Here is a 55,790-nt window from a genome sequence, read left to right as displayed (position 1 = left end):
GCCAGCGGACCCGATGGCCTTTCCCCGCAGGCGCTCTATGATCTGGTGAACGCCCGGGTGCGCGAGCTGGTCGCGCTGCAGTACCGGATGCTCAATGAGGTCCTGATTCCCGCGCTCGCCGCCGAGCAGGTCTGCTTCCTGCGGCGGCCGTCCTGGAATGCCGTGCAGGCGGAATGGATCCGCGAGTATTTCTTTAATGAGCTGATGCCCGTGTTGACGCCGATCGGGCTGGATCCGGCGCACCCCTTCCCGCGCGTGCTCAACAAGAGCCTGAATTTCGCCGTGGAGCTGGAAGGCAAGGATGCATTTGGCCGCCGCTCGGGCAACGCCATCGTGCAGGCGCCGCGTGCCCTGCCGCGCGTCATTGCCTTGCCGCCGGAGGTGGCGGGCTGCCGGCACGGTTTCGTCTTCCTGTCATCCATCCTGCATGCGCATGTCTGCGAGCTCTTCAACGGCATGACGGTGCGCGGCTGCTACCAGTTCCGCGTGACGCGCAACAGCGAGATGTTCGTGGACGAGGAAGAAATCAAGAACCTGCGCGAAGCGCTGCAGGGCGAGCTGCCGCAGCGGCATTTCGGCGATGCCCTGCGGCTCGAAGTGGCGGACAACTGCCCGCCGCCGGTGACCTTGTTCCTGCAGCAGCAGTTCGGCCTGTCCGCCATGGAGGTGTTCTCGGTCAATGGGCCCGTCAACCTGGTGCGGATGCTGCAGGTGCCCGAGCAGGTCGACCGCCCCGATCTCAAGTACCCGCCTTTCCGGCCCGGCTTGCCAAAGGGATTGCAGCCGCAAACCGACATGTTCCGCGCCATCCGCGAAGGCGACATCCTGCTGCATCACCCATTCCAGTCATTCGCGCCGGTGGTGGACTTTGTCCGCCAGGCGGCGCAGGACCCGGACGTCGTGGCGATCCGCCAGACCGTCTATCGCGCGGGCCATGACTCAGTGCTGCTGTCCGCGCTGATTGATGCGGCGCGCAAGGGCAAGGAAGTCACGGCGGTGGTGGAACTGCTCGCGCGCTTCGACGAGGAAGCCAATATCGGCTGGGCCGCGCAGCTCGAAGAGGCCGGCGCCCATGTGGTCTACGGCGTGGTCGGCTACAAGGCGCACGCCAAGATGGTACTGGTGGTCAGGCGCGAGGGCGGCCGCCTGCGCCGCTATGCGCACCTCGGTACCGGCAACTACCACAGCCAGACCACGCGCTTCTACACCGACTTCGGGCTGATGACCTGTCATCCGGAAATTACGCAGGACGTCGCCAATGTCTTCGGCCAGCTGACCGGGCTCGGGCAGATCAGCAAGACCGCCCATATCTGGCAATCGCCGTTCACCATGCACAAGTCCCTGCTGCAGGCCATCCGGCGCGAGGCCGAACATGCGCGCGCAGGGCGCAGGGGCTGGATCATCGCGAAGATGAACGCGCTGCTCGAGCCGGGGCTGATCCAGGCGCTCTACGATGCCTCGCGCGACGGCGTGCGCGTCGACCTGATCGTGCGCGGTGCCTGCGCCTTGCGGCCGGGCGTACCAGGGCTCTCGGAGAACATCACCGTGCGTTCCGTGATCGGCCGCTTCCTCGAACATTCGCGGATTTTCTACTTCCATAACGACAAGGCCGAGGACGTGATGCTCTCCAGTGCGGACTGGATGGACCGCAACCTGTTCCGGCGCATTGAAATCTGCTTTCCGGTCCTGGACGCGCGCCTCAGGAAGCGTGTGATCGCCGAAGGCCTGAAGCCCTATCTGCGCGACAAGCACGATGCCTGGGAAATGGAAGCGGACGGCAACTACCGGCGCCGGCGCTCGCGGCAGGGGGAATCCGCGCAGGACTTCCTGCTGGCGAGCCTCACCTGAGCACCACCCGCCTGCCGCCACACTACGGTCGCGCTGTCCGACTCCGCGCCGTGCGCGCCTGACCCTGGCAGTCTCCACACTCAGGCACGTCACCCGTCCGGGGGATATGTGCCACATTCTTGCCGCGGCTTCCCCTGCCCACGCAATGCCGTATCGATTCCCTGCACGAAATGCTGACACACCGCAAGGTGTCCCCAAGCTGCAGTCCTAGAATGTCTGCCGACCTCTTCCCGAACCCCGTGGAAGACACGTCACCCGACAGATACGACGCACGCTTCCCGTTTCTCTCGCCGGCATGGTCAAACGACAACGCCTCAAGAGGCGGTCCCATTTCCATCTCATCGCCTAAACGCCGCTGAGCCCGGCTGACTCCCTGCTTTCGGTCCTGCTTTCCACTGATCCGCAAGCGGTGGTTCGTCCGGATTGCATCAGCATTGTCTGAAGAATCGAATTCCTTCTATATCCGGTCGCGATGTGCCAAGCCTAGACTTTTCCACGCTTTTGCCAAGATCCGCGCTGGCAGCAATGGGCTCGCCGGCGCAGGGGAGAGGACCTATGCGATGAACATGGAGTTCGCATCGGCACAAGCCGGGGCGCATGCCAGCCAACGGCGGATGCCACGCCGCCGGCCGGCACGGCACTGACCGGTCAGATCGAGACGCCAGCGCGGTACCCGGCGTACCGCGCTGGCTTGCGTTGGCCGCGCATTCTTGTCACCCGTAAGGAAGCCATGGAAACACAGGGAAACCGCTTGAGGCTGCATATCGGTCAGGCGCTGTCGGCCGGCGCGTTGTGCCTGCTCCTGCTGGCCGAAGCGACGCAGGTCGGCTACGAGGAGGGCGGCGTGGCGGGTCGTGACATCGCCACGGAGCCAGCGTCATGGCTGCTGGTCCGTGACGCATGGCCGCTACTGCTGCCCGCCCTGGGGCTGAGCCTGCTCCTGGCGATCGGCTATGTGCGTATGCGCCGGCTGGCCGCGCAGCGCATGAAGGTGGAGGCGAAGCTCTCCCATGAACTGGCGCTGAAGGAAGCCCTGCTTGCCAGCCTGCCCGGACCCGTGGCAGCGAAAGGCCCCGATCTGCGCTACATGGACCTCAATCCGGCGTTCGAGCGTTTCTTCGGCATCCGGAAAGCGGATGCGGTGGGCAGGCATGCGCTGGAAGTCGAGCACCTGCGCGACCGGATGAGCGGCGAGCTGCTGGCCCTGCAGGACGAAGCCATGCGGAGCATGGCGCCGCGCCACAAGCATCTGCACATGAAGAACGCAGCAGGCCAGTTGCGGCGCGTGAACTTCTGGGTCTTGCCGTTTCGCAACCCGGATGGCACGCCGGGCGGCATCGTCACCATGCACTTCGACGTGACGGAGATCGATGAAGCGCGCGAGCGCGCGCAAGAGTTCGAGCGCAGGTTGAAGGACGTGATCGACAGCCTGCCCGTGACCGTGTTCCAGAGCCGCTTGCGAACCCGTGACCTGGACCAGAACTGGGAGGTGACGTATGCCGCCGGCGATGGCGCGGGGCTTGGCGTCGATACCGCCTCCGCGCTTGGCGCTGGCTCGCCGGAGCAAGCCGGCGTCTGCCCGGAGGACCATCCGCGGCTTCGTGCTGCGATCCTGGAGAGCGCGCGTTCATGCCAGCCGCTGGATATTGTCGGGCGCCTGAAGCGGGGGGCGGAACTGCGGTGGATCCAGGCCCGCGCCACGCCCAGGCGGGAGGGGGCGTTCACCGTGTGGAATGGCGTGATCCTCGATGTCACCGACCAGCATCGCCAGGCCGACGCGCTGCAAGAGGCCAAGGAGGCGGCCGAGTCCGCGCTGCGTGCCAAAGAGGGATTCCTTGCCATGATGAGCCATGAGATCCGTACGCCGATGAACGGCATCCTCGGGCTGGTCGAACTGCTGCAGAACACAGGGCTGGCGCCCGAGCAGCAACGCCTGCTCGCGCTGGCGCAGGAATCTGGCCAGGCGCTCGCGCAGATCCTCGACGATATCCTGGACTACGCGAAGATCGAAGCGGGCCGCCTGGCGATCCTGCCGGCGCCGCTGGACCTGCGCGACCTGCTGGACAGCGTCTCGTCGCTGCTGATGCCGCAGGCGCAAAAGAAGGGCCTGCAGCTGTGCCTGTACGTCAGTCCGGAGGTTCCCGCCACGGTACGCGCCGACGGCATCCGGATGCGTCAGATCCTCTTCAATCTGCTGGGCAATGCCATCAAATTCACCGACCACGGCAGCGTCGCGCTGCGCGCCACGATCGAGGCATGCACGGATGAAACCGCGACCGTGCTGGTAGAGGTGCAGGACACCGGCATCGGCATTGCAAAGGCAGACATGGGCCGGCTCTTCACGCCATTCGTGCAGGTCGAGCGCAGCTCGACGCGCCGCTTTGGCGGCACCGGGCTCGGGCTCGCCATCTCGCGCAGCCTGGCCGCCATGATGGGCGGCAGCCTGGCGCTGTCCAGCGAGGAAGGCACGGGCACGACGGCGGCACTGCGCGTGCCGTGCACGGTCCTGTGCCAGCAATACGAACTGCCCTTGCTGCAGCAGCGCAAGGTGGCCGTCCGCGTTCGCGACCCGGACATCGCGCAGGCGCTCCTCGCCCATGTCCGGACCGCGGGCATGGTCCCGCTGGCGGAGCATGATGAGGCAGCGCAGGCGGCTGTCGTGCTGGCCGATGCGGACCCGCTGCCGGCGCTCAGCGGCGACAAGCGCCTGGTCCTGGTGACGACAAAGTGGAAGCAGCTCGGCTTCGGGGCCGATCAACATGGCAGCGTGCGGCTGAGCGCGAATCCGCTGCGGTGGGCCGCGTTCATCGGCGCGGTGGAACGAGCGCTGGAACGCCAGGCGTCGCCGGCCGTCGCCGGGGAAGCCGGCCCCACGCAAGCGGCAGCCGCTTTGCGCGCGCCGAGGCGCTGGCGGATCCTCGTGGCCGAAGACCATCGCATCAACCAGGACGTCATCCGGCAGCAGCTCGTGCGGCTTGGCCACCTGCCGACGGTGGTGGATAACGGCGAGGCCGCGCTGCAGGCGTTGGGCTCTGGCGAGTTCGACCTCGTGCTGACGGACTTCCACCTGCCGGTGATGGACGGCTTCGCGCTGACGCAGGCCATCCGCAACAGCCGGGACGCCGCGCTGCGCACGCTGCCCGTGGTGGGCATTACCGCGACCACGGCGCCGGACGAACACCGGCTTGGCTTCGACTCTGGCATGAATGCGTGCGTGCTGAAGCCGGTCACGCTGGCCTCGCTGCAGGAAGGCCTGTCCCGCGCGATGGACGCACGCGGCAGCGCGCGCGAACCGATCGGGGCCGGACCGCGGCGGGCCGGCGGCACGGGCATCCCTGCTTTCGATGCCACGCGCTTGCGGCGCGAAAGCCTGCTGGAGGTGCTTCATGCGGGATCGGGCGATGCCGGGCTGCAGGACTGCATCGCGGCGCTCGCGGAGGATCGGGAGAGATTGGTCGATTGCCTTGCCAGGGGAGCGATCGGCAAACTCAAGCCGTGGTGCCACCGCATGCGCGGCGCACTCTCGGTGTTCGGCCACCCACACCTGGACGAAATCATGGATCGCTTTCAGAAGACCGTGCAGTCGGGCGCTGCGGTGCAGGTGCGCGCCGCCGGCCAACCGGTGCTGGATGTCATCGCGTACCTGATCGAAGCGCTCGGAACCGACGCCGGTGCGGCGAACGACGGTGCCGCCGGCCGCGTTCAGGGGCCGGTGAGCTGCCGCGACTGTGCGCGTCCGGATGATGCATGCCCTGGCGGCAATTCCGGTGGCGACCTTGTATCTGGAGTAGAGGAATAGCGATGGTAATCAGAGTCGTGCTGGCGGACGATCATCCGCTGATCATTTTCGGGGTGCGGCAGACGCTGGCCGCGGCGGCAGGCATCCGGGTCGTGGCCGATGCGCCCAATCCCCGGGCGCTGATGGAGCTGTTGCGCAACGTGCCGTGCGATGTGCTGGTGACCGACTTTTCCATGCCTTGCGGCGCCATGCCCGATGGCCTGACGATGCTGGCCGCGCTGCGCACCCGGTTTCCTCACGTCAGGGTGGTGATCCTGACCATGCTGGAGAACCCGGGACTGATGGCCAGCATGCAGGACGTTGGCGTGCTGGGCATCGTCAACAAGCGTGACGACCTGTCGGAACTGCCGGAGGTGATCGCGGCGGCGTACCGGCGCAGGCGGATGCTCGGTACCTCCGTGCGCGAGGACATGAAACGCTGGGAACAACAGAGGTTGCAGCGGCATGCCAGGCGCAGCCTCAGCCTCAGCCCGCGTGAAATGGAGGTTGTGCGCATGTACGTCAAGGGCATGACGACGACTCAGGTGGCGCGCTACCTGCATCGCAGTGTCAATACGGTTAGCACGCAGAAGAGCAATGCCATGCGCAAGCTGGGGTTGTCTAATGACGCGGAGCTGTTTGATTATGCGCATGAGCATGGGTTGAAGTCGTGAGGGGGGAATGCGCGTTGTCTGGATGGGTTTGGATGTCGTTCCTGGCAGGCGCCGCTGTTTCGCCGGCGTAGCCGGCGAGTCACTTTTGTCTCGCGACAAAAGTAACCAAAAACGCGTTTTCGTGGCTGAAAAACAAGGAGCGCCTCGTTGATGGCCAGCCGCCAGGCGACGCGCTTCTTGCCTACTTCTTGTCGCTCGGACAAGAAGTAGGTAGCCGGCTACGCCGGCGAAACAGCGGCGCCCGCCAAGCACAACGAGCCAGTCCCCACCACAAAGCCCCGCCGGCCACGCCGGCGAAACAGCGGCGCCTGCCAAGAACGACAGACCCCACCCCTTAGCCATTCCCGCAAAGGCCCTTTTTTACCAGTGGAAGCCGGCACCGATCGTCGCGCCGACATTGCCGCGCGAATTGGTGGTCACGCCTCCCTTGAACACCCACTTGCCAGAGTCTGAGAGCGCCGACACCCCCAGTGCAAGCGCGGACTGGCCGCTGTAGGTGCTGCCGGCCAGCGCGACCATGCCCTTGCCTGGCAGTACCGACTGCGGCAGCCCCGCCAGCGCCATGGCCGAGGCGGTGCCCGCGTTGGCGTCGCGCTGCACGCCGTCGATCCGGTTGTTCAGGCTGTTGATGGACTGGGTGTTGCCGCCAACCTGCTGGTTCAGGTTGGCAATGTCCTGCGTGTTCTCATCTACCTTCTGGTTGGTCGCGTACAACTGCGAGCCGTTGACCGCGTCGGTGCTGCCTGCACTGATGCGGCCGGCAGCGACGTTGGTCACGGTGCGCTCGCTTCCGGCCGACCCGACGCTGACCGTGCCGGCCGCGCTGCCGCCGGCGAACTGGTAGGTGGTGCCGCCCACCACGCCGCTGGCGGTGGCCACCGCCGCCGCCGTGACCGAGCCGGCGCCGAGCGCTACGCTGTTGACGTCCGATGCCACGGCGTTGCGGCCGAGCGCGAGTGCGCTGTCGCCGCTCGCCGTTGCGTTGTAGCCCACCGCTGTCGATCCTTGCCCCTGAGCGTAGGCGTCGGCTTGCGGCAGCCCCGTGTCGTTGGTGCGGACATAGCGGATGCCGCGCCCGTTCTGCTCGGTGTACTCGGTCGACTGGTCGCCAGCGAAATTGTTGATGACGGCGTTGGTCTCGTTGAGCTGCGACATGTTCACCGCGTCGCTGTCATTGACGCCGCGCGCCACATTGGTGATCTTCGTGCCTCCGGCCTTGGTCACCGAATTGTACGTGTCGCCGCCCATCGTCACGCTGTTGTAATTGACCGTGCCATCGGGATTCGTGTCGTACTTTACGGCGCCCTGGTCCAGGGTCGAGATGTTCGACGCGATCTGCTCGATGGCCTGGTTTGTCGCATACAGCTGGGAACCGTTGACGGCATCGGTGCTGTCGGCACTGATGCGGCCAGCGGCCACATTGGTGATGGTGCGCTCGGCGCCGGCGGCGCCGACGCTGACGGTGCTGGTCGGCGCGGTGCCTGCAAAAGTGTAGTCCTTGCCGGCGATGGTCACGCCCGTGGTGGCCACCGCGGCCGCGGTGACCGAGCCTGAGCCGAGCGCAACATCGCCCGCATTGGCGGCGACGCTGTTGTGGCCGATTGCCACCGCATCCGCTCCGGCCGCATTGCTGTCGCGTCCCATGGCCACGGCACTGTCCCCGGATGCCTGCGCGTTATAGCCGACTGCGGTCGAGGCCTGCCCCTTGGCGTAGGCGTCAGCCTGCGGCAGACCAGTGTCATTGGTGCGGACGTAGCGGATGCCGCGGCCGTTTTCTTCCGTGTACGTGGCCGACTGGTCGCCCGCGAAGTTGTCGACCGTATTGGTGATGCTGGTCACGTCGGCCTTGACTTCATTCAGCTGGGACACGTTCACCGCATCGCTGTCAGCCACGCCGCGCGCCACGTTGGTGATTCTCGTGCCGCCGGTCTTGGTCACCGTGTCATACGTCTCGCCCCCCATCGTCACGCTGTTGTAATTGACGGTGCCGTCCGCAAACCGGTCGTACTTGACCGCGCCCTGGTCCAGGGCCTCGATGGCCTCGTTGGTCGCATAGAGCTGCGAGCCGTTGATGGCATCGGTGCTGGTGGCACCGATGCGGCCGGCGGCTACGTTGGTGATGGTGCGCTCGGCGCCGATGTCGCCAACGCTGACCGTGCTGGCCGGCGCGGTGCCGGCGAAGGTGTAGTCCTTGGCGGCAATCGTCGTGCCCGCCGTGCCAACCGCGGCCTGCGTCACGGAACCCGCGCCGAGTGCCACGTCGTTGTCGTTGGCGGCCACGGCATTGCGGCCAAGCGCCAGCGCATTGCCGCCGAGTGCGACGGCGTTGTAGCCCAGTGCGGACGAGCCGACGCCTTGCGCGTGCGCATCGTCCAGCGGCAGGCCGCTGTCGTTGGTGCGCACATAGCGGATGCCGCGGCCGTTGTCGTCGATGTACGTATCGGACTGGTCGCCGGCAAAGTTGTTGATGATGGCGTTGGTCTCGTTGAGCTGCGACATGTTCACCGCATCGCTGTCGTCCACGCCGCGCGCGACGTTGACGATCTTCGTGCCGCCCGTCTTGGTCACCGGGTTGTAGGTATCGCCACCTAGCGTCACGCTGTTGCGGCTGCTGTCGTCGTACAGGACCGCATTCGCCGTGGCAGCCTGCAACTGGCTTACGTTGACAGCGTCGTTGGCCGCCGTGCCGGCGGTCAGGCCGGTGATCTTGCCGCTGCCGCCGTCGTTGATGGTGACGTTGCCGAACTTCGGCGCGTCGGCCAGCTGCAGGTTGATCGCGCCCGAGATCGGATCGGTCACGGTTTTCAGGTTGCCGCCGGAGTAGGTGCCGGCGGTGGTGGCGGCACCGGCGATCGCCAGCGTGTCGCCGAGATGGCGGTCGACGCTGCCGCCGCTGTTGCCGCTGAAGCTGAGCGGCTTGTCCAGTTCCTGTGACACGGCATGCAGTTGCGAGCCGTTGATGGCGTCGGTGCTGGTGGCGCTGACCTGGCCGGCCGCAACATTCTGGATCTGCCGCGGAGCCGCCGCGGAACCTACGCTCACCACATCGCCCGCCGCCGGCGACCCGCCGGCTAAGGTGTGCGCAACGCCATTCACGGTCATGCCGGGTGTAGGCGTGGCCGCAGACACCGTGGCATTGTTGCCCAGCACCACGGCGCCGCTCAGACCTGCTGGAACGGACACGTTGTTGCCCACCACGAACGCATTGTCGGCGTCGATGGTGTTGTTGTTGCCGAGCGCATAGCTGCCGGAGCCATTGACGGTGTTAGGGTCGCCAATTGCGCCGGAATGATCGCCGTTGACAACGTTGCGGGCGCCGATGCTGATGGCCTGGACGCCAAGTGCCTGCGCCGCCTTGCCCACGGCAATGGCCTCGGTATTCGCTGACTTTGCGCCATCACCGGCGGCGATGGACGACGTGCCGCTTGCGAAGGCATAGTCACCCAGCGCAAGCGCCTGGTCGCCGGCCGCTGTCGAGAGCACGCCCACGGCGACAGCGGCGTTGTGCGAGGCAACGGCCCCACGCCCGAGCGCGACGCTGTAGTTGCCCGTGGCAAACGCCGCGGTACCGACGGCGGTACCGTCAAGGGCTGCGGACGAATCCACCCCGAGCGCTACGGCGCCATCACCGGAGGCACTGGTGTTGCTGCCGAACAATGTCAACCCTGCATGCTCGTTCGCGTTGGCGTTGTTGCCGACAATGGTCGAACCCGCGCGAGGCAGCGGGCTTCCCCATGGGTCGGTGGTCATGGTGGGATAGAAGTAAGTCGGGTACGAGATGCCCGCCGCGTTGTCGCCGATGACGAGGTCGCTGGAAGCGCCGGTCGCGTTGTCCCCGATCGCCTGGAATGCGTAGGCGCCTTGCATGGCGCCTTGGGCAGCCATGGCAAGCACCGCGACGACAATCGTGCGGCGGGCGAGCTTGAGGCGCCCCTTGGCGGTTTCGGGTGCGGCGACCCATGTACCCGTGGATGCGTTGTAGACGCTGCGGTATGTCTTGTTCATGATGGCTTCCTGATGGCTAGGGACGGCAGGGCAGGCGCTCGACGCCAGTGGCCTTGCCTGGGGCAACCCACATAAACCGGGCGTGAGTTCGCCCCTGCCGCATGCGCGGCATGTTCAAAAAGTGGGGGAATGGAAGGGATCAGCCGGTCGTCACCACGCCGGCCGGCCGGTGCGCTACTTCACGCCGGTGGAGCGGATCTCCACGCGCCGGTCGGGCGCCAGGCACGCAATCAGCCGGGTCCGGGGCATGGCGCCGCAGTGGCTGACGGGGTTGGCCTCGCCACGGCCTTGTGCCGTTACCACGCGGCTGTCCACGCCTCGCGCGACCAGCAGGTTCTTCACCGTCTCCGCGCGCCGTTGCGCCAGGCGCTGGTTGTAGGCGGCGGAGCCGAGGCGGTCGGTGTAGGCGTACACGTCGACATGCCTGAGCGATTTCATCGCGGCCAGCTCCCTGCCAAGTGCATCGACCAGGCGGCGGCCTCCCGGCAGAAGGTCGGCCGGACCCGAGCCGTTGAAGGCGAACAGGGCATCGGCGCCCAGCGTTGTGGTTCGTTCGGTGACGGCAGGCATCACGGCGGGGGCTGCCGGCGCGGGCGTGTCCGGGTACTTCAGGAATGACGCGCACGATTCGGGCGCCCAGTAGTACGAGCGCGACAGCATGTCCGTGTCGAACAGCACCTTCATCTGGCATTGCACGACATCGTCCGGTGCTGCGTTGCCGGTGCGGAAATTGAACAGGTAATCCCACTCGCGCACATCGAGCATGCCCTCCTTGAAGTGCGGGCGGCCGATCAGCGCGTAGTGCTGGTCCTTGGTCATGCCAGGGCGCAGCTGCCGCAGGTTGTCGAGGTTGGCGAAGGTGCCCTGCGCGGGCCACGCGCTGGCCTTGTCGGGGAATACGACCTGGCTCGACGTGCCCTGGTGGGTTGGGGGGCTGGAGGTCGTGGAACATCCGGCCACGATGGCGGTGGCCATGGCTGCCGCGGCGAGGGAAGAGGTAGTCAATCTCATAGTGATGCCTCGGTTTGATCGAAGAATTCCGATCCGCGGCAAGCACTGTTCTCGGCCAGACGATCTGACCGGGAGATTGGCTTCAGTCGGAAAGAGAGCGGGCGATGTTGTCGCCGCGCCGGGTCTCCCGCCGCGCCGATCACTCGGGTGACCAGCGCGGCGTCGATGGAGACCGGTGCTGAATGCTGCGGATCTTCGCCTCGTAGACTAGGGTTCGGCAGCAACGGAAACTATAGAAGGACTTCGATTCCGCGCGGGTTTCGTGTGCGGGCGGATGCCGCGGTTGCCGCGGCTGGGTGGGGCGCGTTGATCGCTGATGTCGTGCTGATGCGCTGGCTGTTCAGATAGCGCCTTCCGCGCGCAGCGCATCCACCTGCGCGTCGCTGAATCCCAGCGCACCGAGAATATCCGCCGAGTGTTCGCCGAGCGCAGGCACGCTGCCCATGCATGCCTGCGCGCGGGACAACGTGGCGGGAGGCAGCAGCGCCTGCACCGGCCCGGCCGGCGTGGCGACTTCGCGCCAGCGGTCTCGCGCGGCGAACTGCGGATGCGCCCAGACCTCGTGCATATCGTTCAACGGCGCATTGGCAATGCCGCCCCGGTCGAGACGTTCGATCAGCTGGTCGCGCGTCATGTGCGCAAGGCACGCGCCGATCTCGGCATCGAGCGCGGCACGGTTGGCCACGCGCTGCAGGTTGGTCGCGAAGCGTTCGTCCGCGGCGAGCGCCGTGTCGCCGAGCACCTCGCGGCAGAAGCATTGCCACTCGCGATCATTCTGCAGGCCGAAGATCACGCTGCCGCCATCGCCGGCCCGATACTGGCCGTACGGTGCGATGGCCGGATGGGCAAGGCCGGTGCGCGCCGGCGGCGTGCCGCCATAGTGGGCGAAGTTCAGCGGGTACGACATCCATTCGCCCAGCGCTTCGAGCATGGTGACCTCCACGCGCTGGCCCTTGCCGGTGCGCGCGCGTGCCAGCAAGGCCGAGAGGATGCCCGAGTAGGCGTACATGCCGGCCGCGATATCGGCAATCGAGATGCCCGCGCGCGACGGCTCGGCTTCGGACCCCGTCACGGAGATCAGGCCAGCGGCTGCCTGGATCAGCAGGTCGTAGGCCTTCTTGTCGCGGTACGGGCCCTGGTCGCCGTAGCCGGAGATGTCGCACACGACGAGGCCGGGAAAGGCGGCATGCAGCGCGTCGAAATCCAGTCCCATGCGCTGGGTGGCGCCGGGCGCAAGGTTCTGGATCAGGACATCGGCCTGGCCCAGCAATTGCCGCACGATCCCGGCGGCGCGCGGATGCTTCAGGTCCAGCGTCAGGCTCTCCTTGCCCCGGTTGGCCCAGACGAAGAACGACGACATGCCATGCACGGCCTGGTCATACCCGCGCGCGAAGTCGCCTGCGCCGGGGCGTTCGATCTTGATGACGCGGGCGCCGAGGTCGGCCAGCTGGCGGCTGGCGAACGGCGCGGCAACGGCATGTTCGAGGGCGAGCACGGTGATGCCGTCGAGCGGCGGGGTAGCGGGGGACATGGCGGGTTCCTGGGAATCGGGTCGGCCGGGACAGGAGGCCGAGATAGGAGGCCGAGTATAGGAACCGCGCGGGCGCCGCGGCCAGTCGAGATTTCCTAAGCGGGGTTCGAGGGTGTCTAACGACCGGCTGCGTCGCGTCTGCCACTGGCGTGGGAGAGGGAAGAAGCCCGCGTGCATCGTTCAGCCCGCTTCGCCTGCCTCCCCCGACTCCGCCACGAACCGGATGAACGCCCGTGCATAGCCGGGCAACGCCTGCTGGTCGCGCACGACAATCCGCTGCTCGCGCCTGGCCCACGGCTCGTCCAGCACGACGCCTTCCACCAGCCCCTGCGCGATCGCCGGATCGGCGACCGAGCGCGGCACCAGCGAAATGCCCGCGCCTTCCTGCACGCAGCGGATGACCGCCGCAAAGTTCGCCGCATGCACCCTGACACGGGGCGTCATGCCCGCGCGCGCGGCCATCTGCTTCAGGTACAGGAAGTTGCTGCTGCGGCTGCCGATCGACACCAGGTCGTACTGCAGCGCCTGCGTCAGCGGCACGCGCTCGTGCAGGCCAAGCGGATGCCGGGGCGGGACCACGAACAGCAGCTCGTCCTCGCCGTAGCGGATCGATTCGAGCCCGCGCAGGTCGATCGCGCCGGCCACCAGGCCGATATCGGCGCGCGCTTCCAGCACCGCGCGCACGCTTTCCTCGCTCAGGTGCTCTTCCAGGTCGACGTTGACGTTAGGGTAGGCGGCCAGGAAACGGCTGAGCGCGGCGGGCAGGCTGCTCATGGTGCTGCTGTTCGCATGGACGCGCAGGTGGCCTTCGATGCCGTCGGTATGGCGGCGCATATCGGCCTGCAGCCGTTCGACATTGTCGAGAATGGTGCGCGCGTGGTGCAGCATGGTTTCACCGGCCGCCGTCAAGGCCATGCCCTTCTGCGTGCGCCGGAACAAGGGCACGCCCACGGCCTGCTCGAGGTTCTTCAGGCGGTAGCTTGCCGAGGGTGCGGTCAGGTGCATATCGGACGCGCCGGCGGTCAGGCTCTTGGCCTGCGCGATCGCCAGGAATACGCGCAGGTCTGTCAGTTCAAATCGCAAATCTGTCTCCGTCAGCGCTGGTCGGGTCGGGCCAGGTCGGGCCGGACCACCCGCAAAGCCTTGCCGCACAGCGCTTTTAGAATTCTTCTAAGGGACCCCAGTACCTTTCGACTGGCCTGTCCGCTGCTCCCGATTCTATATTTTCCGCTCGCACCGCACGGCGCAGCCCGGTTGCCGGGGCCGTGCGATCGCCTGACTACGAGACGGAGACACCGACATGATTTCACCCATTTCCCGGTTCGCCGCAGCGCTTGGCCTTGGCCTCGCACTGCTGGGCGCGGCCGCGGGCGCCGCCGCGCAATCCGACTATCCCGCGCGGCCAGTCAGGCTGGTCGTTCCATACGCCGCCGGCGGTCCGACCGACACCTTTGCACGATCGCTGGCGGCAAGCTGGAGCCGCCAGCTCAAGGCTCAGGTGGTGGTCGAGAACCGCACGGGCGCCGGCACCATCGTCGGCACCGAGTACGTGTCCAAGGCCGCTCCAGATGGTTACACGCTGCTGCTGACCACGGTGGCCCACGCGGTCAACCCGAGCATCCATGACTCGCTGCCGTATCGCACGATCGAGGATTTCGCGCCGGTGGGCCTGGCCGCGCGCGCGCCGCTGGTGCTGGTGGTCAACAAGTCCGTGCCCGCGCAGACGCTGGGCGAGTTCATCGCCTACCTGAAGGCGCATCCGGGCAAGGTCAACTACAGCTCGGCCGGTGTTGGCAGCGCGCCGCACCTGGGCGCAGAGCTGCTGAACTACAAGGCCGGCACCAGGGCCGTGCACGTGCCGTACCGCGGCAGCGCGCCGGCCATGGCGGACCTGATCGGCGGCCATGTGGAATTCATGCTCGACAGCGCGCCGACAGGACTTGCGCAGGTGCGCTCGGGCACCGTGCGGCTGCTGGCGACATCGATGTCGAAGCGCCTGTCGCAGACGCCCGATACGCCGGCGATCGCCGAGGTCGTGCCGGGCTATGAGGCCTACACCTGGAACGCCGTGTTCGCGCCCGCGAAGACCTCGCCGGAGATCATCCACAAGCTGTCGGACACGCTTGCCCAGACCCTGCAGGAGCCCGCCTTGCAGGCAAAGGCCAACGAACTGGGGCTGATCCTGGAACCGAGGCCGACACCCGAAGCGCTGGACAAGTTCCTGCGTGCGGAGATCGCCAAGTGGACGCCGGTGGCCGCGGCGGCCAACATGAAGGCCGACTGAACGCGACCCACACCCATCACGACAACCGAACGGACCATCATGAACAAGTACCAGCTTTGCCCGCAGCGCTACTTCGAGGACTTCGAGATCGGCGAACGCATGAACCTGCCGTCGCGCACCATGACCGACGCGCTGTTCGCCGCATTCCAGCTTGCCAGCGGCGACAATCATCCCGTGCACTATGACGTCGAGTACTGCCGCGCCCATGGCATGCCGCACATGCTCGCGCACGGTTACCAGGTGCTGATCCAGACGTCCGCCGGTGCGGGGCTGTTCCCGCATATGGTGGAGGAATCGCTGAAGGCCTTTATCGAACAGGGCAGCCAGTTTCTGGCGCCGGTCTATGTCGGCGACACGCTCTACAGCAGCCTGACCGTCAGCGAGCTGATTCCGGGCCGTACCACCGGCGTGCTGGTGATGCGCACGGAGGTACGCAACCAGAACGATGTTCTGGTCATGGAAGGTTGGCAGAAGTACCTGCTACGCAAGCGCTTGCCGGCGCAAGGCTGATATCCCTGCGGCGGCGGTGGGCGACAGCGAACTGGCTATCATCGCCTGTCGCATGCACTACGGCGATCGGGAGTTCGCATGGCCGCTGGCTCGCGGCCGAAAGCGAGTTTTCAGGCCACCGGCGGCGCCGCCGTCGACCCACGCACAATCAGTTCAGGCTTCAACTCGACCGTCACAGCGTCGGCCCCGGGCTCGCGGATCTGCTTGAGCAGCAGCCGCGCCGCTTCTTCGCCCATTTCATGGACGGCAATGCGCACCGTGGTCAGCGGCGGCGTCAGCGCGTCGACGAACGGCATGTCGTTGTGGCCGATCACCGAGATGTCTCCGGGGCAGCGCAGGCCGCGCGCGCGCAGGCAGTCATAGCAGCCCATGGCGATCAGGTCATTGCCGGCGGCAATGGCCGTGATGCCCGGGAATTCGGCCAGCAGCCGTTCGCAGGCTTCGCGGCCGGCATCGCGTGAATAGCTGGCCGCCTCCATGACCTGCCATTGCCCGGCCCGCAGGCGGTGGCGCCGCACGGCGCGGACAAAGCCCTCGCGGCGCAGGAAGCCGGTCGAGAGCGTGGCGGGCCCCGCGATGTGGCCGATGTTGCGGTGCCCGAGCCCGACCAGGTGGTCCACGGTCAGGCGCATGGCCAGCAGGCTGTCGCTGACCACGCACGATGCGCGGCCGGTGTCCTCGCCGCGGTTCACCATGACCACGGGAATGCGCTGGGCCACGCAGTACTCCAGCACGGGGTCGTCACGCTCGGCGGTGGCCAGCACCAGCCCTTCGACCTGCCGCCCGAGCAACTGGTCGATGACGTAACGCTGGCGTGCCTTGTCCGTGCCGGCATTGACCACGATCGGCACATAGCCTTGCTGGCTCAGCACCGCTTCAATGCCCGCCAGGATCGGCGGGAACACCGGGTTGGCGATATCGGGCAGCACCACGCCGACCAGTCCCGAGCGCTGCGTGCGCAAGCCTGCCGCGATCCGGTTCGGCCGGAACCCGCGTTCGTCGGCCAGCGCCAGCACGCGCGCCGCCACGTCTTCCGCCACCAGGTGCCGCGTCGCCGGGTTCATCACGCGCGACACCGTCGAGTAATGCATATTGATCTCGGCGGCGAGGTCTTTGAGGGTCAGGCGTTTGCGCTCGGACATGTCGGCGGAAGGCGGTGCGGCGGCGCCTGGGGCGCTGGGCGAACTGGGAATGCGCCATTCTACGGCACCCGCTACAGCCAGCGGGCGCCGCGCCGCCCGCGCTGGTGTTCTACTGGCCGCCCTTGACGCCCGACTGCTTCACGACCGGCGCCAGCTTCGCGATCTCCGCCTGGATGTACGTGGAGAACTCCTGCGGCGTGGATGTCCTGGGCTCGGCCCCCTGCACCGCGAGCTTTTCCCGGACGTCGGCAGAGGCCAGCGCCTTGCCGATCTCGGCATTGAGCGCGTTGACGATCTCCTTCGGCGTGCCGGCGGGGGCCAGGATGCCGAACCACGAATCGAAGGCGTATCCCGGCAGGCCGGATTCCGCCACCGTCGGAATATCGGGCAGGGTGCCGGCCCGCTTCGCGGTGGTCACGGCCAGGGCCTTGAGCTTGCCCTGGCGCACGAACGGCATGGCCGACACCGTCGGCGCGAACATCATGTCGCCACGGCCGGCCATCACGTCCGTGAGCGCCTCGCCGGTGCCCTTGTACGGGATATGGACCACGTCGATGCCGGCCTGCATCTTGAACATCTCGCCGCTCAGGTGCGTGGAGCTGCCCGAGCCGGCCGAGTCGAAGTTCATGGCACCGGGATTGGCCTTGGCCGCGGCGACGATGTCGCGCACGGAGTTGTACTTGCTGGCGGCATTCACCACCAGCACATTGGGCACGCTCGCCACCAGCGACACCGGCGCGAAGTCCTTGACGGTGTCATAGGCCAGCTTCGGGTACAGCGTGGCGTTGATGGCATGGCCGACCGAGACCAGGATCAGCGTGTAGCCGTCCGGCGCGGCCTTGGCGACGCCGGTGGCGCCCAGCGTGCCGCCGGCACCGGGGCGGTTGTCGACGATGATCTGGTAGCCGGCGTTCTGTCCCATCCTGGTCCCGATGATACGGGCCAGGATATCGGTCGCGCTGCCGGCCGAGAACGGCACCACGAGGCGGATCGGCTTGGACGGGTATTGCGGCTGCGCCATGGCGCCAGGGGCTGCGGCCAGCATGGCCGCCGCGGCCGGCAGCGTGAACAGGGCACGCAGGGTCTTGCGACGAAGGGGGCGGTTCATCGTATGTCTCCTCACAACAATGGGTTCAGAAGAAGTGGGCCAATCGCGAAGGTCTGCGGGTCCGCACCGGCGCTCATACCGAGTTCGTTGATGGCGAAGTCGTAGCTCGCGTTCTTCTTGTTGTCGATGCGGCTGTAGTAGTGGGTTGTCTCCCCTACCTGTGATGCTTGTTCTGGAAGAAAGTCCCCGCAATGTGGAGGACGGCGCCATGCCGTGGCGCCGGATACTGCGTACTGCCTGTCGTGGCTGCCGGCTCAGGCCTTCGGGTAAGGCATGGCCAGCAGGAGCATGGCCGGGCGGTTGCCCGGGTTTGACACCTGCCGCGCTTCGCCCGGCGCGAGCCGGACCGAATCGAACTGCTGCAGCGTCACGGCCTCGTCGGGCGTGCGGATGCAGACTTCGCCTTCGAGCACGACGTAGTGCTTCTCGACGGCGGACGCATCCATGCTGGTGTGTCCACCGGGCAGCAGCACTGACACCCCCAGCCACAGCGACTCGGACGGCCCGGCCTCATGCCCTTGCAGGCGCAGGCAATGCATGCCGTCGTGGTTGGGCGGAAAGTACGCCGGCGCCTGCGCGAAACGGGTCGTGTTCATGGCTTGAGCACCACGCGTTCGGTCGCGCCCTGCAGCACGGCGCGGTAGGCCTCGGCGGCGTCAGCCAGCGCGTACGTATACTCGGGCAGCACCGGGAAGGGCTTCAGTGCACCGGACGCAAACATCGGCGCGAGCTGGTCGAGGATGCTCGCGCACGCACTGCTGTCCAGCGCCAGCGTGTCCACGCCCACGTAGGTATGCTGGCCGCGGTAGAACGTGAAGATGTCGAACGGCACGGGGCGCTCGATGGTGGAGATGAAGATCTGCGCCGCGCCGATCGCCATGGCCTGGTTGGCCTGCTCGAAGTACGGGCTGCCGACGGTGTTGTAGACGATGTCGGCGCCGTGGCCGTCGGTCTCGTCGCGCACCACCGTGGCGATGGCTTCATTGCTGGCATCGATCATGCGCACCGGCGCGCTGGCGTGGCCGCGATAGCGCTCGGCGGTGCGTTCCACGGCGAACACGCGCGCGCCCAGCGCGGTGGCGATCTGGATCGTGGCCTGTCCGACCTTGCCGTTGCCGCCGCACACCAGCACGACGCTGCCCGGCTTCGGCATGCCGGCGCGGCGCAGGCCTTCAAAGGCGGTGATGAAGGGCACGCCGACCGCGCCGGCTTCCAGCAGCGAGACCGTGGCCGGCTTTTCGCGCACCGCTTGCGCGGCCACGCGCAGGTACTTGCCGTGCGTGCCGTCGCGGCGGATGCCCAGTTCGCCGCCACTGCCCCATACCTGCAGGCCGACCAGGCCGCTCGGACCGTCGATCACGGTGCCCGCATAGTCGCGGCCCGGCGTGCGCGGCCACACTGCATGCGGCATCAGCCCGAGCGTTGCCTTGACATCGCTGGGGTTGACGCCGGCGCTGGCCACCTCGATCACGCACTGGCCGTCGCCGGCCTGGGGGCGCGGCGTACCCACCAGTTGCAGTTGCAGGGTGTCGATGCCGGCGGCTTTCTCGCTGACGCGAATCGTGTTCATGTTGTCTTCCTTGTTCAGTGTCTGTTGCCGTGTCCGGCTTGGTTTAGGCTTCGCGCAGGCCAAGCGTGCGACGCGCCTCCTGCGATGACGCGATCTCGCCGCCGAGCGAGCGGACGATGTCGCGCGCCTTGGCGACCAGTGCGGCATTGCTCGGTGCGAGCACGCCCTTTTCCAGGTAGATGTTGTCTTCCAGCCCGACGCGGACATGGCCGCCTGCGAGCCACGCCTGCGCCACGATCGGGAACTCCGCGCGGCCGATGCCGAAGGCCGACCAGTGCGCGCCGGGCGGCAGCATGTTGCGCGCATAGAAGATGGTTTCCGGCGTCGGCGCGAAGCCGTATTTGACGCCGAGCACGAAGGTCCACAGGCCGGGGCCGTCGAGCACGCCTTCGCGGATGAAATCGAGCGCCATGTTGAGGTCGCCCGAGTCGAAGATCTCCAGCTCCGGCATGACGCCGGCCGCGCGGATCACGGCCGCCATCTTGCGGACATTGGCCGGCGTGTTGATGACCACGTCGCCGCCCGAGTTCATGGTGTTCAGGTCGAGCGAGCACACGTCGGGACGCAGCGCGGCGATGTGCTCCACGCGCTTGGCCGGGTGCAGCAGCGTGGTGCCCGGGGCGGCCACGCGCGGTTCGTCCTCGCTCGGCACGAAGCGGCCGCCGGGGCCGGTGGTCAGGTTGATGATCAGCGTGCGGTTGCGCTTGCGGATGCGGTCGATGACGTCGGCGTAGTACTCGAGCGACATCGACGGACGCCCGGTCTCGGGATCGCGCACGTGGATGTGCGCGGCCGCGGCGCCGGCTTCGGCGGCCTCCAGCGCGGCATTGGCGATCTGCTCCGGCGTGACCGGCAGGTTGGGGTATTGCTCGGGCGTGACGATGTTGCCGGTCACCGCGCAGGTGATGATGGTCTTGCGTGCGTGCATGGTTGCGTTGGCGAATGAGTGGAAAGCAATCAGCCGAGCTGGCGTCCGCCGTCGACGACGATGGTGGTGCCCGTGGCAAAGCGCAGCGACGTGGCGCAGGCGACGACGGCGTCGGCCACGTCCTGCGCCTGGCCGATGCGGCGCAGCGGCGTGGTCCTGGCCGCGCGTTCGTTGAAGCTTTCGTCGCGGCCGGGCACGAAGCCCGTGTCGACCACACCCGGCGAGACGTTCAGCACGCGGATGGCCGGCGCCAGCGCGCGGCCCAGCGACATGGCCATGACGTCCAGCCCGGCCTTGGCCGCGCAGTACGCCACGTTGCTGCCCTGGCCCGTGCGCCCCGCGATCGAGCCGACATTGACCACCAGCCCGTCGCCGTTGGCGCGCAGGTGCGGCGCGAATGCGCGGATCGCCGCGAACTGGCCGCGCCAGTTGATGGCGAACAGTTCGTCGATCAGGGCATCGTTGAGCGCATCAAGATCGGCGTGTGGAATCGCCCGCGTAAAGCCGGCGGTATTGACCAGGATGTCGACGCGCCCGTAGTGGCGGCTGACCTCGTCGGCAAGCGCGTTCAGTGACGCGGTGTCGCCGATTTCGGCGGCAGCGCCCATGTGATTGCCGGCCGGCAGCGATGCGGCCGCGCTGTCCGCGCTGTCGCGGTTGCGGCCGGTCAGGACGACGCTGGCGCCGAGCTGCGCCAGCGCATTGCCGGTAGCCAGGCCGATGCCGCCGGTACCGCCGAGGATCACGGCAACCTTGCCGGAAAGGGAGAAGAGGCTCATGGTGTTCAGTCGTGCTGCGTGAAAAGCGTGGGGGCCGGGCGGTCAGTCGATCGGCGGCTTCGGGAAGGTCTGTTCGCCGGGTTCGAGGGTGAAGTCGAAATCGAGCGTGTAGAACGGGGCGGGCAGGTTGCCCCAGGGGCTTTGGCCATGTTCGACGCGTTCGAGATGGCCGACGAGCTGCCGGTGCACGCCGAAGGTCACGTCGGATTCCAGCGCTTGCGGCTCATCTACGAACACCTGTGTCACCAGCGTGCGATAGCCCGGCGCCGCGACGATGAAATGGATATGCGCGGGCCGGTACGGATGGCGCTGCTGTGCGTCGAGGAGCGTGCCGATCGGCCCGTTGGTCGGCACCGGATAGCCGGCCGGGCGTACGGTGCGGAAGTGGTAAGCGCCTTGCTCATCGGTATGGAAGCAGCCACGCAGGTTGCGGTCGGGCTGGCGCGGATCCTGGTTGTCGTACAGGCCGACCGGAGAGGCCTGCCAGATTTCCACGAGCGCGCCGGACAGCGGCATGCCATCGGTGCCGCGCACGGTGCCGCGCACGAATAGCGGCAGGCCGGGGGCGTCGTCCTGGACCACGCAGTCGCCGCAGGCATAACGCGGGGCGTTGGCGCGGTAGAACGGGCCCAGCAGCGCGCCGGGGGTGCGGCCGTCCGTGGTGTTGTTGTTCATCACGGTCACCAGCGTGGACAGGCCCAGCACGTCGGCGGCCAGCACCACTTCATTGTTGGTCGCATGGGTGGCGTGACCCAGTGCGGCGATGAATTCCAGCGCCTGTTCGAACTCCTCGTCCGTGGGGCGTACCTCACGCAGGAAATCATGCAGGTGCTGGACCAGCAGGCCCATGACGAAGCGCAGCCGCGGGCTGGCGGCCTGCGTCATGGCGGCCTGGACGATCTGGGTGACGGAATGCTCGTCCTCGATCAGGCGAAGGGGGTGGGGTGGCTGGGGCTGTTGTCTGGTCTCCATCTTTCTGCTCCTTGCAAACGTTTGCTGCAAACGTTTGCAATTATGCGTCAGGAATGGCGTTGGTCAAGGGGATTTTTTGGGAGTTAGCCGGCGGGGAGGATGTGCCGGGTTAAAAACGCAGGAAAAACAAGGGGTTGCCGAGGGTGGGGCGAACTCTTATGGTTCTTGGCGGGGCTGCCTATACGAGTCATCCGGCTTTCGATGGAGGGAGGAATCAGAGGGGATGCAATGGGGAACCAGGGTCATCGAGCCACGATCGAGCCGTCGCAGCGGCTCCCCGGTCCCTAAACCCCCCGGCGCTATACTGACCCCCTCCATCAAAGAGGACGACCCGCTTGCCCGATCCCGACCTCTCCAGGCTGAAAATCGACCGCGGCCCACTCACCGCACCTTCGCGGCGGCGCCGCTGGCTTCCGTATATCGCCATCGCGGTGGTGCTGGCCGCGGCGGCCGCCGTCACCTTCAAGCTGGCCAGCCCCACGGCAGTGGAAACCGTGACGGTCTCATCGGCCTATCCCTCCCAGAACTACACCCTCCTCAACGCTACCGGCTACGTCGTGCCCCAGCGCAAGGCGGCTGTCGCTTCGAAGGCGCAGGGCAGGTTGGAATGGCTGGGCGTGCTGGAGGGCTCCCGCGTGAAGAAGGACGAGATCATCGCCCGCATCGAAAGCCGCGACGTGGACGCCACGCTCGCGCAGTCGACCGCGCAGGTGAAGGTCGCGCAGGCCAATCTGGAGCTGCAACTTGCCGAGCTCCGCGACGCGGATGTGAACCTGCGCCGCGACGAACAGCTGCTGGGCCCGAAGGCGATCTCCGTCCAGCAGTACGACGCCGACCTGGCCCGCTTCAGGAAGGCGCAGGCCTCGGTCGCCAATTCGCGCGCGGCGATCGTGTCGGCGCAGGCCAGTGCGCGGGCCGCCCAGGTGGCTGTCGACCAGACCGTGATCCGCGCGCCGTTCGACGGCGTGGTGCTGGTCAAGCATGCCAACGTCGGCGACAACATCACGCCGTTCTCGTCGGCGTCCGACACCAAGGGCGCGGTCGTGACCATTGCCGACATGGATACGCTGGAAGTCGAGGCGGATGTCGCCGAATCCAATATCGCGAAGATCCGCGCGGACCAGCCTTGCCTGATGCTGCTCGACGCGCTGCCCGATGTCCGCTTCGCGGGCCAGGTGTCGCGCATCGTGCCGACGGTCGACCGCTCCAAGGCGACCGTGCTGGTCAAGGTGCGCTTTGTCGACCGCGACGCGCGCGTGCTGCCCGATATGAGCGCCAAGATCGCGTTCCTGTCCAAACCGCTGCCCGAGCAGGACCGCAAGCCCGTCGTGGCCGTGCAGCCCGGCGCCATCGCCACGCGCGACGGGCGCAAGGTGGTGTTCGTGATCCGCGACGGCAAGGCGCATGAGACGGCAGTGACGACCGGCGAGCGCATCGGCGAACTGGTGGCCGTCAGTGGCGTGGCCGCCGGCGCTACGGTGGTGCTGGCGCCGGCCGACAAGCTGCGCGACGGCGCCAGCGTCACGGCGAAGAAGAAGTAACGTGGCAGCCGATCCGCTCGTACGCATCCGCCATCTCGCCAAGTCCTACCGGCGCGGCATGCAGACCGTGCCGGTGCTGACCGATATCACGCTCGATATTGCCGAGGGCGATTTCATTGCGCTGATGGGGCCGTCGGGCTCGGGCAAGAGCACGCTGCTCAATCTGATCGCGGGCATCGACCGGCCCGACAGCGGCGAACTGCTGGTGGCGGGGCAAGACATTACCCATCTGGCGGAGTCGGAGCTTGCCGCCTGGCGCGCGGCCAACGTCGGTTTTATCTTCCAGTTCTACAACCTGATGCCGGTGCTCACCGCCTTCGAGAACGTGGAGCTGCCGCTGATGCTCACGCGCCTGTCGCGCCAGGAGCGGCGCGCGCGCGTGGAGATGGTGCTCGGCATGGTGAACCTGGCCGACCGCATGAGCCACTATCCGTCGGAACTGTCCGGCGGGCAGCAGCAGCGCGTGGCCATTGCCCGCGCACTAATCACCGACCCGGTGCTGATCGTGGCCGACGAACCCACGGGCGACCTCGACCGGAACGCCGCCGCGGACATCCTGGCGATGCTCCAGCGGCTGAACCGCGAGGCCGGCAAGACCATCATCATGGTCACGCACGACGCGCATGCCGCCAACGCGGCGCGCTCGCTCTTGCACCTCGAGAAAGGGGAACTGAACCATGGCAACAGCGCCTGAACGGCACTGAACGGGCGCGCCATGTTCGTGCTCAAGCTGATTGCCCGCAACGCGCTGCGCCACAAGCTGCGCACCGCGCTGACCGTGACCGGGCTGGTGGTCGCGGTGCTGGCCTACGGGCTGCTGCAGACCGTGGTGGACGCCTGGTACGCGGGCGCGGCCGCGGCTTCGAGCGGGCGGCTGGTGACGCGCAACGCGATCTCGCTGGTGTTCCCGCTGCCGCTCAGCTATGAAAGCCGCATCCGCGGCGTGGACGGCGTGACGCTGGTGGCGCGCTCCAACTGGTTCGGCGGCGTCTACCGCGATCCCAAGAACTTCTTCGCGCAGTTCGCCGTCTCGGACAACTACCTCGAGCTGTACCCCGAGTTCGTCGTCACGGCGCAGCAGCGCGCCGATTACCAGCGCGACCGCAAGGGCTGCCTGATCGGGCGGCAGCTCGCGGACCAGTACGGCTTCAAGGTCGGCGACGTGATTCCCATCAAGGGCACGATCTATACGGGCACGTGGGACTTCATCGTGCGCGGCATCATGGAGGGGCGTGATGAAAGCACCATCACGCGCCACATGGTGTTCCACTGGGAATACCTGAACGAGACCGTGCGCAAGCGCTCGCCGAAGCAGGCCGACCAGGTCGGCGTGTACATCCTGGACATCGACAACCCCGACAACGCCGCCGCGATCTCGCGCGGCGTGGATGCGGTGTTCCGCAATTCGCTGGCCGAGACGCTCACCGAGACCGAGCAGGCGTTCCAGCTGGGCTTCGTGGCCATGTCGAACCAGATCATCGCGGCCATCCGCGTGGTGTCCTACGTGGTGATCCTGATCATCATGGCCGTGATGGCCAACGCGATGGCGATGAGCGCGCGCGAACGCACCACGGAGTACGCCACGCTCAAGGCGCTCGGTTTCGGGCCCGGCTTCCTGGCGCTGCTGATGTTCGGCGAATCGATGTTCATCTGCCTGGTGGGCGGTGGCATCGGCATGCTGGCCACGCCGCCGATGGCCGCGATATTCAAGCAGGCGGTCGGCGGCGTGTTCCCGGTGTTCACCGTGTCGCGCCAGACCATGTGGATGCAGGCGGCCTGCGCGCTGGCCGTGGCGCTCGTCGCCGCCGTGGTGCCGGCCGTGCAGGCGGCGCGCGTGCGCATCGTGGAAGGCCTGCGGGCCATCGGCTAGGCGAGCGCATGGCGATCCCGTTCAGCTACATCGCGCGCAACCTGTGGGCCCGGCGCCTGACCACGGCGCTGACGGCCGGCGGCCTTGCGCTGGTGGTGTTCGTGTTTGCCACCATGCTGATGCTTGACGCGGGGCTCAAGCGCACGCTCGTCACCACCGGCGAGCCGGACAATGTGGTCATGATCCGCAAGGGCGCAGAGACTGAGGTGCAGAGCGGCATCAGCCGCGACCAGGCCAGCATCATGGAGATGCACCCGTCGGTGGCGATGGACGGCAACGGCCGGCCCATGGCCTCGAAAGAAGCGGTGGTGCTGATCTCGCTGACCAAGCGCGGGTCGGATACGCCTGCCAATGTCGTGATCCGCGGCGTGTCGCCGAAGGGCCTGGGATTGCGGCCGCAGATCCGGCTGGTGGCGGGGCGCACGTTCCGGCCGGGCTCGTCGGAGATCATCGTGGGCAGCAGCGTGGCCCGCGGCTTCACCGGGGCGCAGCTTGGCGGGCGCCTGCGCTTTGCCCAGCGCGACTGGACCATCGTCGGCGTGTTCGACGCGGGCGGCAGCGGCTTCGATTCGGAGATCTGGGGCGACGCCGACCAGCTCATGCAGTCGTTCCGCCGCACCAGCTATTCGTCGATGGTGGTGCGGCTGTCGCGGCCGGAAGCCTTTGCGCGCCTGCGCGCCGACATCGACGTCGACCCGCGCCTGACCGCGGAGGCCAAGAGCGAGCAGTCCTTCTACAGCGACCAGTCCAAGGCGCTGTCGACGTTCATCAACATCCTGGGCCTGACGCTGTCGACGATCTTCTCGATCGCGGCGATGATTGGCGCGATGATCACCATGTATGCGTCGGTGGCCAACCGTGTTGCGGAGATCGGCACGCTGCGCGCGCTGGGTTTCCGGCGCACCAACGTGCTGGCCGCATTCCTGGTCGAGGCGCTGCTGCTCGGGCTGGCCGGTGGCGTGGCCGGGCTCTGCTGTGCGGCGCTGATGCAGTTTGCGTCGTTTTCCACGACCAACTTCCAGACGTTCGCGGACCTGTCGTTCCGCTTTATCCTGACGCCGGGCATTGTGGCAAAGACGCTCGGGTTCTCGATGGCGATGGGCCTGGTCGGCGGCTTTCTGCCGGCGCTGCGCGCGGCCCGCATGAACATCGTCGATGCGCTGCGGGCGCGCTGACGCTTCGCGGATCAGCTCGCGGCAAACTCCTGGGGCGCAGGCGCGCGCCGCGCCAGCCCGAGCGTCAGCATGGTGCCGCCGGCGAGCAGCGCGGGCACGCCGATCAGCACGAACAGCGTGGGCATGCCCAGTCCCAGCGACAGCATGGTGGCACCGCCGACGGAGCCGACCACCGAACCGAGACGGCCCACGCCGTTGGCCCAGCTCACGCCCGTGGCGCGGCAGTCAGTCGGGTAGAAGCCTGCCGACAGCGCGTTGGCGCCGACCTGCGACCCCGATACGCAGAAGCCCGCGAAGAACACCGCCACACTGGCCAGCGCAGGCGTATCGGCGAGACTGCCGATAGCGGCGACGAACACGCCGGCCAGCGCGTAGCTGACGGCCAGCACGTAGTGCGGGTTGAATCGGTCCATCAGCCAGCCCAGCACGATGGCGCCGAGCGTGCCGCCGACCTGGAACATGGTGGTGACCAGCGCCGCGGTGCGCAGCGACAGGCCGGTGCCGCGCAGCAGGGTCGGCAGCCAGCTCGAGAGCAGGTAGATCACCAGCAGGCTCATGAAGAAGGTCAGCCAGAACAGCAGCGTGCCGCGCACCAGTTCAGGCTTGAACAGGTGCCGCACCGGAGAACTGGTGCTGCGCGTCTCGGCCACGGTAAAGGTTGCGCCGCGCAGGTCGGCCTGCGGGGCAATGCGCTGCAGCGTGGCGGCGATGCGTTCCGGCGCGCGGCCTGCCATCACCAGGTAGCGCACGGACTCCGGCAGCAGCAGCGCCAGCAGCACTGACAACGCCAGCGGCAGCACGCCGCCGACCACCAGCACCGAGCGCCAGCCGTAGGCTTCGATCAGCCCGGCAGAGGCCAGCCCGCCCAGCGCGGAGCCGAGCGTGAAGCCGCAGAACATGGTCGTGACCAGGAACGAGCGGCGCTTTTCCGGACAGAACTCGGACGTCAGCGTGATGGTATTGGGCATGGCGCCGCCCAGGCCAAGGCCGGTCAGGAAGCGCAGCGCGATCAGTTCCCACAGCTCGCCCGACCACGCCGATGCGAGGCTGGCCAGGCCGAAGAACAGCACCGAGAACACCAGCACGGTCTTGCGGCCGAAGCGATCGGCCAGCGGGCCGAACAGGAAGGCACCGGCCATCAGGCCGCCGAGCCCGGCGCCGAACAGCGGGGCCAGGTGTGCCGGCGTCAGCTGCCATTCGGCGCGGATGGCCGGCGCGATGAAGCCGATCGCGGCGGTGTCGAAGCCGTCGATGGCGACGATCAGGAAGCACAGCACCACGATCATGACCTGGAACGCCGATAGCGGATGGCGGTCGATGAACGCAGAAATATTGATTCTCTGGCTGGCAGGCATGGGTTGTCTCCTCCTCGTTGCCTGTTTCGGGACAAATTCGGGCTGGCGGCCGTGTCGGCCGCCAGTCACCGCGGTGGTCACTGCATGGTCTTCCGGAAGTTCAGAGCCAGGGCGTCGGGCTCAGGCAGCGTTCGGCGCGCCAGCCGTGCAGCCACTGCAGCGCGTCGTAGTACTGCGCCTGCGTGCGGCCGGTCCACAGCGTGTTGCGCACCATGCGGTCGACACCCTTGGCGTGGTACACGCGGCCCATGTCGCGCGCGGCGTAGAGCACGCGTGCGGTGCGCGGGATGCGCGCCTGTTCGTACAGCTTGAACGCCGCTTCGAAGTCATTGCCGGCCGCTTCCACCGCGGCGCCCAGCGTGACAGCATCTTCGAGCGCCTGGCAGGCGCCCTGCGCGACGTATTGCGTCATCGGGTGCGCGGCATCGCCCAGGATGGTCGCGCGGCCGAAGCTCCAGCTTTCCACCGGATCGCGGTCGGCCGTGGCCCAGCGCTTCCATGAGGTCGGGCGATCCAGCATCTGGTGCGGCAGCGCGTGGATGCCGTCGAAGTACGACAGCACTTCTTCCTTGCTGCCTTCGCGCACGCCCCAGGTCTCCTGCTCGCGGCTGTGGAAGGTCACGACCAGGTTGTACTGCTGGCCGCCGCGCAGCGGGTAGTGCACCAGGTGGCAGTTCGGGCCGGCCCAGACCACGGGCGCGTTGACCCGCAGGTCCTTCGGCATGTTGTCGACCTCGACCACCGCGCGATACACGACGTGGCCGGTCACGCGCGGCGCGTCGCCGATCAGCGCCTCGCGGATGGCGGACTTGACGCCGTCGCAGCCGACCACGGCATCGGCATGGTGGCGTTCGCCGCGCTGGTCGATGACGGTGACGCTGCGCTCGTCCTGCTCCAGCTTCTCGACGCGCGTGGCGGTGCGGAAGCTGATCAGCGGGTGGTCCTGCACGGCCTCCAGGATCGACAGGTGGATGTCCGCGCGGTGGATCACCGCATATGGGTTGCCGAAGCGCTCGCGGTAGGGCGTGCCGACATCGACGCGGGCGATCTCGTGCGTGTCGATCGCATCGCGCAGGCTCAGGTAGTCGGTGAAGACCGCCCGGCCGCGCGCGGCCTCGCCCACGCCGAGCGCGTCCATGGCCGCGAAGGCATTGGCCGCGAGCTGGATGCCCGCGCCGATCTCGCCGATCTGCTCGGCCTGCTCCAGCAGCTCGATGCGAATGCCCTTGCGCGCGAGCGCCAGCGCCGCGGCCAGGCCGCCGATGCCGCCGCCGATGATCAGGACCTTGCGCCCCGTGTCTTGTGGTGTGTTCATGCTTGTCTCCTGGCCTGGATCGGTCGATCAGGCCGTGTAGTCCGGTTGCTGCGTGGGCGCCGCCTTGGCGAAGGCGGGGTGTGCGCTGGCGTGCGCATACACCGCCAGGGCGCGCGGGTAGGCCGACAGGTCGCAGCCCATGCGCTGGGCGTTGGCGACCTGGGGCACCAGCGTCACGTCGGCGAGAGTCGGGCTGTCGCCGAAGCACCACGGGCCCTTGCCGTGCAGCGCGAGCAGGCGTTCGACGCCGGCCATGCCTTCGTCGATCCAGTGGCGGTACCAGGCGTCCTTCTGTTCCGGCGTCACCTTCAGCACATCCTGCAGGTAGCGCAGCACGCGCAGGTTGTTGACCGGGTGGATGTCGCAGGCGATCAGGCTGGCCAGTTCCAGCACACGCGCGCGCTGCTCCGAGTCCTGCGGCAGCAGGCGCGGTTCCGGGAAGCGCGCATCGAGGTAGTCCATGATCGCGAGCGACTGTCCGAGCGTGAATTCGCCGTCCACCAGCGCGGGCACCGAGGCGGACGGGTTGATGCCCTGCACGTACTCCGCCTCGCGGTGCTGGCCGGTGCGGATGTTGACCGGCAGGGTCTCGAAGGGCAGGCCCTTGAGCGCCAGCGCAATGCGCACGCGGTAGGACGTGGAGCTGTTGAAGAAACTATAGAGCTGCATGATGGCTTCGCTGCTTGCCGTATTCCGGATTCAGACCACGCGGACCTTGAGTTCGCCGAGACCTTCCACGCCGGTCACCATGGCGTCGCCGGTCTTGACCGCGCCCACGCCTTCCGGGGTGCCGGTGAAGATCACGTCGCCCGGTTCCAGGCGGAAGAACTGCGACAGGTAGGCCACCGTTTCGGCCACCGACCAGATCAGGTGCGTGACATTGCTGCGCTGCTTGTCCTGGCCATTGACGGTCAGCCAGATCGCTGCCTGCTGCGGGTGGCCGATATCGCTGGCGCGGTGGATCGGCGCGATCGGCGCGGACGCGTCGAAGGCCTTGCCGATTTCCCACGGGCGGCCCATCTCGCGCATCTTCATCTGCAGGTCGCGGCGGGTCATGTCCAGGCCCACGGCGTAGCCCCACACGTGCTCGAGCGCCTGCTCGACCGGGATATCGGCGCCGGCCTTGCCGATCACGGCCACCAGTTCGGCTTCGTAGTGGTAGTTCTGCGTCTGCGCCGGGTAGGGCAGCTCCAGCGTCTGGCCGTCTGCCACGGGCACGATGGCGTCGGCCGGCTTGCAGAAGAAGAACGGTGGCTCGCGGTCGGGGTCGAAGCCCATTTCGCGCGCATGGGCGGCATAGTTGCGGCCCACGCAGTAGACGCGGCGCACGGCGAACTGGTCATCGGTGCCGGCGACGGGAATGGCGACGGTGGCGGGAGGCGTGAAGACGTAGGACATGGTCGGTTCGGTCAGTCAGGAGGTGTAAGGGGCCGGGGTGCCGCGCCATGCGCGCACCCGGGCATCTGGATTCGGACGAGTTGGGTTTAGAAGGGGCTCAGGTGCGCGCTTCGCGCAGCAGGTTCAGCGCCGACAGCACGGGGCGGTCGGAGTAGCTGAACAGCACCGCGTCTTCCATCGCGCCAAGCTGCACCGGCGCCCATGACGGCGCCACGAACACGTCGCGCGGCTCGAACTGGAACTGGGCATCGCCGATGCGCACTGTGCCGCGGCCTTCCACCACGCTGTAGACGGTGGCGTCGGTGCTGCGGTAGGTCTTGCCCTGGAAGCCGGCCGGCAGGTACTGCATGAAGGTGGCGATGGTGGGCATCGGCCAGCCGCCCGTGGCCGGGTTGACGTAGCGCAGCTTCACGCCGTCCCACGCATCGAGTTCACCGTTGCGGTAGAGCTGGTCGAGCGCCTCGCGCGAGCGGTCGTACGGATAGCTGAAGACCGGCGAGGTCGGGTCGGTGACCTTGTGGCGCACCGGCATCATGTTCTGGCCGAAGCGCGCAAAGCTGTCGCCCTCGGCGCGCGTGACGGGTTGCTGGGACTCGGGGTAGTTCTCGGCAAAGCCGGCGTCGAACTGCTGCACCAGCGGGATGTCGAGGCCGTCCAGCCACACCACCGGCTTGCCGCCGTCCTCGAGGCTCGGGTTGCCGTGGTCGTGCCAGGTCCAGGACGGCGTGATGATGAAGTCGCCCGGATGCATGGTGGTCCGCTCGCCATTGACGGCGGTCCAGGCGCCCTTGCCTTCGACGATGAAGCGCAGCGCCGACTGCGTGTGGCGGTGGCTCGGCGCAATCTCGCCCGGCAAGATCAGTTGCAGGCCGGCGTAAAGCGTGGACGTGATGCTCGACTTGCCCGGCAGTCCCGGGTTCTCCAGGATCAGCACGCGGCGCACCGCCTCTTCGGCGCTGATGACCTCGCCGGCCTGCATGACCAGCGGGCGCAGGGCGTCGTACTTCCAGATAGCCGGGACGATCTGCGGGCGCGGCTGCGGCGGGACCAGGCTGTGCAGCGATTCCCACAGTGGTGTCATGTGGCAGCGGCCGATTTGCTCGTAATAGGCGGTGCGTGCGGGATCAGGCGTATGGTCGGACATGCTGTCTCCGTGGCTTTCTGTGGTCTCCGGCGGCGTTGCCGGGCTGTTGCTTGGAGTTATACGTCGGTCGATATAAGATTTGAAATGAAGAATTACTCTTATCCATACGATTAATCGTATAGGTGAACCCGACGATCAGACATGGACTGGACCCAGCGACTGCGCTTGCGCAACTTGCAGATGCTTCTCAGCCTGGCCGAGACCGGCAACATGAGCCAGTCCGCGGCGCTGCTCAATACGACCCAGCCCGGGCTTTCCAAGTGGCTCAAGGACCTCGAGGACGACATCGGGCTGCCGCTGTTCGAGCGCCAGGCACGCGGGCTGCAGCCCACACCGTATGGCGAGTCGCTGATCGAGCACGCGCGCCGCATTGCCGCGCAGCTCGACACCGCGCGCGACGACCTTGCCGCCATGCGCGAAGGTGGCAGCGGGCTGGTGGTGGTCGGCACGTCGGGGGCATCGGCGGCCGACACGGTGCCGCTGGCGGTGCTGCGTCTGTTGCAGCGTATGCCGCGCGCGCAGGTGCGGGTGGTCGAGACGACCATGGACCGGCTTATGAACCAGCTTGCGCACAATGAGCTCGATATCGTGGTGGGGCGTTCCGCACCCGAGCTGCAGGACGCGCAGACCGTTGGCGAATCGCTCTATCTCGAACCGCTCCATTTCGTCGCGCGCCCGCGCCATCCGCTGGCCACGCAGGAGGCGGTGACGTGGGATGCGCTGCAGGGCTACCGCTGGGTGGTGTGGCCGCGCGGCACCCCGATCCGCAACGCGCTGGAGGCCGCGCTGGCCAGCGCCGGCCGGCCGTTGCCGGCGGACTGCGTGGAGTCGAACTCCACCGTGCTCAACCTCACGCTGCTCAACAACAGCGACATGATTGGCCTGGCCTCGCACCGGACCGCGCGCCGGCTGGAAGCGATGGGCGCGCTGCGCATCGTGCCGCTGCGGCTGGCCGGTTTTGGTTCGGTGTCGATGTACTGGCGGGAGGACACGATCAAGCGCTCGGCGGTCGCTGCCATGCTCGACTGCCTGCGGCGCGCGGCCGACCGCGAGGTGCCGGACGCCGTCGTCTCCGCGCCTTGAGGGCCAGCGCTCTGGCGCCTACATTGGAGGCTCACGCCGGCGCCCCGGCGTACTGCACATCCACCATGGAGGCGAGACATGGAGTTCCTGAATTCCGGCAAGGTCCTGCCAGCAGGACTGCCATTTTCCGAAGCGGTCCGCATCGGGAATGTGCTCTACCTGTCAGGCCAGTTGGGCATCGTGCCCGGCAGCACGCGGCTCGTTCCGGGTGGCATTCGCGAAGAAGCGAAACAGGCCTTGATGAATATCCGCACCACGCTGGAGGCGCATGGCGTGACGATGCGGGATGTGGCCAAGTGCACGATCATGCTGGCGGATATTGGGGAGTGGCAGGTTTTTAATGAGGTTTATAAGGAGTTCTTCGAGGCTCCTTATCCGGTCCGGAGCGCGCTTGGCGCCAATGGACTGGCGTTGGGGGCTAGGGTGGAGGTGGAGTGTTTGGTGGTGATTGGGGGGGCGTAGATTTGGGGGTTTTTGTGCTTGGCGGGCGCTGCTGCAGCGCCCGCCAAGCACGCGGACCTACCCAGCCCGCCAAACGGGTCAGCGCACCGCTGGGTATGTGCCGGCCCGAATACCGGCGTCTGCACTTCGGGATTTGACTGCGGGCCACAGCGTCTAAACTGCAGCCGGATCAACCCGGAGACGTTCATGACACAACAGGCCCATTACGAACTGCTGCACGCTGGCAAGGGCCACCCGGTCAAGATGTGGACCCGCGGCGTCCCGGTGGAGGAAGAGGCGCGCCGCCAGCTCGCCAATACCGCGCAGATGCCATTTATCTTCCACCATCTGGCGGTGATGCCGGACGTCCATCTTGGCAAGGGTTCGACTATCGGCTCGGTGATCCCCACCGTGGGCGCGGTGATTCCCGCGGCGGTCGGCGTGGATATCGGCTGCGGCATGATGGCCGTGCGCACGTCGCTGCGCGCGTCCGACCTGCCCGACAACCTGGGTCCGTTGCGCAGCGCGATCGAGCACGCCGTGCCGCATGGCCGTACCGGACAGGGTGGCCGGCGCGACGAAGGGGCGTGGGGCAACGTTCCGGCACAGGTGGACAACGTCTGGACGGACCTGGCGGCCGATTTCCGCCGCATCACCGACAAGTATCCGCAACTCGCACGCACCAACAACCGCATCCACCTGGGCACGCTCGGCACCGGCAACCACTTCATCGAAGTCTGTCTCGACGAGGCCGATGCCGTCTGGTTCATGCTGCATTCGGGCTCGCGCGGCGTGGGCAATGCCATCGGCACCACATTTATCGCGCTGGCGCAGCAGGACATGCGCCGTCACCTGGCCAATCTGCCCGATCGCGACCTGGCCTACCTGGTGGAGGGCTCCGAACACTATGACGACTACGTGTTCGCAGTGGCGTGGGCGCAGCAGTTTGCGCGGCGCAACCGCGAGCTGATGATGGCGAATGTGCTGGCCGCCGCGCGCCGCGTGATCGGCAAGCCGTTCAGCACGGAAGCCGAGGCGGTGAACTGCCACCACAACTACGTGCAGAGGGAGCGCCACTTCGGGCAGGACGTGCTGGTCACGCGCAAGGGCGCGGTGAGCGCGCGCGCCGGCGAGCTGGGCATCATCCCGGGGTCGATGGGCGCGCGTTCGTTCATCGTGCGCGGCAAGGGCAACCCCGAGTCGTTCTATTCATGCAGCCACGGTGCGGGCCGTGCCATGAGCCGTACCGAGGCCAAGCGCCGCTTCAGCGTGGCCGACCAGGTGCGCGCAACCGAAGGCGTGGAATGTCGCAAGGACGCCGCCGTGATCGACGAGATCCCGATGGCCTACAAGGACATCGATGCGGTGATGGCGGCCCAGTCCGACCTCGTGGAAATCGTGCACACGCTGCGGCAGGTGGTGTGCGTGAAAGGGTAAGGCGGGGGCGCGGCCCGGATCGGGTCATCACGGGCAAGAATCTGTTCGGCAGCGCACGGAACGCTATGCGGGATGGCGGCAGATTGGCAGTCGGATACAGGCCAACCGGGGATCCTGATGCGCGCCTTCCTCACCCTGCCCATCTTGTTTGCATCGCTGCTGATGGCCGGATGCAACACACCTCCCATCCCCCCGGGAAAGCCGGTCGATATTCCCACCGCCCTGCAACAGGTGACAGACAACCTGTGCGCGTTCAGGAAAGACCTCGAGGCGCGGGGGCAGGGCCGGGGAGTCGCCATCGATTCGGTCACGGTGGAGCTCGATCTGACTGTCGACGGTTCAAGGACGCCCCAGATCGCAGTGGCTCCAGACGTCCAGTTCATGCCGACCGTGGCCTACGGACACACCATCACGGAGGCGAAGGGCAGCCGGCTGACAATGACGCTGAAGAACGTTGGCGCTGCCAGTTCATCGGGAGGCATGGATTGCGCTTCCCTCAAGCCTGCAAGCTAGCAAGGAAAGACACGTCTGCGGGTGTGGTAGCGGCAAGGGCGCGCAGTTCGCGCGGCCTCAGCGCGCGAACTGCGCCAGCACCGTGCCGATCGCCGCCAGGCCCGACTCCAGCATGTGCTGCATGTAGCTGCCCATCTGCGGCATCACCAGCGACAGCACCAGCAGGCCGCCGGAAAGCGTGACCGGAAAACCCACCGCGAAGACCGACAGTTGCGGCGAAGCGCGGTTGAGAATGCCCATGGCCAGGTTCAGGGTCAGCAGCGCGGCAATCATCGGCAGCGCCAGCAGCAGCCCGGACGAGAACACCATGCCGCCGGCGCGCGCCACGGCGTGCCAGCCTTCGGCAGCCACCGGCGTGGCGCCGATGGGCAGGCCCTGGAAGCTGTCGACCAGCGTGCCCAGCATCAGCAGGTGCCCGTCCAGCGCCAGGAACAGCAGCATGGCGATGATGTTCAGGAAGCGCGACAGCACCATGGTCTGCCCGCCCGCGGAACGGTCGAAGAGGGACGCGAAGCCCAGGCCCATCTGGAGCCCGATGATTTCACCAGCCTGCTGCACCACGGCGAAAACGAGCCGCATGGTAAAACCCGTGGCCAGGCCGATGCCGACCTCGTTGAGGATGATGATCAGCCCTTCCCACGAATAGACCGGCACCACCGGCAGGTTGGGCAGGGTGGGCGAGACCACCATCGCGATGAGCGCGGCGAGCCCGATCTTGACGCGGCGCGGGATGGTCGATTCCCCGAACAGCGGTGCGGTGCCGATCAGCGCCAGCAGCCGGAACAGCGGCCAGAGGAAGGCCGCGATCCAGCCATAGAGCTGCGCGTTGGTGACTTCGATCACGGCAGGGCGCTGGTTGCGGCGAAAACGAGGGGAAGGCGGTAGGCGGTTGCGGCGTCAGTGCGCCAGGGCGGGAATGCCCTGGAGTATTTCGCGCATGTAGTCGACCATGGTGTTGACCATCCACGGGCCGGCCAGCACTAGCGTGATGAACAGCGCGACCAGCTTCGGGATGAAGGTCAGGGTCATTTCGTTGATCTGCGTGGCGGCCTGGAACAGGCTCACCACCAGGCCGGCGGCAAGGGCCACCAGCAGCGGCGGCGCCGCCAGCATCAGCGTCATCTTCATCGCGTGGGTCGCGATGGTCATTACGGTTTCCGGAGTCATGGCCAGGGTCGGTCTGTGCGGGTCAGTTCATGAAGCTCTGCGCCAGTGAGCCCAGCAGCAGCTGCCAGCCATCCACCAGCACGAACAGCATCAGCTTGAACGGCAGCGAGAGGGTGGCCGGCGGCACCATCATCATGCCCATGGCCATCAGCACGCTGGCGACGACCAGGTCGATGATCAGAAACGGGATGAAGATGGTAAAGCCGATCTGGAACGCGGTCTTGAGCTCGCTGGTGACGAAGGCCGGCACCAGGATGCTCATCGGCACCTCTTCGGGGCCCTGCATCTCCGGTGCCTTGGCCATCTGCGCGAACATGGCCAGGTCCTTCTCGCGGGTCTGCTTGAGCATGAAGCCCTTGAGCGGCTCGGCCGCCTTCGCCATCGCGGTTTCGAGGCTGATCTTGTTTTCGGACAGGGGCTTGTAGGCGTCGTTGTAGACCCGGTCCAGTACCGGCCCCATCACGAAGAAGGTCAGGAACAGCGACAGGCCGACCAGCACCTGGTTGGGCGGCGACGAGGCCGTGCCGAGCGCATTGCGCAGCAGGCCCAGCACGATGATGATGCGGGTGAAGCCCGTCATCATCAGCATGGCCGCCGGCAGGAAGCTGAGCGAGGTCAGCAGGACCAGGGTCTGGATCGACAGCGACCAGATCTGGCCGCCGCCGGGGCCGGGCTTGCTCGTCACGCCGGGCAGTGCCTGTGCGAGCACGGGGGCAGGGATGACGGCCAGCGCCAGCGCGGCCAGCAGCAGGGCGCCGCCCGCGGCCACCGCGTGAGGATGCGTCTTGCGCCGCGACGTGGCGGCGCGCTGGATGTTCATGACTTGAAGTTTTCCTGCATCGAGCGCAGCAGCTTTTCGGCAAAGCTGCCGCCGGAATTCTGGCCACCGGGCCCGGACGGGGCCGATGGCGCGGCCTGTCCCGCCGGCATGCTGTGCAAGGTGCGGATCTCGCCCGCGCTGACGCCGAGCACCAGCCAGGTGTCGCCGACTTCGACCAGCACCAGCCGCTGGCGGGCGCCGAGCATGGTGCTGCCGATCACCTTCATCATGCCCTGCGGCCCGTGGCGGACCAGGCCCGCACGGCGTGCCGCCCAGGCCAGCCCGAGGATCAGCGCGATGATGCCGAACAATCCGAGCCCGGCCTGCGCGAGGCTGGCCGCGCTGCTGACGGCGGCGCCGCCGCCTTCGGCAGCACGCGCCAGGCACGGCGCGCCGATCGCCGCGAACGGCAGGACGGCACGCCGCAGGCGGGCCGCGGCGTTCATTTGTTGAGTTTGCGGATGCGTTCGGACGGCGTGATGATGTCCGTCAGGCGGATGCCGAACTTGTCGTTCACCACCACCACCTCGCCCTGCGCGATCAGGTAGCCGTTGACCAGCACGTCCATTGGCTCGCCGGCCAGCCCGTCCAGTTCCACCACCGATCCCTGCGCCAGCTGCAGCAGGTTCTTGATGGGCACCTTGGTGCGGCCCAGCTCGACCGTGAGCTGTACCGGGATATCGAGGATCATCTCGATATCGTTGTGGAAGCCGCTCGGTGCTTCCTTGGCCAGCGGCGGGAAGACGGTGGCGGCGGCCGGGGTGGCGGCCGGTGCCGGGGCCGGGGCTTCGGCCGCAGTGGCGCTGGTCTGTTCAGCCAGTGCGCTGGCCCAGTCGTCCATCGGATCGACCGGCTTGTCCTCGATGCCGTCAGTCATGATCGGTTTCCTTGTTGGAATCGCTGTCTTGGTGATTGATCATTCGCTCTACCCGCAGCGCGTACTGGCCATTCATCGTGCCAAAGCCGCATTGCATGACGGGCACGCCGTTCACCTTGCCGAACACGTGCTCCGGCAGCTCGATCGGCAGCACGTCGCCGGCGCGCAGCGCCAGCACTTCCGCCACGGTGCTCTGCACTTGCGTGAACTCGGCCACGACTTCCACATCCGCGGCGCGCAGCTGTTGCGACAGCTTCGCGAGCCAGCTCTTGTCGACCTCCTTCTCGTCCTGCAGCGGATTCATCAGCAGGTCCTTGAGCGGCTCGATCATGGCGTAGGGCAGGCAGACATGGAGCTGCCCGCCCACGGCGCCGAGTTCGATGTGGAAGGCGGTGGTGATCACGGCCTCATTGGCCGTGGCGACGTTTGCAAACTTGGTGTGCATCTCCGAGCGGATGTACTCGGTCTCGATCGGATGCACGGTGCGCCAGGCATTGCCGTAGCTGCTCAGCGTCATCTCCAGCATGCGCTGGATGATGCGCTGCTCGGTCTGGGTGAAGTCGCGGCCTTCCACGCGGGTGTGGAAGCGGCCGTCGCCGCCGAACAGGTTGTCGACCACCAGGAACACCAGGTTCGGGTCGTACACGAACAGGGCCGTGCCGCGCAGCGGCTTCAGGTGGACCAGGTTCAGGTTGGTCGGCATCGGCAGGTTGCGCGCGAAATCGCCGAACTTCTCGATGCGCACGCTGCCCACGGTAATGTCGGCGCCGCGGCGGATGAAGTTGAACAGCGCCGTGCGCAGCGAACGTGCAAAGCGCTCGTTGATGATCTCGAGCGTGTGCAGGCGTCCGCGGATGACGCGTTCCTGCGTGGCCAGGTTGTACGGGCGAACCCCATCCTCGTCGACCGCGGCGGGCTCGCTCGCCTTGGGCGTGTCGGCTTCGCCGGAAACGCCCTTGAGCAGCTCGTCTACCTCGTCCTGCGAGAGGAACTTGTCATAGGCCATTTGGTGTCCTGCCCCTTATGCTGCGGTGTAAGTCGAACTGTCCATGTCCGCGTCAGCGCGCACGGCGGCCTGCCGGCGTGCAGGTGCGCGGATGGCGGCGCTGGAATCCGGATGGCAGTCTCATATCGGGTTGGCTGTCGGGGCAGGGCAAGTGCTTACTGCACCACGAAAGAGGTGAACAACACGTCCAGCACGCGTTGCGGCGGCAGCCCGGCCGCGAACGGCTGGTTGATCGCATTGCGGATGTCGTCGGCCAGCTTGCGCTTGCCATCCACGGTGGAGAGCTCTGCCGGTTGCCGTGCCGACAACAGCAACAGGATGCGGCTGCGGGCCTCGGGCAGGTACTGCGTCATGCGCGCCTGCGTCTCGGCGTCGGCAACCTTCAGCGACAGGCCGGTATGCAGGAAGCGGTCGCCATCTTCGCCCTTGAGGTTGACGGTGAAAGCGTCCAGCGGCACGAAGATGGGCGGCGGGATCACGGGCGCGGCCGGTGCGGCGGGTGCCGCCGGTTGCCGGTTGCCCAGGATGCTGCCCAGCACGAAGCCTCCGGCGCCCAGAACCAGGACCAGCACGCCGCCGCCGATCAGCAGCATGCGGCCGCGCTTGCTTGCGTTGCCGCCAATCTGGGAAGGAGAAGCCGTGTTCGCCATGAGAAGCCTGTGTCGGAATGCCTGCCATTCTTGCGGAATCGCAGGCCAGCAAAGGGCCGAAAAAAAGGGGGAAACCCTTTCAGCTTGGCCGTTTGAGCAGAAAGGGAGCAGGCATGGCTGCGCCAGCGGGCGTGTGGTGCGCGCCTGCTGCATGGTTAACGCGCCGTGGTCGCCGAACTTGAGTTACCGGCACAAGGAATCCGGTGCAGCCGTCGTCCCTGATGGGATCGCGGCGGCGCTCGCATGCCTGGCATCGCTGCCAATCCCTACTACACTAGTCGGGTAGTCGATCATGCGGGTCGGTGTGATTCATTGTTGCTAAGTGCTTGTTGTAAAAGCAATTTTGTATTTTTACTCTTATATAAGATATAAGACATTTGACCGAGCCGGTGCTTCGGACTACAATCGCGACGTCACGGAATTTCTACAACCAATTACTCAGCAGGTTCCCATGCTTGAAAACTATCGCGCCCATGTCGCCGAACGCGCCGCGCTTGGCATCCCCCCGCTGCCCCTGACTGCAAAGCAGACGGCCGAGCTGATCGAGCTGCTGAAGAACCCGCCCGCCGGTGAAGAGCAGACCCTGGTTGAACTGATTACCAACCGCGTGCCGGCCGGCGTGGATGACGCCGCCAAGGTCAAGGCCTCGTACCTGGCCGCCGTCGCGCTGGGCAAGGAAAAGTGCGTGCTGATCAGCCGCGCCAAGGCCACCGAGCTGCTGGGCACCATGCTGGGCGGCTACAACATCTCGCCGCTGATCGAGCTGCTGGACGACGCCGAAGTCGGCACCGTCGCCGCTGACGCGCTGAAGAAGACCCTGCTGATGTTCGACGCCTTCCATGACGTGAAGGAAAAGGCGGACAAAGGCAACGCCAACGCCAAGGCCGTGCTGCAGAGCTGGGCCGACGCCGAGTGGTTCACGAGCCGTCCGGAAGTCCCGCAAAGCCTGACCATCACCGTGTTCAAGGTGCCGGGCGAAACCAACACCGACGACCTGTCGCCGGCCCCGGACGCCACCACGCGCCCGGATATCCCGATGCACGCGCTGGCCATGCTGAAGAACAAGCGCGAAGGCGCGGCGTTCCAGCCGGAAGAAGACGGCAAGCGCGGCCCGGTCAAGTTCATCGAATCGCTGAAGGACAAGGGCAACCTGGTCGCCTACGTGGGCGACGTGGTCGGTACCGGCTCTTCGCGCAAGTCGGCCACCAACTCGGTGCTGTGGTTCACCGGTGAAGACATCCCCTTCATCCCGAACAAGCGTTTCGGTGGCGTGTGCCTGGGCAGCAAGATTGCCCCGATCTTCTACAACACCATGGAGGACGCCGGCGCGCTGCCGATCGAGCTGGACGTGTCGAAGATGGAAATGGGCGACGTGGTCGAGCTGCGCCCGTACGAAGGCAAGGCCCTGAAGAACGGCGCCGTAATCGCCGAGTTCAAGGTCAAGTCCGACGTGCTGTTCGACGAAGTCCGCGCCGGCGGCCGCATTCCGCTGATCGTCGGCCGTGGCCTGACCGCCAAGGCGCGCGAAGCGCTGGGCCTGGCCCCGTCGACGCTGTTCCGCCTGCCGCAGAACCCGGCCGACACCGGCAAGGGCTACACGCTGGCCCAGAAGATGGTCGGCCGTGCCTGCGGCCTGCCGGAAGGCAAGGGCATCCGCCCGGGCACCTATTGCGAACCGAAGATGACCTCGGTGGGCTCGCAGGACACCACCGGCCCGATGACGCGCGACGAGCTGAAGGACCTGGCCTGCCTGGGCTTCTCGGCCGACCTGGTGATGCAGTCGTTCTGCCACACCGCCGCCTATCCGAAGCCGGTCGACGTGAAGACCCACCACACGCTGCCCGAGTTCATCAGCACCCGTGGCGGCATCTCGCTGCGCCCGGGCGACGGCGTGATCCACTCGTGGCTGAACCGCATGCTGCTGCCCGACACCGTCGGCACCGGCGGCGACTCGCACACCCGCTTCCCGATTGGCATCAGCTTCCCGGCCGGTTCGGGCCTGGTCGCCTTTGCCGCCGCCACCGGCGTGATGCCGCTGGACATGCCGGAATCGGTGCTGGTCCGCTTCAAGGGCAAGATGCAGCCGGGCGTGACCCTGCGTGACCTGGTCAACGCGATTCCGCTGTACGCGATCAAGCAAGGCCTGCTGACCGTGGCCAAGCAAGGCAAGAAGAACATCTTCTCGGGCCGCGTGCTGGAAATCGAAGGCCTGCCCGACCTGAAGGTCGAGCAAGCGTTCGAACTGTCGGATGCCTCCGCCGAGCGTTCGGCCGCCGGTTGCACGGTGCGCCTGAACAAGGAACCGATCATCGAATACATCAACAGCAACATCACGCTGCTGAAGTGGATGATCGCCCAGGGCTACCAGGATCCGCGCAGCCTGCAGCGCCGCATCGAGGCCATGCAAGCCTGGCTGGCCAAGCCGGAACTGCTGGCGCCGGACGCCGACGCCGAGTACGCCGCCGTGATCGAGATCGACCTGGCCGACGTGCACGAGCCGATCGTGGCCTGCCCGAACGACCCGGACGACGTGAAGACGCTGTCGGAAGTTGCTGGCGCCAAGATCGACGAAGTGTTCATCGGTTCGTGCATGACCAACATCGGCCACTTCCGCGCAGCCTCCAAGCTGCTGGAAGGCAAGCGCGACATCCCGGTCAAGCTGTGGGTCGCTCCGCCGACCAAGATGGACCAGAAGCAGCTGACCGAGGAAGGCCACTACGGCGTGTTCGGCACGGCCGGCGCGCGTACCGAAATGCCGGGCTGCTCGCTGTGCATGGGTAACCAGGCACAGGTGCGCGAAGGCGCGACGGTGATGTCGACCTCGACCCGCAACTTCCCGAACCGCCTGGGCAAGAACACCAACGTGTACCTGGGCTCGGCCGAACTGGCCGCGATCTGCTCGCGCCTGGGCCGCATCCCGAGCAAGGACGAGTACATGGCCGATATTGGCGTCATCAACCAGAATGGCGACAAGATTTACAAGTACATGAACTTCGATCAGATCGAGGACTTCAAGGAAGTTGCCGATGGCGTGAACCTGTAAGGTTCGCGGCGGCGGCGGTCTAGTAGTAGACCGCCGCAATGGGCCAGACCAAAAAGCCCCGATGTCATCACGTCGGGGCTTTTCTCATTGGTGCGGCAATCCGTGCACAGGCCCGATTGTTTTGCGATTCCGCGATGCCGGATCCGAGGGACGCCTGGACTCAACGGCTGAGGGCCGTCCCAGAGTCCCGTCATGGCGCGAATGTCCTAATGTGACGACGCACCGGTTCTACCTCCCAAGTCGTTTATATCGGGCGAGTTATCCGCCTGGAACGGTCCGAGCACAGGCCGCTCGTTTCCGGGGGGGCGCTACCTTGTAGCACGAGCCCACCAGCAGGATGAACGGGTTGCCGTTCCCGGCTAGGGATGGCAATGACAAGGTCCGACAAGAGCTGGCCCGCGGGCGATAGACTCACTGCTTCCCGAGTTTGACGAGCAAGGCGCGGGCCTCCCGCAAGTCAACGGTGTCGAAGCCCTCGCTAACCAGCCGTAGGTCTCGTACAACAATGAACGGGCCTCAGCCTGCTGGCCCTGCTTCTTCAACCTGTCCTGCTCTGGAACAGGTTTCGGCCAGCAGTGCCAGGAAATGGGTGCGCAGAGGGCCGCGAGATCAAGGTCGGAATCAGCGAGCAGATTGCCGAGCAATCGAAGAAGGCGATCCCGCTGGGCCGCCCTGGCCGGCCAGAAGAGGCGGCAGGGCCAGCCGATGCGCGTGGCCCTATGCTTCTTCAATCGAGACTGGCTTGTCCCCTCAGGCGTCCCTGTATTGGGCCCCGCCATCGACGTCAACGACGACACCACTTAAATAAGAGGCGCGGTTGGACGCCAGGTAAACGACCAGGTCGGCGATCTCCTCCGGCCTGGCCGCGCGTCCGAAGGGCAGGTGCTGGAGCATATCCTGCCAACGCGACGCATCCCCGAACTTCTGAAGCGCGCGTGCTTTGTAGAGCGAGATCAGACGGTCCGTCACCGTCGGGCCTGGATTCACGCCGACGACACGCACGCCCCGGGTGGTGGCGTAAGCGCCGACCGCTCGCGTGAACGTGGCAAGTGCCGCATTGCCGACCGATCCGCAAAGATAGTCGTAGCGCGGCATCCGGGCGGCGATTCCGATCACGTTCACGATGACGCCCCGGCCGCGGGCCATCATTTCCGGAAGGGCCTTCCGCGTCGTGTCTATGTACCCATGCACCTTGAGATCCCATGCATCGCGCCATTGCTCGTCGCTCAATGCGGTCAACCCTCCACCAGGAATTGCCCCGGCGTTGTTCACGAGAATGTCAACGCTTCCGAAATGATCAGCCAGCACTTGCCGCCCTTCCGAACGGGACAGGTCCGCGATTAGTGTACGCACCTCGACACCGTATTTTTCCCGCAATGCAAGCCGTGATTTTTCCGCAGACGCCTGTGTACTGCTGGAAATGGTGACCTCCGCGCCTTCATTGATGAACGCGGCGGCGCAGGCAAATCCTATGCCGCGTGTACCGCCGGTGATGAGTACCGATTTCCCAGTGAGGTTCAGATCCATTTTTGTATACCCCGATTGGTGTATTCGAGTCCGTTGCCAGGAAGGGAGGTTGCTTGGCTGGTGCAGCGCTCAATAGGCTCTTGTGAATCCCCCATCATGCAGCAGGTTCACGCCGGTGATGTGGTCGGAGAAGGGGGATAACAGGACTTCGACCGCCAGAGCCACCTCATCCGGGCTTCCATACTTGCGCAAGGGAATGTTCGACGTTTCCGTGGCCACTCGCTCATCGAAGGTCATGCCGGCCCGGGTGGCGCGCTGGCCGATCGACGCCACATAGTCCGGGGTAAGCGTGCCGCCGAGAGAGAGGGTATTGACGTGAATCCCTCTCTCGCCCAACGCGAATGCCAGCGTCTTGGCCTGAGCCAGCCATGCACAGCGCAGGACGTTGCTGGTCGCGTAGTTTCCAAGCGCTTGCACCGAGGTGATGGCGGAAATGATGACAATTTTCGCCCGGCGTCCCTGGGAGGGTTCCGGCTGCATGATGGAGATCGCGCTCTTGAGAAGTTCAAGGGGGCCGATAAAGTGGCTCTGAAACAGCTGGCGCCACGTGTCCGGTGGAGGCTGGCATTCCTCGGTGGGCCGCATCTGGGGTGGCATCAGTACCACGCCGTCCAGGACGGTCCCTTTCGCTGCAAGCTCACGCGAAAACGATAGGACAGAGGCATCGCTGGACATGTCGACAGAGATCCAGCGGAATGACTGCTCGCCAGGCCCTTTGAGCCTTGCGCAGGCGGCTTGCAGCTTGGCAATGTCGCGCGCGGCGAGAATCAGCGAATCCCCTGCTTGCGCCAGTCTTGCGCAGACGGCGCTCCCGATGCCACCGGTAGCCCCAGTGACCAGGATGACTCTGCTTGTCTCGGACATGTCGCTCTCCCGCAGTAGCTTGTATCCTGCCATGCCGACAGCAGCAATCCGGACAGGGCGATGGCCGGCATTCCGAGCCTGGAGGGAACGCCCCGCCTATGTCTGATATTTATAGTGCACGAGAGGTGCCGCCGGCGAACGGCCGGCCTCGCTTCGCGTCCGCGGGCTGTCGCCAAGAATCTCGGCCAACAAGATTCCATGTTTTGTGCGAGGGCGTACATACTCAATGAACGTCCAGGAAAGACGCTAACTTCGATAGGCGGTGAGTGCTGGGCTGGTTTCGGCAGTGGCCGTGTTAAAGCCGCAAAATGCTTCGAATCTGTCCAACCTGCCAGGAGGCACAGATGAAACAGGTATCACTGACCATTCCGGAAATTGGGTTGATTGCCGGAACACGGGCGGCGGGCGCTGCGGGCCTCGCACTGTTGCTCAGCGACAGAATGAATCCGGAACAACGCCGTGCCATCGGCTGGACGCTGCTCGCTGTAGGGGTTATCACCACAGTGCCGTTGGTCGCCCAAGTGTTTGGCAAACGTCAGCCATACAAAAGCCCCGACGAGAAGTGAAGTAACGGTGCGAGGGCCAGAGCCAAAAAATTGACCGGCCGGTCCTGGCGGAACGCAGACGGAGGGCCGTCGTGAAAATCAACGCGTTGCCAGGCCGCAGCGTCCTGCCATCAGGCGTGGAGTTGCAAACAGGGAAACTGTGAACTAGGCAGCGAGCTCAATGGCTCTTGTTTCAAGCAGATCGATGAGTATGCGCTCAACACGACTTCCACCGACGCTTACGCGTTGACCTGCAGATATCGTCTTCAAGGTATCGGCTGCCTCGGCGTACTGCCCTCTGGCGAACTGGCTGACAGCATCAAACAGCCTGAGAGAGAGCCGCGTCTGGTCGCTGGGTTCCTTCTCCGCGATAGCCGCCTTGCTTTGCTCAAGCGCAGCAATATCGCCGGCCGATGCCTGAATTCCAGCAAGATGCAGCGCGATAAACGGATGCGACAGCATCGGGTTGAAGCGCTCGGACAGGGCGGAAACCGCGGCTGAAATCGGACGTGTAGTTCCTGTGCGCAGGTATTCGCGAAACAAAAATCCGCCACAATCGGCCAGAGTCAGCACCGGACCACAGCGAGTTGTCTCTGGTGCAGAGTAACGCTCGTAGCGCTGCCATGCCTGCCCGGTTAGCCCCAGTTGCCACTCCGCCAGGGCCAGGTGCCACTGCACGTGACCAAACATAGCGCCGCCCTCCGCCGATGGGCGATGTTCATCCAGCCAGTTGTTCAGCAATTTCAATGACTCTCCTGGCTTACCCTGGTCGTGCAGTACATGCGCGTAGCTATGGATAACATAGACAGCCTGTGGACGCTGCCGCAGTGCTCGCTCGACCAGTGCACGACCGCGGGTGCGATCACCCGCCTCGCTGGCCGCGAACCCCAGGCGAGCGAGCCAGGCCCAATCATCATGCAAACTGGGATCGACCGACTCCATGATATTGAGAACGCGCTCAAGCTTGCGCGCACCGCCATAGAAAATCAGATAACCACAAAGTTGCGAGATGACTAGCAGGTCACTGGGATTGGCGGCGATGTAGGCCTCGGTGGCCGCAAGATTGGTGTAAGGGTCTTCAAGCAGGGCAAACAGCGCGGAGATATGCGCACGCTCCCAGGGCAGCGCAGCTTGTGCTGCCAGTAGCGCACGCTCTTTGAAGCGATCGGCGTCTGCTGCGCCGGAGTCTTTAGCAAGCATGTGGCGCGCAGCCAGTGCCAGGGCGAGATTGCTGTCCAGCGCCAAAGCCTGATCGAGGGCTTCCGCGGCGCCCGCCTCGGAACCGAGGATGCGATCCACTGCGAGTTGATACTGTTCTGCAGCTTCTGGACGGCCAGTAGTAATAGGTCTGCCCCTACGTGCATCAATCATATTGGCTCCTTGCATTGCAAATTGCTGATGCGAACCGCTCCGATGTGTTTTCAGCGTAGTCCAACCGCCGCTCGAATGGCTGCGACGAGCCGCCGGCGGGCTTCTTCGATGCCGCAAGGGGTCTAACCGGGAAACCAGGAGCAATCAAAAAGCAAGATCCAAACGAAAAAAGGCCGGTCAATAACGACCGGCCTTTCTTCATTCGGGCGCTAGCTTTCTATTTCTGCTTGCCCGCGTGCGCGTGCTGCCCCGATTTGCCGTGCTGATGTGCTCGATCTGCCGAACGGGCCTGGCCCTTGTCGCGGTCTGCGGCATCGGGGCCATTGGTGTTGGCCATACCCTGATTGCTGATATGCGTGGCCGAACTGCCGCCTGCATTGCCGCCCTTGGCATAGGCTGATACCGATGCCGCGCACAACAGGCTCATTGTCGCCGCCACCATCCATTGCACTCGGGTCATGTATTTCCTCCTCGAACTGTTTTGGGTTCCGCCGATTGTACGGAGGTGCAGATGAGAACGCATTGTTCAGTGCAACAAATCGTAATGCCACCAAAGTCTCCGGTAGAGATGATCCTGTGGGTCAGTCGTCGCGCGTGCAATTCACGCGCTCGACACGGACCTTGGCGGGGCTGGAATTGGCGCATAGGATGTCGATGTTGAGTTCGAACAGCGCCCGCCCGGCCGGGCATTGCCCTGGCATCGTGGACATCATGCGTCACTTGCTCGAAGCCCGCCTCGTCAATGATGACTTTGGCGATCCCGGACTGTTCGTGGACTTCCTGGACGAACGGCGCGCGATGCTGTTCGATCTGGGTGACATCACCGGGCTGATGCCGCGCGAGCTGATGCGGCTGTCACATGTGTTCGTCACGCATGCGCACATGGATCATTTTTCCGGCTTCGATCACCTGCTGCGTGTGCTGCTCGGGCGCAAGGACCGTATCGTGCTGTACGGCGGGCCGGGATTCCTCGCGCAGGTCGAGCACAAGCTGCACGGCTATACGTGGAATGTGGTTCATCGCTACGCGGTCGATCTGACGATTGAAGCAGCCGAATTCGGCTTGGACTGGCAGCGGCGCAGCGCCTGCTTTTCCAGCCGGCACGGTTTCGCGAAGCAGGGTGAGGTGCTGACGGGAAGTACCGGCGACGTCGTCCACGAGGAGTCGACCTTCCGGGTGCGCGCGTGCTTCGTTGATCATGGAACGCCTTGCCTGGCCTACCTGGTGGAAGAAAAGGCACGGCCCGGTATCAACAGGGAGCGGTTGGTCGCGTCAGGCCTGACGACAGGAGCCTGGCTGCGCGAACTGAAGCACGCCGTCCTCACGGGCGCGCCCGACGATGCGCCGATTCTTGTGCAATGGCGCGACCGCGGGGGCGATCACGCGACGACGCGACAGGTTGGCGAGCTGAGCCGGCTGATCCTTGACGTCGAACCTGGCCGGCGTATCGGCTACGTGACCGACCTGTGTTATTCGGACGCGAACGTGCAAGCCTTGTCGCAGCTCATGCAGGGAGTCGACGAACTGTTCATCGAGAGCGTGTTCCTGGACCAGGACAGCGCTCACGGATTGCGCAAGAACCATTTGACCGCGGCCCAGGCCGGCCGGATCGCCCGCTGCACAGGTGCCCACGCGGTGACCCCCTTTCATTTCTCGCCACGCTATGAGGGCCGCGCCGCGGAGCTGGCAGCCGAAGTACGGGCTGCGTGGGCCGGGGATGTGCTTCGGACCGCGGCTGCCGAACCGAACGACATAATGGCCATCGGCACACCGGGGCGTCTCAAGGGCGCCACAAGGCTCGCCGCTACCGGCGAAGCATCCAGATCAGGAACGACAGCAACAGCGAAATCACGATGCAAGTGGTGATTGGGAAGTAGAAGCTGAAGCCGTCGCGGACGATATGGATATCTCCGGGCAGACGACCGAAGGGCAGTCGGGACAGCCATGGCCAGGCGACTCCCGCGACAATCAGCAGGCAACCGAGAGTGATCAGTATGCGTTGCATGCCCAGTTGGCAGAGGTGAGATCCTTTTGAGCGTAATGTCGTGCCCTTGAGCGATTGGATCGGGACAACAGAGAAAGATTCTCGCCAGAGGGCGAGGGCAGACAGCCGTTTCAGTTCATGTGACTCCATTTCCACCCAGTTGCCACACGTCGATGACGGACGCGAAAAGACTCAATGCCGTGCGCACTCCATGCAGTCTGGCCCATTTCTGCAGGAGTTCCCGTGTCTCCACCGACGACAGATCGCGATCCGGTTCAGGAATCCTGTGATTGACGGGCATGACGACGAGCAATGTATACGGCATGACAGATCCAATCAGCAGCGCGGCAGCAAGCCACAAGATATTGGCACCCAAAAGCCATGCCGTCGCTCCGCTCGGCAAGCTGAGCAGTGCCAATGGCGCCTGCATGAGCGTGGCGCGCTTGTAGCTGGGCGCCCACTGCTGCGCCGCAGACCTTGTTTCAAGCGCCATTCTGGCGGGATGCTCAGCCACATTGACATACAAGGCCGCCCCGGCGAAGAGCATCGCAGCGAATGCGGCAATCATCTGCAATGTGTGGCTCATCACATCCTCCGTGAAACCTACCTCCAATTATGGTGAAGAACTCAAGCAGTGCCCACAGAGCAGGAGGCGCTGTCGCCGCCATAGCTATAATCTGCCAGACGCGCCGCGTGCACATACGGGGCGCCTTGCTTCGCCTCATCCTGCTTCAATGCCGGTACGCCCGACTCCCTCCTCCAACACCTTGCCCGACACCTTACCCACCACCTTGCGTGTTCCGGCCCTGTTGATCGCAGCGCCCGCTTCGGGCCAGGGCAAGACCACCGTCACCGCGGGGCTGGCCCGCCTGCATAGCCGGCAGGGCCGCAAAGTACGCATCTTCAAGACGGGCCCCGATTTTCTCGATCCGGCGATCCTGGAAGCCGCCAGTGGTGCACCAGTCCATACCATCGATCTCTGGATGACTGGCGCCGACGATGCAAGCGCCCGCCTGGCCAGCGCTGCGTGCGAAGCAGACCTGATCCTGGTCGAAGGCGTGATGGGACTGCACGATGGCTCGCCGAGCAGCGCTGACGTGGCGCGTCGCTTCGGCCTGCCGGTGCTGAGTGTGATCCAGGCCGGAGCCATGGCACAGACCTTTGGCGCGCTGTCATACGGGCTGGCCAATTACGGCGGGGCACCGCTGCAAATGGATGTGCTCGCCAACGGTGTCGGCTCGGCGCGCCACGCAGGGATGCTGGAGGCGAGCCTGCCCACCGGCATTCGCTGGATGGGCGCCCTGCCAACAGATCCGTCGGTATCGCTGCCGGAACGGCATCTCGGCTTGCTCAGTGCCGACGAGTTGCCGGATTTGCCCGCACGCCTGGACCGGATCGCGGACTTGCTGGCGCCGCTGCCGGTGGCACGCCTGCCCGAGCCAATGGCCATGACCAATGCCGCAGCCGCCATCCCGCCGGCGCCGCTGCTTGCTGGCAAGACTATCGCGATCGCGCGGGACGCTGCGTTCCGCTTTATCTATCCGGCCAATCTCGAGACACTCCGCGCCATGGGCGCACAGCTCGCTTTCTTCTCGCCGCTGGCCGACACATGCCTGCCGGCCTGCGATGCCCTGTGGCTGCCTGGTGGCTATCCAGAACTGCATGCGGCCCAGCTCGCCTCCAATCATGCGATGCGCACCGCATTGCGAGATGCGCATCGTGCTGGACTGCCGATTCTTGCCGAGTGTGGCGGCATGATGGCGCTGTTCGATACCCTTGTCGACAAGGGCGGCTCGGCACATGCCATGGCCGGGCTGCTGCCGGGCACGGTACTTATGCAGGGCCGCCTGGCAGCGATAGGGCATCAGGCCGTGAAACTGCCGGAAGGAGAGTTGCGAGGGCACACCTTCCACTACTCGAAGACGGAATCGCCGCTGGTGCCGCTCGACTACGCCACGTCGCCGCGGGAGGATCTCCCGGACACGGTGCGGGGCGAGGCGGTCTATCGCGAGGGCACGCTGACCGCATCCTACGTGCACCTCTACTTCCCGTCCAACCCGCGTGCGATAGCGGCAGTACTGACAACCCCGATGCAGGTGTCAGGCCGTGTCTAGTACCACATCGTCGATCACGCTCGCGAGCGTATCGAAGGGCCGATTTCGTTCTCGGGTACGCAGGCGTTGCCAACAAACCGTCCCGAAGTGGCGAGTTCGGTTACCATGCCGCGCGCCGTTCCGGGAGGCTCTGCCACGAGGCTCCGGAACGCCTCGGTTGTTGGCCAGGCGCGAAGTGCGCCCGTGGCGAGCCCCCGATTGCAATTTTCTCCGGAAAGTAGATAAAGCGAACCTGGATGAAGGTGGCTCCTGCGATCACTGCCAATACGATAGGCAAGCGGCGGTGAGACGTAGCAACAACCCCGCGAACTTCATTGTCTCGGGCCTATCCATCGATCTCCATTACAGCGCCGCGATGAACTCGCCCCACGGTGTGGCTTGCAGCGTTTCGGTTGCGGCGTGCCCATAGCCGCGGATGATCAACGCCGCCCGCTCGAGCTGTTTCAGATCGTTCGACTCGACAACGTCCAGAACGTCGAAGCGCCCGAGTGTGAGATAGCTGTCCTTCCATGTGACGGCAGGGCATTCGGCCTTGATCTTCTCGGCCACCGTGGCGGCGAGTTGCTTGAGTTCCCCGGGATCCTTGAACGCGTCAGGGGAGAGACGGCTGAGGATGACGTATGTAGCCATGGCATGTCTCCGTCGATTCAATTTGTGCTGCCACTCGGCTGCGCCAGTCACACGAGAGCGCCTGGCCGCACGCCGGAGGGAAGCGTTGCTGAGCGTCTGGTGACGCTGAAATGGAAACGGCGCCGGCGGGTTGGGCCGGCGCCGTCAGGTGGGTCAGTGCAATTGACGCTTCAGGTCGGATAGTTCCGAATGCATCGAAGTGACTGCGTCCTTGATCTTGGTGTCGAGCCCGCCGGCCTGCTGGCAAGCACGCTCGGCACGGTCGCCGATCCGTTCGAGATCATCGACGCACTGCCGGATGCGATCCTCGTCCTTGGACGACATGGCCTTCGTTGCGGATTTGCATTCCTTATCGAGCTCGTCCATCCAGGTCATCAAATCCTTTGGAAGGGCCGAGTCGGCGTGGCACATCCGTGATGCCTCGCTGATGGTTTGCTGCAGATGAGTAAATCGCGTTTGGATTTCGCTGGCTTGTAACATGATGCCCCCTTTGAACATCAGTTCCAGATGAATTCAGGCAAAGGTGACGGTATGTTCCCGTGCTTCGTCATTCGCCTGCTTCGGTCGGCTGCCAGCGACGTTTACTTGCGTCAGAGCGGCACCCGAGCACGCGAAAGACGCCTTTTTAGTCTAGCTCATAATCCTTCGCCTGCCTCCGATGCGTCCTTGGGAAAGGTTTGCCGGGTGGGAGTGGCGACAGCAACGCGGGCCGGGCCAGCACTCTGGATTGCAAGGAACGCTGACGTCACGATTTTCGCGTTTCTCGCTTTACGCGCTCCAGGTATTTTCCTGAGGCGACCTCGATACGTACCGTGTCTCCTTCCTTGATGAATTGGGGAACCAGAACCTCCATGCCGTTCTCGAGCGTGGCAGTCTTGAAGCTGGAGGTTTGATGCTCGTGCAGGCCGGGCGGCGTGGATACGATGGTCAGTTCGACGGAAGCGGGGAAATCGATGGCTAGCGGCGCGCCCTCATAAAGCTGCATGGGAAATCGCATATTGGGCTGAAGGAATTTTTCGTATGCACCCATGGCTTCCGACGGCAGACTGATCTGTTCAAAGGTGTTGGGATCCATGAAATAGAAGGCAACACCATCCGTGTACAGGTACTCCATCTCCTTGTGATCAAGCGTGACCTCTTCGAGCTTGTCGCTCGGGTGGAACCGCAACTCCTTGACGTGACCAGTCTTCAGGTTCCTGACCTTGGCAAAGACCGCGCTCCCCTGCTGGCCCCCGCCAGCGTGGTACCCGGCGCTCGCGACACCATGAAGTTCGCCTTCAAGCATGATGACCATGCCCGACTTCAATCCGGAAGCTTCGACCATTTGCTTGCCTCCGCCTGGGTGGCAGGATGACGTTTCCAGCCTAGCACTGCCGCGGACAGCCAACAACGGTTCGGCGGCGGCCGCGCCAGATCACTTTCAGGCGAACCTGGCCAGGCCATTGCGTTGCTGTGCGGCGGACTATCGGCCTACAAGCCGATATGTACAGGAATCCGTCGCTGCCCGAAGTGACGCTCGAAATGCCCGAAGCGACCTGCCACCGATGCAAAACAGTCAGGGCAGGCGCCGGTAGGCGTGAGGCGATAGTTTTCGATGGCGTGCCAGTCGCGCACAATCAGCGGAGTCCGGCAGGCAGGGCAGTAGGTGGTTGCGCCTGCGGTGTCGTGGACGTTGCCTGTGTACACATAGCGCAGACCCTCCTCGATTGCGAGCTTGCGGGCATGCGCAAGGGTGGAGATTGGCGTCGGTGGCACGTCGCGCATCTTGTAGTCGGGATGGAATCCCGTGAAGTGCAGCGGGACGTCGGTGCCCAGTTCTCTTGCAATCCACTGGGCTTCGGCGCGTATCTCCTCATCTGCGTCGTTCTTGCCCGGGATCAGCAGCGTCGTGATCTCGAGCCAGACATCGGTTTCGTGCTTCAGGTACTGGAGCGTCTCCAGCACCGGCTGCAAGTGCGCGCCGGTGAATGCAACATAGAACGCATCGGTAAAGCCTTTCAGGTCGACATTCGCCGCGTCCATCTTGGCATAGAAATCGCGCCGGGCCTGCGCACCCATATACCCGGCGGTCACCGCCACCGCCATGATGCCGAGTTCGTGGCAGGCATCGGCAACGTCCATGGCGTACTCGGCAAAAATCACCGGGTCGTTGTAAGTGAACGCCACGCTCTTGCAGCCATGGGCCACTGCTGCATTGGCAATGGCATCGGGCATTGCCGCATCGGCGAGGGTCTCCATCTCCCGCGATTTGCTGATGTCCCAGTTCTGGCAAAACTTGCAGGCCAGGTTGCAGCCGGCCGTGCCGAACGACAGGACGGCGCTGCCCGGATAGAAGTGATTGAGCGGCTTCTTTTCGATCGGGTCGATGCAGAAGCCCGATGAGCGGCCATAGGCCGTCAGCAGCATCCGGGCGCCAAGCCGTTGGCGCACGAAGCAGGCACCGCGCTGCTCGTCATGCAGGCGGCAGTGGCGCGGGCAAAGGTCGCACTGCATGCGGCCGTCGTCCAGGAAATGCCAGTAGCGCCCAGGATACATTCCCGGATAGGGCGCTGGAGAGGGCGCATCGTTCATGGTTCCATCTCCGCACAGGGGCCATGCCCTGCATTGTCATTCCTCACCCGGCCGGGGCGCAGAATACTGCCAGCGCCACGACCGCCGGCGGGATCTTCAGTTCAAACGACTCCGTCTTGGCTGATGCGATGAGGCGGTTGGATCGGACTCGATGATTCTCCATCATGCCTTAGTGTTATCCGATCTGCTCGGCGTTCTCTACACGCCAGTAGCGCCGCCGTGCGCGCAGCGTAAAGCGCGCGCGGTAGTCCGACATCGACATGCCCATCTTGCGCTGGAACAGGCGCCGCAATGCGGCCGCATCGCTGTAGCCACAAGCCTCGGCAATCGCCTGCGTGCCATGAAGCGTGACTTCCAGCAGCATGCGGGCGCGTTCGACGCGCAGGGTGTGCAAGTAGTCCAGTGGCGAGAGTCCGACTACCTGGCGGAAATGCCGTAGCAGCGTGCGTTCGCTGACCACGGCAGCACGGGCCACGGCGTCCAGCTGGTACGGCTCTCCCACATGGTTCTGCAGCCAGCTGATGGCGCGGTACACCGGGCTGTCGGCGGTGCCGCTCAGCCAGCGCTGCGACACCAGTTCTGGCACGCTGCGCTGGCGTTCCGGCTGGCAGAGCAACACCTGCGTGGCGGCCTGTGCGAGGTCGGGATCGTAGAGGTGGCCCAGCACGCGCAGCACGAATTCCACCTGCAGCGCGGGCGCCACGCAGGAAAAGACGCGTGCGTGCACACCCATCGGCTGCTCAGTGGCGAAATCGCAGGTCGGAAAGCGGCGTGTCATCCAGCCCTGGTAGACCCACGGCACACCCACGCGGGCCCCGTCGAGCAACCCCATCTGCAAGGGATAAGCCATGCCCGAGAACGTTGCGGCGATCCAGCCGCCGGCATCGACATGGCGCCGCAGCATGCGCAACGAAACGGCATCGCGCGAGAGTATCGCGTCCAGTTGCGGGGCGTTGCTGGCCAGGATGCCTGGAATGACCACGAGCGTGCGGGCATCGGCGGTGCGGGAGCGGGGCGGGGAGGATGCGAGGCCTGGCAAGCCCGGTGACACATTGCGTCCATTGCCGGCAATCAGCTGCCAAGTCAGTGATGGCGCGTGGCCGGGCCGCTGCATCTGCGCCAGGCCGGCGACAGTGCGCAGCACGTCTAGGGAAGGACTGATTTAATCAGCGCGGCGGTCATCGTTGAGTGGCGCGTCAGCGTTGTCAT

The 55,790-nt window shown here is 65.7% G+C and carries 52 protein-coding genes (1 of these 52 running past the window's edge); 17 read left to right on the top strand and 35 right to left on the bottom strand.

Annotation, left to right across the window (positions count from 1 at the left end; all coding sequences use genetic code 11):
* The 3 genes from ppk1 to AC3FNH_RS27750 form a co-directional block, all read left to right on the top strand.
* Positions 1 to 1,848 carry the 3' portion of a polyphosphate kinase 1 gene (gene ppk1, locus AC3FNH_RS27760; protein ID WP_276102950.1) on the top strand. The gene continues 288 nt to the left of window position 1, outside the view, so 1,848 of the gene's 2,136 nt are visible here — the last part of the coding sequence; its start codon lies beyond the left edge, outside the window; it ends in the stop codon at positions 1,846 to 1,848.
* A 730-nt stretch (positions 1,849 to 2,578) separates the two neighbouring features.
* Positions 2,579 to 5,647 carry an ATP-binding protein gene (locus AC3FNH_RS27755; protein ID WP_488722350.1) on the top strand — a complete coding sequence of 1,023 codons (3,069 nt, stop codon included), beginning with the start codon at positions 2,579 to 2,581 and terminating at the stop codon, positions 5,645 to 5,647.
* 2 nt (positions 5,648 to 5,649) lie between these two features.
* Positions 5,650 to 6,300, top strand: a complete 651-nt coding sequence (locus AC3FNH_RS27750) for a response regulator (RefSeq protein ID WP_488722349.1) — start codon at positions 5,650 to 5,652, stop codon at positions 6,298 to 6,300.
* Between the two features lie 360 nt (positions 6,301 to 6,660).
* Here AC3FNH_RS27750 and AC3FNH_RS27745 read toward each other — a convergent pair whose 3' ends face one another.
* From AC3FNH_RS27745 to AC3FNH_RS27730, 4 genes are all read right to left on the bottom strand, one after another.
* Positions 6,661 to 10,305 (bottom strand): YadA-like family protein, encoded by a 3,645-nt coding sequence (locus AC3FNH_RS27745; RefSeq protein WP_488722348.1) that lies wholly within the window; start codon positions 10,303 to 10,305, stop codon positions 6,661 to 6,663.
* Between the two features lie 174 nt (positions 10,306 to 10,479).
* Positions 10,480 to 11,316: an outer membrane protein assembly factor BamE domain-containing protein gene (gene bamE, locus AC3FNH_RS27740; protein WP_488722347.1), complete on the bottom strand. Its 837-nt coding sequence runs from the start codon at positions 11,314 to 11,316 to the stop codon at positions 10,480 to 10,482.
* Positions 11,317 to 11,656: 340 nt separating this feature from the next.
* The gene (locus AC3FNH_RS27735) at positions 11,657 to 12,847 is read right to left on the bottom strand and encodes a CaiB/BaiF CoA transferase family protein (protein ID WP_488722346.1); all 1,191 of its coding nucleotides are present in this window, start codon (positions 12,845 to 12,847) and stop codon (positions 11,657 to 11,659) included.
* 180 nt (positions 12,848 to 13,027) lie between these two features.
* Positions 13,028 to 13,930 (bottom strand): LysR substrate-binding domain-containing protein, encoded by a 903-nt coding sequence (locus AC3FNH_RS27730; protein ID WP_488722345.1) that lies wholly within the window; start codon positions 13,928 to 13,930, stop codon positions 13,028 to 13,030.
* 217 nt (positions 13,931 to 14,147) lie between these two features.
* Between AC3FNH_RS27730 and AC3FNH_RS27725 the strand changes: the two genes are divergently transcribed.
* Together AC3FNH_RS27725 and AC3FNH_RS27720 are read left to right on the top strand one after the other, a co-directional pair.
* On the top strand, positions 14,148 to 15,131 hold the full coding sequence (locus tag AC3FNH_RS27725) for a tripartite tricarboxylate transporter substrate binding protein (RefSeq protein WP_488722344.1): 984 nt from the start codon (positions 14,148 to 14,150) through the stop codon (positions 15,129 to 15,131).
* Positions 15,132 to 15,170: 39 nt separating this feature from the next.
* Positions 15,171 to 15,641 (top strand): MaoC family dehydratase, encoded by a 471-nt coding sequence (locus AC3FNH_RS27720; protein ID WP_488722343.1) that lies wholly within the window; start codon positions 15,171 to 15,173, stop codon positions 15,639 to 15,641.
* Positions 15,642 to 15,751: 110 nt separating this feature from the next.
* On the opposite strand, the gene AC3FNH_RS27715 is transcribed toward AC3FNH_RS27720, so the two are convergent.
* The 7 genes from AC3FNH_RS27715 to AC3FNH_RS27685 form a co-directional block, all read right to left on the bottom strand.
* On the bottom strand, positions 15,752 to 16,783 hold the full coding sequence (locus AC3FNH_RS27715) for a LacI family DNA-binding transcriptional regulator (RefSeq protein ID WP_488722342.1): 1,032 nt from the start codon (positions 16,781 to 16,783) through the stop codon (positions 15,752 to 15,754).
* Between the two features lie 109 nt (positions 16,784 to 16,892).
* The gene (locus AC3FNH_RS27710) at positions 16,893 to 17,891 is read right to left on the bottom strand and encodes a tripartite tricarboxylate transporter substrate binding protein (protein ID WP_488722341.1); all 999 of its coding nucleotides are present in this window, start codon (positions 17,889 to 17,891) and stop codon (positions 16,893 to 16,895) included.
* A 254-nt stretch (positions 17,892 to 18,145) separates the two neighbouring features.
* Positions 18,146 to 18,487 (bottom strand): cupin domain-containing protein, encoded by a 342-nt coding sequence (locus AC3FNH_RS27705; protein ID WP_276102957.1) that lies wholly within the window; start codon positions 18,485 to 18,487, stop codon positions 18,146 to 18,148.
* Positions 18,484 to 19,461, bottom strand: a complete 978-nt coding sequence (locus AC3FNH_RS27700) for a quinone oxidoreductase family protein (protein ID WP_488722340.1) — start codon at positions 19,459 to 19,461, stop codon at positions 18,484 to 18,486. The genes AC3FNH_RS27705 and AC3FNH_RS27700 overlap by 4 nt, the downstream gene beginning before the upstream one ends.
* 43 nt (positions 19,462 to 19,504) lie before the next feature.
* On the bottom strand, positions 19,505 to 20,389 hold the full coding sequence (locus AC3FNH_RS27695) for a beta-keto acid cleavage family enzyme (protein ID WP_488722339.1): 885 nt from the start codon (positions 20,387 to 20,389) through the stop codon (positions 19,505 to 19,507).
* Between the two features lie 29 nt (positions 20,390 to 20,418).
* The gene (locus AC3FNH_RS27690) at positions 20,419 to 21,168 is read right to left on the bottom strand and encodes an SDR family NAD(P)-dependent oxidoreductase (RefSeq protein ID WP_276102960.1); all 750 of its coding nucleotides are present in this window, start codon (positions 21,166 to 21,168) and stop codon (positions 20,419 to 20,421) included.
* Between the two features lie 42 nt (positions 21,169 to 21,210).
* The gene (locus AC3FNH_RS27685; RefSeq protein ID WP_488722338.1) at positions 21,211 to 22,140 is read right to left on the bottom strand and encodes a dioxygenase family protein; all 930 of its coding nucleotides are present in this window, start codon (positions 22,138 to 22,140) and stop codon (positions 21,211 to 21,213) included.
* Between the two features lie 335 nt (positions 22,141 to 22,475).
* Here AC3FNH_RS27685 and AC3FNH_RS27680 point away from each other — a divergent pair, with 335 nt between their 5' ends.
* The 4 genes from AC3FNH_RS27680 to AC3FNH_RS27665 are packed head-to-tail and all read left to right on the top strand — an operon-like array spanning position 22,476 to position 26,726.
* On the top strand, positions 22,476 to 23,681 hold the full coding sequence (locus AC3FNH_RS27680; RefSeq protein ID WP_488722337.1) for an efflux RND transporter periplasmic adaptor subunit: 1,206 nt from the start codon (positions 22,476 to 22,478) through the stop codon (positions 23,679 to 23,681).
* A 58-nt stretch (positions 23,682 to 23,739) separates the two neighbouring features.
* Positions 23,740 to 24,375: an ABC transporter ATP-binding protein gene (locus AC3FNH_RS27675; protein ID WP_276103167.1), complete on the top strand. Its 636-nt coding sequence runs from the start codon at positions 23,740 to 23,742 to the stop codon at positions 24,373 to 24,375.
* 21 nt (positions 24,376 to 24,396) lie between these two features.
* Entirely contained in the window at positions 24,397 to 25,551 is a 1,155-nt protein-coding gene (locus AC3FNH_RS27670) for an ABC transporter permease (RefSeq protein WP_488722336.1), read from the top strand.
* A gap of 8 nt (positions 25,552 to 25,559) precedes the next feature.
* Positions 25,560 to 26,726 carry an ABC transporter permease gene (locus tag AC3FNH_RS27665; RefSeq protein WP_488722335.1) on the top strand — a complete coding sequence of 389 codons (1,167 nt, stop codon included), beginning with the start codon at positions 25,560 to 25,562 and terminating at the stop codon, positions 26,724 to 26,726.
* A gap of 11 nt (positions 26,727 to 26,737) precedes the next feature.
* Here AC3FNH_RS27665 and AC3FNH_RS27660 read toward each other — a convergent pair whose 3' ends face one another.
* The 5 genes from AC3FNH_RS27660 to gtdA form a co-directional block, all read right to left on the bottom strand.
* Entirely contained in the window at positions 26,738 to 28,081 is a 1,344-nt protein-coding gene (locus tag AC3FNH_RS27660; RefSeq protein ID WP_488722334.1) for an MFS transporter, read from the bottom strand.
* Positions 28,082 to 28,181: 100 nt separating this feature from the next.
* Positions 28,182 to 29,396: a 3-hydroxybenzoate 6-monooxygenase gene (locus AC3FNH_RS27655; protein ID WP_488722333.1), complete on the bottom strand. Its 1,215-nt coding sequence runs from the start codon at positions 29,394 to 29,396 to the stop codon at positions 28,182 to 28,184.
* Positions 29,397 to 29,423: 27 nt separating this feature from the next.
* Entirely contained in the window at positions 29,424 to 30,065 is a 642-nt protein-coding gene (maiA, locus tag AC3FNH_RS27650; RefSeq protein WP_488722332.1) for a maleylacetoacetate isomerase, read from the bottom strand.
* Positions 30,066 to 30,095: 30 nt separating this feature from the next.
* Positions 30,096 to 30,794: a fumarylacetoacetate hydrolase family protein gene (locus AC3FNH_RS27645; protein ID WP_488722331.1), complete on the bottom strand. Its 699-nt coding sequence runs from the start codon at positions 30,792 to 30,794 to the stop codon at positions 30,096 to 30,098.
* A 97-nt stretch (positions 30,795 to 30,891) separates the two neighbouring features.
* Positions 30,892 to 31,938 (bottom strand): gentisate 1,2-dioxygenase, encoded by a 1,047-nt coding sequence (gene gtdA, locus AC3FNH_RS27640; protein WP_488722330.1) that lies wholly within the window; start codon positions 31,936 to 31,938, stop codon positions 30,892 to 30,894.
* 141 nt (positions 31,939 to 32,079) lie between these two features.
* Here gtdA and AC3FNH_RS27635 point away from each other — a divergent pair, with 141 nt between their 5' ends.
* The 4 genes from AC3FNH_RS27635 to AC3FNH_RS27620 all read left to right on the top strand — a co-directional run bounded on the left by AC3FNH_RS27635 (position 32,080) and on the right by AC3FNH_RS27620 (position 35,412).
* A complete protein-coding gene (locus AC3FNH_RS27635) occupies positions 32,080 to 33,021 on the top strand; it encodes a LysR family transcriptional regulator (protein ID WP_488722329.1) in 942 nt (313 codons plus the stop codon).
* A gap of 78 nt (positions 33,022 to 33,099) precedes the next feature.
* A complete protein-coding gene (locus tag AC3FNH_RS27630; protein ID WP_276102971.1) occupies positions 33,100 to 33,483 on the top strand; it encodes a RidA family protein in 384 nt (127 codons plus the stop codon).
* A gap of 186 nt (positions 33,484 to 33,669) precedes the next feature.
* Positions 33,670 to 34,899 (top strand): RtcB family protein, encoded by a 1,230-nt coding sequence (locus tag AC3FNH_RS27625; protein ID WP_488722328.1) that lies wholly within the window; start codon positions 33,670 to 33,672, stop codon positions 34,897 to 34,899.
* A gap of 117 nt (positions 34,900 to 35,016) precedes the next feature.
* Positions 35,017 to 35,412, top strand: a complete 396-nt coding sequence (locus AC3FNH_RS27620) for a hypothetical protein (protein ID WP_488722327.1) — start codon at positions 35,017 to 35,019, stop codon at positions 35,410 to 35,412.
* A 57-nt stretch (positions 35,413 to 35,469) separates the two neighbouring features.
* On the opposite strand, the gene fliR is transcribed toward AC3FNH_RS27620, so the two are convergent.
* The 7 genes from fliR to fliL form a co-directional block, all read right to left on the bottom strand.
* Positions 35,470 to 36,255 (bottom strand): flagellar biosynthetic protein FliR, encoded by a 786-nt coding sequence (gene fliR, locus AC3FNH_RS27615; RefSeq protein ID WP_276103037.1) that lies wholly within the window; start codon positions 36,253 to 36,255, stop codon positions 35,470 to 35,472.
* A gap of 54 nt (positions 36,256 to 36,309) precedes the next feature.
* On the bottom strand, positions 36,310 to 36,579 hold the full coding sequence (fliQ, locus tag AC3FNH_RS27610) for a flagellar biosynthesis protein FliQ (RefSeq protein WP_276103039.1): 270 nt from the start codon (positions 36,577 to 36,579) through the stop codon (positions 36,310 to 36,312).
* Between the two features lie 22 nt (positions 36,580 to 36,601).
* Entirely contained in the window at positions 36,602 to 37,399 is a 798-nt protein-coding gene (gene fliP, locus AC3FNH_RS27605) for a flagellar type III secretion system pore protein FliP (protein WP_276103040.1), read from the bottom strand.
* Complete coding sequence (gene fliO, locus AC3FNH_RS27600; RefSeq protein ID WP_276103041.1) at positions 37,396 to 37,845, bottom strand: flagellar biosynthetic protein FliO; 450 nt, start codon at positions 37,843 to 37,845, stop codon at positions 37,396 to 37,398. Before fliO ends, fliP begins: the two co-directional genes overlap by 4 nt.
* Complete coding sequence (gene fliN / locus AC3FNH_RS27595) at positions 37,842 to 38,276, bottom strand: flagellar motor switch protein FliN (protein WP_488722326.1); 435 nt, start codon at positions 38,274 to 38,276, stop codon at positions 37,842 to 37,844. The genes fliO and fliN overlap by 4 nt, the downstream gene beginning before the upstream one ends.
* Positions 38,269 to 39,282 (bottom strand): flagellar motor switch protein FliM, encoded by a 1,014-nt coding sequence (gene fliM / locus AC3FNH_RS27590; RefSeq protein ID WP_276103043.1) that lies wholly within the window; start codon positions 39,280 to 39,282, stop codon positions 38,269 to 38,271. Before fliM ends, fliN begins: the two co-directional genes overlap by 8 nt.
* Positions 39,283 to 39,437: 155 nt before the next feature.
* The gene (fliL, locus tag AC3FNH_RS27585; protein ID WP_276103044.1) at positions 39,438 to 39,932 is read right to left on the bottom strand and encodes a flagellar basal body-associated protein FliL; all 495 of its coding nucleotides are present in this window, start codon (positions 39,930 to 39,932) and stop codon (positions 39,438 to 39,440) included.
* Between the two features lie 451 nt (positions 39,933 to 40,383).
* Here fliL and acnB point away from each other — a divergent pair, with 451 nt between their 5' ends.
* Positions 40,384 to 42,975, top strand: coding sequence for a bifunctional aconitate hydratase 2/2-methylisocitrate dehydratase (acnB, locus tag AC3FNH_RS27580; protein WP_488722325.1), 2,592 nt, complete (start codon positions 40,384 to 40,386; stop codon positions 42,973 to 42,975).
* 750 nt (positions 42,976 to 43,725) lie between these two features.
* Here acnB and AC3FNH_RS27575 read toward each other — a convergent pair.
* On the bottom strand, positions 43,726 to 44,502 hold the full coding sequence (locus tag AC3FNH_RS27575) for a short-chain dehydrogenase/reductase (RefSeq protein ID WP_488722324.1): 777 nt from the start codon (positions 44,500 to 44,502) through the stop codon (positions 43,726 to 43,728).
* A gap of 69 nt (positions 44,503 to 44,571) precedes the next feature.
* On the bottom strand, positions 44,572 to 45,366 hold the full coding sequence (locus AC3FNH_RS27570; RefSeq protein WP_488722323.1) for an SDR family NAD(P)-dependent oxidoreductase: 795 nt from the start codon (positions 45,364 to 45,366) through the stop codon (positions 44,572 to 44,574).
* Positions 45,367 to 45,710: 344 nt separating this feature from the next.
* Between AC3FNH_RS27570 and AC3FNH_RS27565 the strand changes: the two genes are divergently transcribed.
* Positions 45,711 to 45,932 carry a hypothetical protein gene (locus AC3FNH_RS27565; RefSeq protein ID WP_042875902.1) on the top strand — a complete coding sequence of 74 codons (222 nt, stop codon included), beginning with the start codon at positions 45,711 to 45,713 and terminating at the stop codon, positions 45,930 to 45,932.
* Positions 45,933 to 46,076: 144 nt separating this feature from the next.
* Here the strand turns inward: AC3FNH_RS27565 and AC3FNH_RS27560 are convergent, their stop codons facing one another.
* The 3 genes from AC3FNH_RS27560 to AC3FNH_RS27550 form a co-directional block, all read right to left on the bottom strand.
* The gene (locus AC3FNH_RS27560; RefSeq protein ID WP_276103047.1) at positions 46,077 to 47,282 is read right to left on the bottom strand and encodes a tetratricopeptide repeat protein; all 1,206 of its coding nucleotides are present in this window, start codon (positions 47,280 to 47,282) and stop codon (positions 46,077 to 46,079) included.
* A 217-nt stretch (positions 47,283 to 47,499) separates the two neighbouring features.
* Positions 47,500 to 47,742 carry a hypothetical protein gene (locus AC3FNH_RS27555; protein WP_276103048.1) on the bottom strand — a complete coding sequence of 81 codons (243 nt, stop codon included), beginning with the start codon at positions 47,740 to 47,742 and terminating at the stop codon, positions 47,500 to 47,502.
* Positions 47,743 to 47,863: 121 nt separating this feature from the next.
* A complete protein-coding gene (locus AC3FNH_RS27550) occupies positions 47,864 to 47,995 on the bottom strand; it encodes a hypothetical protein (RefSeq protein WP_276103365.1) in 132 nt (43 codons plus the stop codon).
* Here AC3FNH_RS27550 and AC3FNH_RS27545 point away from each other — a divergent pair.
* Positions 47,994 to 49,148 (top strand): ribonuclease Z, encoded by a 1,155-nt coding sequence (locus tag AC3FNH_RS27545; protein ID WP_488722322.1) that lies wholly within the window; start codon positions 47,994 to 47,996, stop codon positions 49,146 to 49,148. The two genes, AC3FNH_RS27550 and AC3FNH_RS27545, sit on opposite strands and share 2 nt — an antisense overlap.
* Here AC3FNH_RS27545 and AC3FNH_RS27540 read toward each other — a convergent pair.
* Complete coding sequence (locus AC3FNH_RS27540) at positions 49,087 to 49,287, bottom strand: DUF2905 domain-containing protein (protein WP_276103175.1); 201 nt, start codon at positions 49,285 to 49,287, stop codon at positions 49,087 to 49,089. The two genes, AC3FNH_RS27545 and AC3FNH_RS27540, sit on opposite strands and share 62 nt — an antisense overlap.
* 115 nt (positions 49,288 to 49,402) lie before the next feature.
* Positions 49,403 to 49,852 (bottom strand): anthrone oxygenase family protein, encoded by a 450-nt coding sequence (locus AC3FNH_RS27535; protein ID WP_276103049.1) that lies wholly within the window; start codon positions 49,850 to 49,852, stop codon positions 49,403 to 49,405.
* A gap of 220 nt (positions 49,853 to 50,072) precedes the next feature.
* On the opposite strand from AC3FNH_RS27535, the gene AC3FNH_RS27530 reads away from it, so the two are divergent.
* A complete protein-coding gene (locus AC3FNH_RS27530; protein ID WP_488722355.1) occupies positions 50,073 to 51,380 on the top strand; it encodes a cobyrinic acid a,c-diamide synthase CobB in 1,308 nt (435 codons plus the stop codon).
* Positions 51,381 to 51,722: 342 nt separating this feature from the next.
* Here AC3FNH_RS27530 and AC3FNH_RS27525 read toward each other — a convergent pair whose 3' ends face one another.
* The 5 genes from AC3FNH_RS27525 to AC3FNH_RS27505 all read right to left on the bottom strand — a co-directional run bounded on the left by AC3FNH_RS27525 (position 51,723) and on the right by AC3FNH_RS27505 (position 55,743).
* Positions 51,723 to 52,010, bottom strand: coding sequence for a GYD domain-containing protein (locus tag AC3FNH_RS27525; RefSeq protein WP_276103050.1), 288 nt, complete (start codon positions 52,008 to 52,010; stop codon positions 51,723 to 51,725).
* Between the two features lie 153 nt (positions 52,011 to 52,163).
* Complete coding sequence (locus AC3FNH_RS27520; protein ID WP_276103051.1) at positions 52,164 to 52,490, bottom strand: hypothetical protein; 327 nt, start codon at positions 52,488 to 52,490, stop codon at positions 52,164 to 52,166.
* A 265-nt stretch (positions 52,491 to 52,755) separates the two neighbouring features.
* Positions 52,756 to 53,334: an elongation factor P gene (locus tag AC3FNH_RS27515; protein ID WP_276103052.1), complete on the bottom strand. Its 579-nt coding sequence runs from the start codon at positions 53,332 to 53,334 to the stop codon at positions 52,756 to 52,758.
* Between the two features lie 146 nt (positions 53,335 to 53,480).
* Positions 53,481 to 54,545, bottom strand: coding sequence for an AmmeMemoRadiSam system radical SAM enzyme (gene amrS / locus AC3FNH_RS27510; RefSeq protein ID WP_488722354.1), 1,065 nt, complete (start codon positions 54,543 to 54,545; stop codon positions 53,481 to 53,483).
* Between the two features lie 211 nt (positions 54,546 to 54,756).
* Positions 54,757 to 55,743 (bottom strand): GlxA family transcriptional regulator, encoded by a 987-nt coding sequence (locus tag AC3FNH_RS27505; protein ID WP_488722353.1) that lies wholly within the window; start codon positions 55,741 to 55,743, stop codon positions 54,757 to 54,759.
* Positions 55,744 to 55,790 lie beyond the last annotated feature (47 nt).

It is taken from the genome of Cupriavidus sp. 22TCCZM01-5 (genome assembly GCF_057798915.1).
The sequence above is the reverse complement of the archived record's forward strand: the minus strand, read 5'-3'. Positions and strand labels throughout refer to the sequence as shown.

What these genes read in the sequence shown, in the direction of transcription:
- gtdA (WP_488722330.1), bottom strand. Translation starts at nt 31,938, where the DNA reads ATGTCCGACCATACGCCTGATCCCGCACGCACCGCCTATTACGAGCAA.
- AC3FNH_RS27695 (WP_488722339.1), bottom strand. Translation starts at nt 20,389, where the DNA reads ATGCACGCACGCAAGACCATCATCACCTGCGCGGTGACCGGCAACATC.
- AC3FNH_RS27690 (WP_276102960.1), bottom strand. Translation starts at nt 21,168, where the DNA reads ATGAGCCTCTTCTCCCTTTCCGGCAAGGTTGCCGTGATCCTCGGCGGT.
- AC3FNH_RS27755 (WP_488722350.1), top strand. Translation starts at nt 2,579, where the DNA reads ATGGAAACACAGGGAAACCGCTTGAGGCTGCATATCGGTCAGGCGCTG.
- AC3FNH_RS27565 (WP_042875902.1), top strand. Translation starts at nt 45,711, where the DNA reads ATGAAACAGGTATCACTGACCATTCCGGAAATTGGGTTGATTGCCGGA.
- AC3FNH_RS27560 (WP_276103047.1), bottom strand. Translation starts at nt 47,282, where the DNA reads ATGATTGATGCACGTAGGGGCAGACCTATTACTACTGGCCGTCCAGAA.
- AC3FNH_RS27700 (WP_488722340.1), bottom strand. Translation starts at nt 19,461, where the DNA reads ATGAACACGATTCGCGTCAGCGAGAAAGCCGCCGGCATCGACACCCTG.
- AC3FNH_RS27710 (WP_488722341.1), bottom strand. Translation starts at nt 17,891, where the DNA reads ATGAACCGCCCCCTTCGTCGCAAGACCCTGCGTGCCCTGTTCACGCTG.
- AC3FNH_RS27540 (WP_276103175.1), bottom strand. Translation starts at nt 49,287, where the DNA reads ATGCAACGCATACTGATCACTCTCGGTTGCCTGCTGATTGTCGCGGGA.
- fliL (WP_276103044.1), bottom strand. Translation starts at nt 39,932, where the DNA reads ATGGCGAACACGGCTTCTCCTTCCCAGATTGGCGGCAACGCAAGCAAG.
- AC3FNH_RS27555 (WP_276103048.1), bottom strand. Translation starts at nt 47,742, where the DNA reads ATGACCCGAGTGCAATGGATGGTGGCGGCGACAATGAGCCTGTTGTGC.
- AC3FNH_RS27735 (WP_488722346.1), bottom strand. Translation starts at nt 12,847, where the DNA reads ATGTCCCCCGCTACCCCGCCGCTCGACGGCATCACCGTGCTCGCCCTC.
- AC3FNH_RS27525 (WP_276103050.1), bottom strand. Translation starts at nt 52,010, where the DNA reads ATGGCTACATACGTCATCCTCAGCCGTCTCTCCCCTGACGCGTTCAAG.
- AC3FNH_RS27520 (WP_276103051.1), bottom strand. Translation starts at nt 52,490, where the DNA reads ATGTTACAAGCCAGCGAAATCCAAACGCGATTTACTCATCTGCAGCAA.
- acnB (WP_488722325.1), top strand. Translation starts at nt 40,384, where the DNA reads ATGCTTGAAAACTATCGCGCCCATGTCGCCGAACGCGCCGCGCTTGGC.
- AC3FNH_RS27630 (WP_276102971.1), top strand. Translation starts at nt 33,100, where the DNA reads ATGGAGTTCCTGAATTCCGGCAAGGTCCTGCCAGCAGGACTGCCATTT.
- maiA (WP_488722332.1), bottom strand. Translation starts at nt 30,065, where the DNA reads ATGCAGCTCTATAGTTTCTTCAACAGCTCCACGTCCTACCGCGTGCGC.
- fliN (WP_488722326.1), bottom strand. Translation starts at nt 38,276, where the DNA reads ATGACTGACGGCATCGAGGACAAGCCGGTCGATCCGATGGACGACTGG.
- fliQ (WP_276103039.1), bottom strand. Translation starts at nt 36,579, where the DNA reads ATGACTCCGGAAACCGTAATGACCATCGCGACCCACGCGATGAAGATG.
- AC3FNH_RS27660 (WP_488722334.1), bottom strand. Translation starts at nt 28,081, where the DNA reads ATGCCTGCCAGCCAGAGAATCAATATTTCTGCGTTCATCGACCGCCAT.
- AC3FNH_RS27715 (WP_488722342.1), bottom strand. Translation starts at nt 16,783, where the DNA reads ATGTCCGAGCGCAAACGCCTGACCCTCAAAGACCTCGCCGCCGAGATC.
- fliM (WP_276103043.1), bottom strand. Translation starts at nt 39,282, where the DNA reads ATGGCCTATGACAAGTTCCTCTCGCAGGACGAGGTAGACGAGCTGCTC.
- AC3FNH_RS27665 (WP_488722335.1), top strand. Translation starts at nt 25,560, where the DNA reads ATGGCGATCCCGTTCAGCTACATCGCGCGCAACCTGTGGGCCCGGCGC.
- AC3FNH_RS27720 (WP_488722343.1), top strand. Translation starts at nt 15,171, where the DNA reads ATGAACAAGTACCAGCTTTGCCCGCAGCGCTACTTCGAGGACTTCGAG.
- AC3FNH_RS27635 (WP_488722329.1), top strand. Translation starts at nt 32,080, where the DNA reads ATGGACTGGACCCAGCGACTGCGCTTGCGCAACTTGCAGATGCTTCTC.
- bamE (WP_488722347.1), bottom strand. Translation starts at nt 11,316, where the DNA reads ATGAGATTGACTACCTCTTCCCTCGCCGCGGCAGCCATGGCCACCGCC.
- AC3FNH_RS27625 (WP_488722328.1), top strand. Translation starts at nt 33,670, where the DNA reads ATGACACAACAGGCCCATTACGAACTGCTGCACGCTGGCAAGGGCCAC.
- fliP (WP_276103040.1), bottom strand. Translation starts at nt 37,399, where the DNA reads ATGAACATCCAGCGCGCCGCCACGTCGCGGCGCAAGACGCATCCTCAC.
- AC3FNH_RS27515 (WP_276103052.1), bottom strand. Translation starts at nt 53,334, where the DNA reads ATGGTCGAAGCTTCCGGATTGAAGTCGGGCATGGTCATCATGCTTGAA.
- AC3FNH_RS27550 (WP_276103365.1), bottom strand. Translation starts at nt 47,995, where the DNA reads ATGATGTCCACGATGCCAGGGCAATGCCCGGCCGGGCGGGCGCTGTTC.
- AC3FNH_RS27655 (WP_488722333.1), bottom strand. Translation starts at nt 29,396, where the DNA reads ATGAACACACCACAAGACACGGGGCGCAAGGTCCTGATCATCGGCGGC.
- AC3FNH_RS27575 (WP_488722324.1), bottom strand. Translation starts at nt 44,502, where the DNA reads ATGGATCTGAACCTCACTGGGAAATCGGTACTCATCACCGGCGGTACA.
- amrS (WP_488722354.1), bottom strand. Translation starts at nt 54,545, where the DNA reads ATGTATCCTGGGCGCTACTGGCATTTCCTGGACGACGGCCGCATGCAG.
- AC3FNH_RS27620 (WP_488722327.1), top strand. Translation starts at nt 35,017, where the DNA reads ATGCGCGCCTTCCTCACCCTGCCCATCTTGTTTGCATCGCTGCTGATG.
- AC3FNH_RS27570 (WP_488722323.1), bottom strand. Translation starts at nt 45,366, where the DNA reads ATGTCCGAGACAAGCAGAGTCATCCTGGTCACTGGGGCTACCGGTGGC.
- AC3FNH_RS27750 (WP_488722349.1), top strand. Translation starts at nt 5,650, where the DNA reads ATGGTAATCAGAGTCGTGCTGGCGGACGATCATCCGCTGATCATTTTC.
- AC3FNH_RS27675 (WP_276103167.1), top strand. Translation starts at nt 23,740, where the DNA reads ATGCAGACCGTGCCGGTGCTGACCGATATCACGCTCGATATTGCCGAG.
- fliO (WP_276103041.1), bottom strand. Translation starts at nt 37,845, where the DNA reads ATGAACGCCGCGGCCCGCCTGCGGCGTGCCGTCCTGCCGTTCGCGGCG.
- AC3FNH_RS27745 (WP_488722348.1), bottom strand. Translation starts at nt 10,305, where the DNA reads ATGAACAAGACATACCGCAGCGTCTACAACGCATCCACGGGTACATGG.
- AC3FNH_RS27535 (WP_276103049.1), bottom strand. Translation starts at nt 49,852, where the DNA reads ATGAGCCACACATTGCAGATGATTGCCGCATTCGCTGCGATGCTCTTC.
- AC3FNH_RS27725 (WP_488722344.1), top strand. Translation starts at nt 14,148, where the DNA reads ATGATTTCACCCATTTCCCGGTTCGCCGCAGCGCTTGGCCTTGGCCTC.
- AC3FNH_RS27670 (WP_488722336.1), top strand. Translation starts at nt 24,397, where the DNA reads ATGTTCGTGCTCAAGCTGATTGCCCGCAACGCGCTGCGCCACAAGCTG.
- AC3FNH_RS27545 (WP_488722322.1), top strand. Translation starts at nt 47,994, where the DNA reads ATGCGTCACTTGCTCGAAGCCCGCCTCGTCAATGATGACTTTGGCGAT.
- AC3FNH_RS27645 (WP_488722331.1), bottom strand. Translation starts at nt 30,794, where the DNA reads ATGTCCTACGTCTTCACGCCTCCCGCCACCGTCGCCATTCCCGTCGCC.
- AC3FNH_RS27705 (WP_276102957.1), bottom strand. Translation starts at nt 18,487, where the DNA reads ATGAACACGACCCGTTTCGCGCAGGCGCCGGCGTACTTTCCGCCCAAC.
- AC3FNH_RS27685 (WP_488722338.1), bottom strand. Translation starts at nt 22,140, where the DNA reads ATGGAGACCAGACAACAGCCCCAGCCACCCCACCCCCTTCGCCTGATC.